The 57,671-nt window shown below is 45.2% G+C and carries 53 protein-coding genes (1 of these 53 running past the window's edge); 4 read left to right on the forward strand and 49 right to left on the reverse strand.

What is annotated here, in order from left to right; all coding sequences use genetic code 11:
- Positions 1–98: 98 nt before the first annotated feature.
- The 35 genes from D0466_RS14135 to D0466_RS14305 all read right to left on the reverse strand — a co-directional run bounded on the left by D0466_RS14135 (position 99) and on the right by D0466_RS14305 (position 32,129).
- Positions 99–611 (reverse strand): NuoB/complex I 20 kDa subunit family protein, encoded by a 513-nt coding sequence (locus tag D0466_RS14135; RefSeq protein ID WP_117323213.1) that lies wholly within the window; start codon positions 609–611, stop codon positions 99–101.
- The gene (locus D0466_RS14140; protein ID WP_117323214.1) at positions 602–976 is read right to left on the reverse strand and encodes an NADH-quinone oxidoreductase subunit A; all 375 of its coding nucleotides are present in this window, start codon (positions 974–976) and stop codon (positions 602–604) included. The genes D0466_RS14135 and D0466_RS14140 overlap by 10 nt, the downstream gene beginning before the upstream one ends.
- A gap of 285 nt (positions 977–1,261) precedes the next feature.
- Positions 1,262–1,666, reverse strand: a complete 405-nt coding sequence (locus D0466_RS14145) for a F0F1 ATP synthase subunit epsilon (protein WP_117323215.1) — start codon at positions 1,664–1,666, stop codon at positions 1,262–1,264.
- A 25-nt stretch (positions 1,667–1,691) separates the two neighbouring features.
- Positions 1,692–3,089 (reverse strand): F0F1 ATP synthase subunit beta, encoded by a 1,398-nt coding sequence (gene atpD, locus D0466_RS14150; RefSeq protein WP_117323216.1) that lies wholly within the window; start codon positions 3,087–3,089, stop codon positions 1,692–1,694.
- A gap of 94 nt (positions 3,090–3,183) precedes the next feature.
- Complete coding sequence (locus D0466_RS14155; RefSeq protein WP_117323217.1) at positions 3,184–4,041, reverse strand: F0F1 ATP synthase subunit gamma; 858 nt, start codon at positions 4,039–4,041, stop codon at positions 3,184–3,186.
- 35 nt (positions 4,042–4,076) lie between these two features.
- A complete protein-coding gene (gene atpA / locus D0466_RS14160; protein ID WP_117323218.1) occupies positions 4,077–5,585 on the reverse strand; it encodes a F0F1 ATP synthase subunit alpha in 1,509 nt (502 codons plus the stop codon).
- 25 nt (positions 5,586–5,610) lie between these two features.
- Positions 5,611–6,147, reverse strand: a complete 537-nt coding sequence (locus D0466_RS14165; RefSeq protein ID WP_117323219.1) for a F0F1 ATP synthase subunit delta — start codon at positions 6,145–6,147, stop codon at positions 5,611–5,613.
- On the reverse strand, positions 6,144–6,674 hold the full coding sequence (gene atpF / locus D0466_RS14170) for a F0F1 ATP synthase subunit B (protein WP_117323220.1): 531 nt from the start codon (positions 6,672–6,674) through the stop codon (positions 6,144–6,146). Before atpF ends, D0466_RS14165 begins: the two co-directional genes overlap by 4 nt.
- Positions 6,675–6,851: 177 nt before the next feature.
- Entirely contained in the window at positions 6,852–7,076 is a 225-nt protein-coding gene (gene atpE, locus D0466_RS14175; RefSeq protein ID WP_117323221.1) for a F0F1 ATP synthase subunit C, read from the reverse strand.
- A gap of 69 nt (positions 7,077–7,145) precedes the next feature.
- Positions 7,146–7,880: a F0F1 ATP synthase subunit A gene (gene atpB, locus D0466_RS14180; RefSeq protein WP_117323222.1), complete on the reverse strand. Its 735-nt coding sequence runs from the start codon at positions 7,878–7,880 to the stop codon at positions 7,146–7,148.
- Between the two features lie 7 nt (positions 7,881–7,887).
- Positions 7,888–8,271: an ATP synthase subunit I gene (locus D0466_RS14185; protein ID WP_117323223.1), complete on the reverse strand. Its 384-nt coding sequence runs from the start codon at positions 8,269–8,271 to the stop codon at positions 7,888–7,890.
- 8 nt (positions 8,272–8,279) lie between these two features.
- Positions 8,280–8,501, reverse strand: a complete 222-nt coding sequence (locus D0466_RS14190) for an AtpZ/AtpI family protein (RefSeq protein WP_117323224.1) — start codon at positions 8,499–8,501, stop codon at positions 8,280–8,282.
- A gap of 246 nt (positions 8,502–8,747) precedes the next feature.
- Complete coding sequence (locus tag D0466_RS14195; RefSeq protein ID WP_325048728.1) at positions 8,748–10,967, reverse strand: S8 family serine peptidase; 2,220 nt, start codon at positions 10,965–10,967, stop codon at positions 8,748–8,750.
- A gap of 442 nt (positions 10,968–11,409) precedes the next feature.
- Entirely contained in the window at positions 11,410–12,039 is a 630-nt protein-coding gene (upp, locus tag D0466_RS14200; RefSeq protein WP_117323225.1) for a uracil phosphoribosyltransferase, read from the reverse strand.
- Between the two features lie 184 nt (positions 12,040–12,223).
- Positions 12,224–13,465 carry a serine hydroxymethyltransferase gene (glyA, locus tag D0466_RS14205; protein WP_117323226.1) on the reverse strand — a complete coding sequence of 414 codons (1,242 nt, stop codon included), beginning with the start codon at positions 13,463–13,465 and terminating at the stop codon, positions 12,224–12,226.
- A 265-nt stretch (positions 13,466–13,730) separates the two neighbouring features.
- On the reverse strand, positions 13,731–14,324 hold the full coding sequence (locus D0466_RS14210) for a TIGR01440 family protein (RefSeq protein WP_117323227.1): 594 nt from the start codon (positions 14,322–14,324) through the stop codon (positions 13,731–13,733).
- Positions 14,325–14,349: 25 nt separating this feature from the next.
- The gene (gene rpiB, locus D0466_RS14215; protein ID WP_117323228.1) at positions 14,350–14,796 is read right to left on the reverse strand and encodes a ribose 5-phosphate isomerase B; all 447 of its coding nucleotides are present in this window, start codon (positions 14,794–14,796) and stop codon (positions 14,350–14,352) included.
- A 395-nt stretch (positions 14,797–15,191) separates the two neighbouring features.
- Positions 15,192–16,481 (reverse strand): methyl-accepting chemotaxis protein, encoded by a 1,290-nt coding sequence (locus tag D0466_RS14220; RefSeq protein WP_117323229.1) that lies wholly within the window; start codon positions 16,479–16,481, stop codon positions 15,192–15,194.
- Between the two features lie 25 nt (positions 16,482–16,506).
- Positions 16,507–16,953, reverse strand: a complete 447-nt coding sequence (locus tag D0466_RS14225) for a low molecular weight protein arginine phosphatase (RefSeq protein ID WP_117323413.1) — start codon at positions 16,951–16,953, stop codon at positions 16,507–16,509.
- 198 nt (positions 16,954–17,151) lie between these two features.
- Positions 17,152–17,667 (reverse strand): manganese efflux pump MntP, encoded by a 516-nt coding sequence (locus D0466_RS14230; protein WP_233522658.1) that lies wholly within the window; start codon positions 17,665–17,667, stop codon positions 17,152–17,154.
- 468 nt (positions 17,668–18,135) lie between these two features.
- Positions 18,136–19,182 carry an L-threonylcarbamoyladenylate synthase gene (locus D0466_RS14235; RefSeq protein ID WP_117323230.1) on the reverse strand — a complete coding sequence of 349 codons (1,047 nt, stop codon included), beginning with the start codon at positions 19,180–19,182 and terminating at the stop codon, positions 18,136–18,138.
- Between the two features lie 265 nt (positions 19,183–19,447).
- Positions 19,448–19,891 carry a GNAT family N-acetyltransferase gene (locus D0466_RS14240; RefSeq protein WP_117323231.1) on the reverse strand — a complete coding sequence of 148 codons (444 nt, stop codon included), beginning with the start codon at positions 19,889–19,891 and terminating at the stop codon, positions 19,448–19,450.
- 160 nt (positions 19,892–20,051) lie between these two features.
- The gene (spoIIR, locus tag D0466_RS14245) at positions 20,052–20,882 is read right to left on the reverse strand and encodes a stage II sporulation protein R (RefSeq protein ID WP_117323232.1); all 831 of its coding nucleotides are present in this window, start codon (positions 20,880–20,882) and stop codon (positions 20,052–20,054) included.
- Between the two features lie 130 nt (positions 20,883–21,012).
- Positions 21,013–21,876: a peptide chain release factor N(5)-glutamine methyltransferase gene (prmC, locus tag D0466_RS14250; RefSeq protein WP_117323233.1), complete on the reverse strand. Its 864-nt coding sequence runs from the start codon at positions 21,874–21,876 to the stop codon at positions 21,013–21,015.
- Positions 21,869–22,939: a peptide chain release factor 1 gene (gene prfA, locus D0466_RS14255; RefSeq protein WP_117323234.1), complete on the reverse strand. Its 1,071-nt coding sequence runs from the start codon at positions 22,937–22,939 to the stop codon at positions 21,869–21,871. The genes prmC and prfA overlap by 8 nt, the downstream gene beginning before the upstream one ends.
- Before the next feature lie 140 nt (positions 22,940–23,079).
- Positions 23,080–23,214, reverse strand: a complete 135-nt coding sequence (locus tag D0466_RS23340; RefSeq protein ID WP_267897392.1) for a hypothetical protein — start codon at positions 23,212–23,214, stop codon at positions 23,080–23,082.
- A gap of 10 nt (positions 23,215–23,224) precedes the next feature.
- Entirely contained in the window at positions 23,225–23,536 is a 312-nt protein-coding gene (locus D0466_RS14260) for a hypothetical protein (RefSeq protein WP_117323235.1), read from the reverse strand.
- A gap of 322 nt (positions 23,537–23,858) precedes the next feature.
- Positions 23,859–24,479, reverse strand: a complete 621-nt coding sequence (locus D0466_RS14265) for a thymidine kinase (protein WP_117323236.1) — start codon at positions 24,477–24,479, stop codon at positions 23,859–23,861.
- Between the two features lie 278 nt (positions 24,480–24,757).
- Entirely contained in the window at positions 24,758–24,958 is a 201-nt protein-coding gene (gene rpmE / locus D0466_RS14270; RefSeq protein ID WP_117323237.1) for a 50S ribosomal protein L31, read from the reverse strand.
- A gap of 158 nt (positions 24,959–25,116) precedes the next feature.
- Positions 25,117–26,397 carry a transcription termination factor Rho gene (gene rho / locus D0466_RS14275; protein ID WP_117323238.1) on the reverse strand — a complete coding sequence of 427 codons (1,281 nt, stop codon included), beginning with the start codon at positions 26,395–26,397 and terminating at the stop codon, positions 25,117–25,119.
- Positions 26,398–27,041: 644 nt separating this feature from the next.
- Positions 27,042–28,004 (reverse strand): class II fructose-bisphosphatase, encoded by a 963-nt coding sequence (glpX, locus tag D0466_RS14280; protein ID WP_117323239.1) that lies wholly within the window; start codon positions 28,002–28,004, stop codon positions 27,042–27,044.
- 115 nt (positions 28,005–28,119) lie between these two features.
- Positions 28,120–29,403 carry a UDP-N-acetylglucosamine 1-carboxyvinyltransferase gene (locus D0466_RS14285; RefSeq protein ID WP_117323240.1) on the reverse strand — a complete coding sequence of 428 codons (1,284 nt, stop codon included), beginning with the start codon at positions 29,401–29,403 and terminating at the stop codon, positions 28,120–28,122.
- Between the two features lie 218 nt (positions 29,404–29,621).
- Positions 29,622–30,269, reverse strand: coding sequence for a fructose-6-phosphate aldolase (gene fsa, locus D0466_RS14290; protein ID WP_117323241.1), 648 nt, complete (start codon positions 30,267–30,269; stop codon positions 29,622–29,624).
- Positions 30,270–30,423: 154 nt separating this feature from the next.
- On the reverse strand, positions 30,424–31,281 hold the full coding sequence (locus tag D0466_RS14295; RefSeq protein ID WP_117323242.1) for a class II fructose-bisphosphate aldolase: 858 nt from the start codon (positions 31,279–31,281) through the stop codon (positions 30,424–30,426).
- A 476-nt stretch (positions 31,282–31,757) separates the two neighbouring features.
- A complete protein-coding gene (locus D0466_RS14305) occupies positions 31,758–32,129 on the reverse strand; it encodes a response regulator (protein WP_117323244.1) in 372 nt (123 codons plus the stop codon).
- A 277-nt stretch (positions 32,130–32,406) separates the two neighbouring features.
- On the opposite strand from D0466_RS14305, the gene D0466_RS14315 reads away from it, so the two are divergent.
- Positions 32,407–32,946, forward strand: coding sequence for a DUF2529 domain-containing protein (locus tag D0466_RS14315; protein ID WP_117323246.1), 540 nt, complete (start codon positions 32,407–32,409; stop codon positions 32,944–32,946).
- A gap of 197 nt (positions 32,947–33,143) precedes the next feature.
- Here D0466_RS14315 and D0466_RS14320 read toward each other — a convergent pair whose 3' ends face one another.
- The 9 genes from D0466_RS14320 to D0466_RS14365 form a co-directional block, all read right to left on the reverse strand.
- Complete coding sequence (locus tag D0466_RS14320) at positions 33,144–34,751, reverse strand: CTP synthase (protein WP_117323247.1); 1,608 nt, start codon at positions 34,749–34,751, stop codon at positions 33,144–33,146.
- A 287-nt stretch (positions 34,752–35,038) separates the two neighbouring features.
- On the reverse strand, positions 35,039–35,620 hold the full coding sequence (gene rpoE / locus D0466_RS14325; RefSeq protein ID WP_117323248.1) for a DNA-directed RNA polymerase subunit delta: 582 nt from the start codon (positions 35,618–35,620) through the stop codon (positions 35,039–35,041).
- A gap of 727 nt (positions 35,621–36,347) precedes the next feature.
- Complete coding sequence (gene icmF / locus D0466_RS14335) at positions 36,348–39,614, reverse strand: fused isobutyryl-CoA mutase/GTPase IcmF (RefSeq protein ID WP_117323250.1); 3,267 nt, start codon at positions 39,612–39,614, stop codon at positions 36,348–36,350.
- Between the two features lie 15 nt (positions 39,615–39,629).
- Positions 39,630–40,280, reverse strand: a complete 651-nt coding sequence (locus tag D0466_RS14340) for a TetR/AcrR family transcriptional regulator (RefSeq protein WP_117323251.1) — start codon at positions 40,278–40,280, stop codon at positions 39,630–39,632.
- A 203-nt stretch (positions 40,281–40,483) separates the two neighbouring features.
- Entirely contained in the window at positions 40,484–41,626 is a 1,143-nt protein-coding gene (locus tag D0466_RS14345) for an acyl-CoA dehydrogenase (protein WP_117323252.1), read from the reverse strand.
- Positions 41,627–41,861: 235 nt separating this feature from the next.
- Positions 41,862–42,998: an acyl-CoA dehydrogenase gene (locus D0466_RS14350; protein ID WP_117323253.1), complete on the reverse strand. Its 1,137-nt coding sequence runs from the start codon at positions 42,996–42,998 to the stop codon at positions 41,862–41,864.
- Between the two features lie 33 nt (positions 42,999–43,031).
- Positions 43,032–43,883, reverse strand: a complete 852-nt coding sequence (locus D0466_RS14355) for a 3-hydroxybutyryl-CoA dehydrogenase (protein WP_117323254.1) — start codon at positions 43,881–43,883, stop codon at positions 43,032–43,034.
- A 39-nt stretch (positions 43,884–43,922) separates the two neighbouring features.
- A complete protein-coding gene (locus tag D0466_RS14360; RefSeq protein ID WP_117323255.1) occupies positions 43,923–45,110 on the reverse strand; it encodes an acetyl-CoA C-acetyltransferase in 1,188 nt (395 codons plus the stop codon).
- Positions 45,111–45,558: 448 nt separating this feature from the next.
- Positions 45,559–47,670: a heterodisulfide reductase-related iron-sulfur binding cluster gene (locus D0466_RS14365; protein ID WP_117323256.1), complete on the reverse strand. Its 2,112-nt coding sequence runs from the start codon at positions 47,668–47,670 to the stop codon at positions 45,559–45,561.
- A 305-nt stretch (positions 47,671–47,975) separates the two neighbouring features.
- Here D0466_RS14365 and cls point away from each other — a divergent pair, with 305 nt between their 5' ends.
- Both cls and uvsE read left to right on the forward strand, forming a co-directional pair.
- The gene (gene cls, locus D0466_RS14370; RefSeq protein ID WP_407675639.1) at positions 47,976–49,178 is read left to right on the forward strand and encodes a cardiolipin synthase; all 1,203 of its coding nucleotides are present in this window, start codon (positions 47,976–47,978) and stop codon (positions 49,176–49,178) included.
- A gap of 30 nt (positions 49,179–49,208) precedes the next feature.
- Entirely contained in the window at positions 49,209–50,165 is a 957-nt protein-coding gene (uvsE, locus tag D0466_RS14375) for a UV DNA damage repair endonuclease UvsE (protein ID WP_117323258.1), read from the forward strand.
- Positions 50,166–50,283: 118 nt separating this feature from the next.
- Here uvsE and argS read toward each other — a convergent pair whose 3' ends face one another.
- From argS to speE, 4 genes are all read right to left on the reverse strand, one after another.
- Positions 50,284–51,954 carry an arginine--tRNA ligase gene (gene argS / locus D0466_RS14380; protein ID WP_117323259.1) on the reverse strand — a complete coding sequence of 557 codons (1,671 nt, stop codon included), beginning with the start codon at positions 51,952–51,954 and terminating at the stop codon, positions 50,284–50,286.
- A 4-nt stretch (positions 51,955–51,958) separates the two neighbouring features.
- On the reverse strand, positions 51,959–52,399 hold the full coding sequence (locus D0466_RS14385; RefSeq protein WP_117323260.1) for a DUF1934 domain-containing protein: 441 nt from the start codon (positions 52,397–52,399) through the stop codon (positions 51,959–51,961).
- A gap of 456 nt (positions 52,400–52,855) precedes the next feature.
- On the reverse strand, positions 52,856–53,734 hold the full coding sequence (gene speB, locus D0466_RS14390) for an agmatinase (protein WP_117323261.1): 879 nt from the start codon (positions 53,732–53,734) through the stop codon (positions 52,856–52,858).
- 161 nt (positions 53,735–53,895) lie between these two features.
- Positions 53,896–54,723, reverse strand: coding sequence for a spermidine synthase (speE, locus tag D0466_RS14395; RefSeq protein ID WP_117323262.1), 828 nt, complete (start codon positions 54,721–54,723; stop codon positions 53,896–53,898).
- Between the two features lie 274 nt (positions 54,724–54,997).
- On the opposite strand from speE, the gene D0466_RS14400 reads away from it, so the two are divergent.
- Positions 54,998–57,067, forward strand: a complete 2,070-nt coding sequence (locus D0466_RS14400; RefSeq protein WP_117323263.1) for a transglycosylase domain-containing protein — start codon at positions 54,998–55,000, stop codon at positions 57,065–57,067.
- Between the two features lie 186 nt (positions 57,068–57,253).
- On the opposite strand, the gene D0466_RS14405 is transcribed toward D0466_RS14400, so the two are convergent.
- A protein-coding gene (locus D0466_RS14405; RefSeq protein ID WP_117323264.1) for a YwhD family protein crosses the window boundary here: on the reverse strand, positions 57,254–57,671 show its 3' portion. Its footprint extends 104 nt past the window's final position; only the last 418 of its 522 coding nucleotides appear in the window; its start codon lies beyond the right edge, outside the window; it ends in the stop codon at positions 57,254–57,256.

Raw genomic sequence — 57,671 nt, forward strand, 5'->3', positions numbered from 1 at the left:
GCTTTGCTCCTTCGCCTGTTTCCTCGCCAGCGCGGCTGCTTTTGCTTTGGCGGCAGCTTCTGTTTTTAATTCTTCCAGGCTTTTTTCACCGTCCATGACTACATCACCTTCTTCCCGGTTTTTGCTTCATGGCGGATTTTCTCTCTCAATTTATTTATGCCGTAAATTAGGGCGGCCGGATTTGGCGGGCACCCAGGTATGTATACATCTACGGGAACAATTTGGTCCACGCCTTTCACCACCGAGTAAGATTTTACATACGGTCCGCCGGCAGTAGCACAGGACCCCATGGCAATCACCCACTTGGGTTCAGGCATTTGATCATACAATCGCCTTAAGATAGGTGCCATTTTTTTGGTGACAGTTCCTGAAACGATCATAACGTCAGACTGCCTTGGAGAAGTACGAAAAAATGAACCAAAACGATCTAAGTCATAATGTGAAGAACCGACTCCCATCATTTCAATTGCACAACAGGCCAGTCCAAATGTCATTGGCCACAAGGAGTTGCTCCGAGCCCACCCCTTTACCTGCTCGAGGGTTGATAAGAAAACACTCCGACGCAATTCTTCCATTTCTGATGGCGATACCCCTTCTAATGTTAAGTCCATTTTAACACCTTCTTCCTCCATGCGTAGACCAGTCCGATCAATAGCATGAATACAAATATCAGCATCTCGATCAACGCAAAAATCCCAAGCTTCTCATAGGCTACTGCCCATGGATACAAAAACACCGTTTCTACATCAAAGATGACAAACATAAGCCCGAAAATATAGTAGCGGACATTGAACTGGACCCTTGAATCATGGAAGGGTTCCATACCGCTCTCGTAAGTGGTATACTTCGCCTCTATCGGTTTGTACGGACGAAGCAGTTTGCCAATAAAAAGAGATATTATCGGCAAAAGTACACCTAAACAGAGAAACACAAATACTATCAGATAATTATTCTGATAAATATTCAAATCCTCCATGGGCAACCTCCCTGCCTGGTTTTTGACATCAAAATCTACGTTTGTTCTTTGCCGGCCCGCAATAGTTTTCTTGGAAAAAATAGGTTTGTAAACGTATACATTATAACATTCCGTGAGAATAAAAGGTAGAAATTCTTAGGAAGTTCAGCCTTTCTTAACATTAGATAATATGTAAATAATTTCATAATATTTCTCTTCCCGCTTAGAAGTTCCAAAATGGTTCCAAATTATCAAAACACAAAAACAGCAAAAAAGCACTATCCATAACATGGATAGTGCTCATTATTAGTATTTCTTTTCTGCTATTGCGATGCGGTTGACGGCTCGTTGTAAAGCCAGTTCGGCCCTTGTCGCATCAATATTGTCTTGTTTATCCTGCAACCGTTTTTCAGCACGGGCTTTGGCCGCCTGAGCACGCGCTAAGTCGATGCTTTCTGCCTGTTCAGCTGATTGGGCAAGAATAGTCACGACATCAGGGCGTACTTCAAGAAAGCCTCCGTTGACTGCGATATATTCGGTTTGTCCGCCATTTTTCAAACGGACGGCAGCAATCTCTAATGGAGCAACCAGCGGAATATGTCCGGGTAAAATACCAAGCTCCCCGCTTTTTGCTTTTGTGCTTACCATTTCGACTTCAGCATCATATACTGGGCCATCGGGAGTAACAATACTGACTTTAACGGTCTTCATTTAAATACCCTCCTTGGTCCCTTCCTTACGCCATTTGTTTTGCATTTTCAACGACTTCTTCAATTCTTCCTACAAGGCGGAATGCATCTTCAGGAAGATCATCATGCTTACCATCGAGAATTTCCTTGAAACCTTTGACAGTTTCCTTGACAGGCACGTAAGAACCTTTCTGACCTGTAAACTGTTCAGCTACGTGGAAGTTTTGTGATAAGAAGAATTGAATACGGCGTGCGCGTCCAACGACAAGCTTATCTTCATCACTAAGTTCATCCATACCAAGGATTGCGATGATATCTTGAAGTTCTTTGTAACGCTGCAAAGTCTGTTGAACTTGGCGGGCAACATTATAATGCTCTTCACCGACAATTTCAGGAGACAATGCACGTGATGTTGAAGCAAGCGGATCAACCGCCGGATAGATACCCATTTCAGAAAGCTTACGCTCAAGGTTTGTCGTTGCGTCCAAGTGAGCGAATGTCGTAGCAGGAGCCGGGTCAGTATAGTCATCGGCAGGAACATAAATCGCCTGGATAGAAGTTACGGAACCTACGTTAGTAGATGTAATACGCTCTTGTAGTTGTCCCATTTCTGTAGCAAGTGTCGGCTGGTAACCTACCGCTGAAGGCATACGGCCTAGAAGGGCAGAAACCTCGGAACCTGCTTGTGTGAAACGGAAGATGTTATCGATGAAGAACAACACGTCTTGTCCCTGCTCATCACGGAAATATTCTGCCATTGTCAAACCAGTCAAGGCCACACGCATACGTGCTCCAGGCGGCTCATTCATTTGCCCGAATACCATGGCAGTTTTCTTGATAACACCGGAATCAGTCATTTCATGATAAAGGTCATTTCCTTCACGAGTACGTTCCCCAACACCTGCGAATACGGAAATACCACCGTGTTCTTGAGCAATGTTGTTGATAAGCTCTTGAATTAGTACCGTTTTACCAACACCCGCACCACCGAATAGGCCGATTTTTCCACCTTTGATATATGGAGCAAGCAGGTCTACTACCTTGATGCCAGTTTCAAGAATTTCTACTTCTGTAGAAAGATTTTCAAAAGTTGGCGCCTGCCTGTGGATTGGATCACGTCGTACATCAGCGGCAAGAGCTTCATCAAGGTCAATATTTTCACCTAAAACGTTGAAAACACGGCCAAGAGTCGCATCCCCGACCGGTACTGAAATTGGTGCGCCTGTGTCAGACACTTCGGCACCGCGAGTCAATCCATCAGTGGAAGACATGGCAACCGTACGCACTGAATCATCGCCCAAGTGAAGGGCTACTTCAAGAGTTAAGCTGTCGCCAGACTCAGGAAAATCTATTCTTAACGCATTATGGATTCTTGGAAGTTGACCGCTTTCGAACTTGACGTCAACAACCGGACCCATAACTTGGATAATGCGTCCTTTATTCATCTTGTTCCCTCCTAACATTACTTGTAAAAAGGCCTATAAAAAGGCTGCGGGATGCCATTTCGTACAGGCTCCCCGACGGCCATAAATTATCGTTCTATTCCAGTGCAGCCGCACCGCCGACAATCTCTGTAATCTCCTGTGTAATAGCGGCCTGTCTGGCTCGGTTATATACAAGAGAAAGACTGTCAATCAGCTCAGCCGCATTATCTGTTGCATTTTTCATCGCAGTCATGCGGGCTGCATGTTCGCTTGCTTTTCCATCCAATAATGCCCCGTAAATCAGGCTTTCCGCATATTGAGGAAGAAGGACTTCCAAAATTTCCTCGGCTGACGGCTCAAATTCATAAGAAGTCAGCTTTCCGGAAGGCTGGATATCCGTTAGTGGAAGCAATTTCGTTTCTGTAACATCCTGCTGAATGGCACTGACATAGTGATTGTAATACATGTAAAGTTCATCATATGTTCCTTGTGAGAACAATCCGACTGCAGACTTTGCAAGATCACTGATGTCAGAGAATGAAGGCTGGTCAGACAGACCAACGATTTCAAGCGCAACATTCATGTTCCGGTTTACAAAGAAATCACGTCCTACTCTTCCGATGGCGATGATTGCGTACTCATCCTGTGATTTATGTCGACTGTTTATTGTTTGCAATGTGTGACGAAGGACGCTGCTGTTATAAGCCCCAGCCAAGCCACGATCCGAAGTGATTACCAGGTAGCCTGTCTTCTTTACAGGACGGGATACCAGCATCGGATGTGAAGAGTTCTTACTCCCCGAAGCGATACTGGCGACAACTTCCTGGATTTTCTCCATGTACGGGACAAATGCTTTTGCATTCCCTTCAGCACGGCTCCATTTGGATGCGGAGACCATCTGCATCGCTTTTGTAATCTGGCTCGTTTTTTTCGTCGAAGTTATACGGCTTTTTATATCACGTAATGATGCCATTCATTCTCACCACCCTTTTACAAATTTTAGACCGATTATTCAGAGATAACGAATGACTTTTTAAATTCGTTAATCGCAGCAACAATTTCATCTTCTTTAGGCAGATCGCCAGTTGTACGGATGTGGTCCAAAACTTGCTGGTGGTTACGATCTAACCAGCTAAGGAATTCGTCTTCGAAACGCCCGATATCCCCAACAGGAATACTATCTAAATGTCCGCGTGTCAACGCGAAAAGAATCATAACCTGCTTTTCGACTTTAATCGGCTTGTTCAAGTCCTGCTTCAGTACTTCAACTGTACGCGCACCACGGGCAAGCTTCGCTTGGGTAGACTTATCAAGATCGGAACCAAACTGAGCGAAAGCTTCCAATTCACGGAATGAAGCAAGGTCGAGACGCAAAGTACCTGCAACCTTTTTCATCGCCTTGATTTGTGCGGAACCACCTACACGTGAAACAGAGAGACCAGCGTTGATCGCAGGGCGGACCCCTGAGAAGAACAAGTCAGACTGCAAGAATATTTGCCCATCTGTGATGGAAATAACGTTTGTTGGAATATAAGCGGAAATATCGCCAGCTTGAGTTTCAACGAACGGCAGTGCTGTTATGGAACCTGCACCGTGAGTGTCATTAAGCTTGGCTGCACGCTCTAATAAACGTGAGTGCAAGTAGAATACATCACCTGGGAATGCTTCACGGCCTGGTGGACGGCGAAGCAATAGGGAAAGTTCACGGTATGCGGATGCTTGTTTAGACAAATCATCATAAACAACCAGAACGTGCTTGCCATTGAACATGAATTCTTCACCCATAGTAACACCAGCATAAGGAGCTAGATATAGAAGAGGTGCCGGCTGTGAAGCAGAAGCCGTTACAACGATTGTGTAATCAAGCGCACCATGCTTACGTAGGGTTTCTACAGTTCCGCGAACCGTAGATTCTTTTTGGCCGATCGCAACATAAATACAGATCATGTTTTGGTCTGCCTGGTTAAGGATTGTATCGATTGCCACCGATGTTTTACCAGTTTGGCGGTCACCGATAATTAATTCACGCTGGCCGCGGCCAATTGGAACTAAGGCATCGATCGCCTTAATACCTGTTTGCAATGGCTCATGAACAGATTTACGGTCCATAACGCCAGTTGCAGGGCTTTCGATAGGACGGGTTTTTGTAGTATTGATCGGACCAAGTCCGTCAACAGGCTGTCCAAGCGGGTTTACTACACGTCCGATTAATTCTTCGCCTACTGGAACCTCCATGATGCGTCCTGTACGGCGAACCTCGCTGCCTTCACGGATGTCTGAATAAGGCCCAAGAATGACAATACCAACATTGTTCTCTTCAAGGTTTTGCGCCATCCCCATGACACCATTAGAGAATTCGACGAGCTCTCCAGCCATGACATTATCTAAACCATGAACGCGTGCGATCCCGTCCCCGACTACGATTACGGTACCCACATCGCTTACTTGAATTTCCGACTGATAATTTTCAATCTGTTTTTTAATCAGTGCACTGATTTCTTCAGCTTTGATGCTCATGAATTTCACCCCTGTCTAAAGAATGTTAACCTAACAGTTCCTTTTCAAGGCGCTCAAGCTTGCCGCTTACGCTCCCGTCATAGATACGGTTGCCGATGCGAAGCTTAATTCCGCCCAGGATACTGCGGTCTACTATATTTTCAATTCTTAATGTTTTCTTGCCTATTTTAGCTGCAAATGCTGATGAAACGGATTCACGCTCTGTGTCAGTCAGCGGACGCACGGAATACACCAGCGCTTCGGCTACTGACCTTTCATCATTTGCAAGTTCAATGAAATCAACAGCCATCTGGGAAATCACATCTGAGCGTTGACGGTCAACCATCAGCAGCAATGTGTTTTTCACCTGCGTTGAAAGACCTTCAAAAGCTTCTTCGACGAACTTCTTCTTGGATGCCGGAGTAACTTTAGGATGCTGAAGGAATGCCAGGAGCTGCTTATTATTCATAAACACTTCCCGAACCGTGCGAAGTTCTTCTTCGAACGATTCCAAGAGATTTTGCTCTTTGGCAATTTCGAAAAGAGCTACGGCATAACGCTTTGCCACAGAAATATCGCTCATCGCTCTTCTCCTGCCTCTTGAAGATACTCATTGATCAGTTTTTCCTGATCTGCCTCGGAAAGTTCTTTCTCGATTACCTTCGATGCAATCAATACAGAAAGGGATGACACTTGATCGCGAAGAGCCGCGACAGCTTTTTCCTTCTCCTGGACGATCTCACGCTTTGCTGACTCTTTCAACCGCTCAGCCTCAGCACGTGCAGCCGAAATGATATCTTCACGCTGAGCTTCACCCTGCTTCTTCGCATTTTCAATCAGTTGCCCTGCTTCGGTACGTGACGTTTTCAGTAGTTCCCGTTGTTCCTCCAAAAGCTTGCCGGCCTCTGCACGGCTTGCTTCTGCGGCACTGATTTCATTTGCGATTAACTGCTCACGCTCTTTCATGATGCCCATTAACGGACCCCATGCAAATTTCTTAACCAAAGCTAACAAAATAATGAACATGACGAGCTGGAAAATGATATCCCCACCATTAAAGTGAAGACCGCCTTCAGCAGCTGCCCCTAATACATATCCGCTTGTTAACACGCTAGGGTTCACTCCCTTCAAAGTTTGACTATATAAGCCTGTAATTTTCAAATTGGCAAATTTGAAAAGGGATTTCTATTGTTTAAAATGCATATAATATACTGATTGTGGACATAAAGGAATGGCGAAGGTCCTCATCGAAGCAACTTCGCCATTACCTGCGTATGTCTCTTATCCTTATCGGCCTAAAACGATAAATCCGATAACTACCCCAATGATTGGAAGGGCCTCAACTAACGCAACCCCGATGAACATTGTTGTTTGAAGTCTGCCTGCAGCTTCTGGCTGGCGAGCCATCCCTTCGATTGTACGCCCAACAATAAGACCGTTACCGATACCTGCACCAAGTGCACCCAAACCAACTGCGATCGCTGCCGCTAGAAGACCAATAGAACCTGTCATGATTAATTTTCCTCCTTGAGAAAGATGATTTTTTTATAATTCCTGTTCAATAATGAACAAATTTTATAATTAATGGTCTTGGCTCACTTTATGTGATATAAAAACCATTGTTAACATTGTGAAAATGAAAGCTTGGATTGTTCCTACAAAGACACTGAAGCCTTGCCATGCAAGCATTGGCACAATTGCCCCGAGCGTGCCCGCTATCCCGCTGCCAAAACCATTGGCATAGCCGCTGGTGGCAAGTCCCGCTAGCAAACCTAATAGAATCTCACCTGCATAAATGTTACCGTAAAGCCGCAGGCCCAATGTAAGGGTGTTTGCAAACTCTTCGACAATCTTTAAGGGGAACATGAAACCCATCGGTTCAAAATACCCTTTGGCATAACCCTTTGCACCCTTCATTTTGACACCATAATAGTGCGTCAGCCCCATTACCATAACGGCGAGGGTCATTGTGATAACCGGATCGGCAGTTGGCGATTTCCACCAAAGGTCGTGACCTACGATTATTGAGAAAGGCAAACCGAGCATATTTGAAACAAAGATATACATGATCAGAGTCATTCCTAATATAAGGAACCGCCCTCCTGTGTTCCAGTCCATCGTGCTGTTGATGATCCCTTTCACAAAATCCATGACCCATTCCGTGAAGTTCTGGATCCCAGTCGGTTTCAACTCCAGCCGGCGTGTGGACACCACAGCGAGTATGAAGACTATCAGACTTGCAATTGTGATCATCATGATATTTGCCAGATTGAAGTACAATCCCATAAATTCCACAATAGGAGCCCCATGATTCATCAGTTATTCACCTCTCTTTTTTCTCTCGACGTAAATTTTGGATAAAAAAATCTATTATAATGACCACATATGCCGTCATTAATCCAATAACCATACTTACGACATGAAAGTGTTCCGGATACCTGAGCGCAACTACGGCAGCCAGTGCCCCAATTGCGATCCTGGTTAACGTGCCAAGCGATTTCGCTTTCTCGTTAGCAGCTACCGCTTCGGAAAACTTCCGGTTTTTCCGGACCAATGACCAGAGATTGAACAGGCTGAAGCCTGTGCCGAGTATCAGGCCCATGAAAATGGTGTAATACGGAGTAAATCCGGCTCCTAATACATAGAGGACCAAGAGGAACATTATGTATGTCCGTTGCCTCTTAAACATAGATTGTAATTCTGGCATTATAGATTTTATTCTCCTGAAAAATATCGTCGGACTGTACGCAGCATCGCAAAGATGCCTGCAGCAAGTCCTAAAAGAAGACCAACCACCAAAAACAGCGGAGCAGCGCCCAGCTTTCCGTCAAGCCATCTTCCAACAAAGATGCCGAATAATATGGATCCGGCCAATTGTGATAGAACGGCAGACATTAAAGCCATCGCTTTAAAGGGGTAGCGATTGTGTTGACGCATAGTGTGCATCCTCGCGGTTGATTAGTAGACGGATATAATATTTCCATTGTGCAAAAGTGGGAAAATAAATTGCACAGAATCTTTTGTAAACCCTCTCATTTATACCCTTAGTTAGCATACAATAGGCTACTATTAATGTCAACGAAACGCTTAGTGAAAATTGTCACAGGTTTGAAATGTTAACTAAATGTTCACATTTAGTTCGTTAAATAATGATTGACACGGGAAATGTCACAAAGTTTAAAATTATTCAATTTGAATCATTGCATCAATCCTGTCTTCTTTTCCGGACTTTTTGGCAAAAACAATCGCTTTATATATTCCTTTAGGCGGGAGTTTTTCTCTGGGAATATCTTTTTTCACCATTCCTCCCGGGTTATTCCTTCCCCAGTCCATGAAGCCGGCAAATTGCAGGTTGTCTTCATTATATAAAGCGATGCCGAATTCCTCAGCGCCCCGCGGCAAATACATCTCATACCTGTAAGTGCCTTCTTTATCTCCCTCTCCGAAGTCGAACCCCATGACCCTTGGGTAATTCGGTTCTTCTTTTACATATAAAAACGGCAGGCTAATCCTGTTCGTGCCTTCGAGCAAGGTTAGGTATCCGTCATAAATCCCTTTTTCCATTTCATTCGGACTCACCTGCAGGCCGATGGTAATTTGTTTTTGTTCCCCTGGTTTTACTGTAAACGAGGAAGGGAATTTCCAGGTAATCCCTTGCTCCCTTTTAGGAAAGGTAAACGAATAATGCTTTATGGTTTTACCCTCGTTTCCGACCGTGACCTTTTCGAGATGCTCATCAATACCTTCCTTGTTTTCATACATACCGAAAGATAAGGATCCAGGAACCAGTATAGTATCTGCTTTCACTGCCTTATCGATTTGCAGCCTCCCCGCTCCCTGCTCATATGTCCGATACGGCTGCCTGTTTTCATTTACCAGTGGTTTCGATGTGGACATCAAGGCCGATTTGACCTGCCCAGGAGACCAGTCCGGATGCGCCTGCAAAATAAGTGCGCTTGCCCCTGCTACATGCGGGGCGGCCATGCTTGTCCCCTGTAAAGCAAGATATCCGGAAGGAATTGTGCTTTTAATAGCCACTCCCGGTGCGAGGATATCCGGTTTTATTCCCCATGTCACGGTTACAGGCCCTCTTGAACTGAAATCCGCCAGTTTGTCTTCTTCCTTCTTATATAGAAAACGGACATCTCCATTTCCCCCAATAAGGAGTGTTTGTTTTAATCGTTCTCCTGCCGCTTTATCAATGGAAGCCGCAGGAATATTCCTCTGTTCTTCCAGGGAACCAATGAATCCCCCTTTTGTGTTGTTATAGATAATGACACCTTTTGCTCCCGCCTTCTCTGCATTTCTCACCTTTTCATCAAAGGTCAGTTTGCCGCGTTTTAGCAGCACGATTTTACCCTTGGCATGATGTAACTCTTTTCTGTATCCCACCCCCCCATACATAAGTAGTCCTGAGAATGATAAATTCCACTCCTCTACGCCCTGCAGCGGCATCAGCCTGATCTCCTTTCGTCGGGCCCCCAGCCCTGCCACTAAATAAGGAACGCGAAGCGGCGGTGTTGATGCACCTACGGATATGGCTTTTTCCGCTGTTCCCGGGGAACCGACCGTCCACACATCCGGTCCGGAGTTGCCATTTGAAGTAACGGCAACGATGCCCTGGTCCACGGCTTTATTCAACGCCTGGGAGATAGGCAGATCAGGACCGTTGACATTGTTACCTAAAGAAAGATTCAGGACATCGACCTTGTCTTCAATCGCGGCTTCTATGGCGGCCAAAACCTGCTCTGTGTTGCCGACACCGCCAGGTCCGAGAGCCCGGTAAGCATAAATCTCAGCTTCAGGTGCAACCCCTTTCATTTTCCCATTTGCTGCAATGATTCCTGCCACATGAGTTCCATGTACAGTAGCTAAACCAGCGCTTCCTTTTGTTTCCATTGGGTCACGGTCTCCATCGACAAAATCCCGGCCAAAACGATAAGTTCTTCTTAAATCAGGATGATTATAATCGATACCTGTATCAATGACACCTACCTTAATTCCTTTTCCGGTTATCCGCTGGTTTTTTTCGTCAAACAAGTTGCGGATTTTGTCAGCACCGATAAACGGGATGCTTCCTTCCATTTCTGCCTGATAATAAGATACCTGTGATACATTGCTGATCAACCGTTCTTTTTTCAATTCCTCCATTTCCTTGACTTTGCCCGCAACTGAAAATCCGGATAATGCATGCTGATACACACAGCGCACTTTTAAAGACGGGTATTTTTCTAAGAGCTTTCGGATGGATGATGTATCAGCCTGCTCCTTTAACGTGACGATCGCTGTCGCTGTTTCAGCAGGAGAGATTTGCGGCAGCGGGGGGATTCGGATCGCGGATCGCGGAAACGTTTCTGGAATGACTAATAATAAAGATAATAGCAATACAACTTTTTTCATCATCTAAAAGCCCCCTCTTTTTCCATAGGTTTTCACTGCATCCTTAAGCTATTCGCGAATGGACAAGGAAGTTTGTAACTATTTGAGTCGGACTAAAGAAGCAAGCTTGATAAATTGCATGGTTTATTTTTAGCTCATTTAAGCTCCGGCTGCATAGGCTCAGAGAAAGCTCGCTTTGGCTGGGGCTATATAGTCAGAGCAACCTTTCAGCTTTGCTGAAAGGCATGTGAAACATGGGTTTAACATGAATGGGCCAAAAATATATGGAAGACAGCTTTACACGGAAAAATTAAACTTATTTAGCCCTTCCTTTTATTAAGATTCCTTTTCTTTCATTCCATCGGCAGCTCGACATTTCTTGCATAAAAAAAACCGCCCAATAAGGACGGAGTTCACGTACGAATATTTTGACCTGCAAGAATAGCCTGCCGTTTTCCCGTTTTGATTATTTTGTGCCAAACAAACGGTCGCCGGCATCGCCAAGGCCAGGGACGATATAACCATGGTCATTCAGCTTTTCATCAAGTGCCGCAATATAGATATCTACGTCCGGATGAGCCGCCTGCAGGGCATCCACGCCTTCCGGGGCTGCAATCAGGCACATGAATTTAATATTCACTGCACCGCGCTTTTTTATGGATTGGATCGCTTCAATGGCGGAACCACCTGTTGCCAGCATGGGATCGACTACGATGAATTCTCTCTCCTCCACATCACTTGGAAGCTTTGCGTAATATTCAACCGGCTTTAACGTTTGCGGATCGCGGTAAAGCCCGATATGGCCCACTTTGGCAGCAGGTATCAACTTCAGGATGCCATCGACCATCCCAATTCCTGCGCGCAAGATCGGCACGACTCCAAGCTTCTTGCCGGAGAGCATTTTTACTGTCGCTTTTTGCACAGGTGTTTCGATTTCCACTTCCTCAAGCGGCAGATCCCTTGTTATTTCAAAGGCCATTAAAGTGGCAACTTCGTCCACAAGCTCCCGGAATTCTTTCGTTCCTGTGTTTATATCTCGTATGTAAGCTAATTTGTGTTGAATTAATGGGTGATCAAAAACATATACCTTTGCCATTCGAAGGATCTCTCCTTTTTCATATTATGACTCTTTTTGCGCAATCATTTTTATCTCGTGCGTCGGTCACTTCTACCCATTTTACAGAAAAAGTTTTCATACTTCAACAAAGAGAGGCAAAATGCGGGACAACCAAAAAATGAGAGACGGAAAAACCGTCCCCCGTGAGGAGGACGGCTCAGATTTAGTACGTTGGATACAATTCATATTTACCTGAAAGAGCCGTGACACGCTGTTTTGCTTCTTCCAGTTTTGCTTCATCTTCATGATTTTTTAAAACCAGGCCGATAATGGATGCAATCTCATCCATATCTGAAGGCCCAAAGCCCCGTGATGTGACGGCTGCAGTGCCGATACGGATGCCGCTTGTTACAAACGGGCTTTCCGGATCGAAAGGAATCGTATTTTTATTAACGGTGATCCCGATATCATCCAATGCTTTTTCAGCAATCTTTCCAGTGAGGTTGATAGAACGTAGATCCAGTAACAACAAGTGGTTATCCGTACCGCCGGAAACAAGGTCCAGTCCTTCCTTCTTTAATGCTGCAGCCAGCCGCTGGGCATTGTCGATGATCTGCTGTGAATACTTTGTAAAATCATCCTGAAGCGCTTCGCCGAATGCGACAGCTTTGGCTGCGATGACATGCATGAGCGGCCCGCCCTGGATGCCAGGGAAGATCGATTTATCAATTTTCTTTGCAAATTCTTCTTTACAAAGAATCATGCCGCCGCGCGGCCCGCGAAGTGTTTTATGTGTGGTTGTCGTAACGAAATCGGCATACGGTACCGGGCTTGGATGAAGTCCTGCCGCAACGAGCCCTGCGATGTGGGCCATATCCACCATTAAGTAAGCTCCCACCTCGTCGGCGATTTCCCTGAAGCGTTTAAAATCGATGACGCGCGGATACGCGCTTGCACCGGCCACAATCAATTTCGGCTTATGCTGACGGGCTTTTTCCAGTACATCGTCATAGTTGATTAATTGATTTTCCTCATCAACGCCATATTCGACGAAGTTATATTGAACGCCGCTGAAGTTAACCGGGCTGCCGTGGGTTAAATGGCCGCCATGCGAAAGATTCATCCCAAGAACCGTATCACCCGGCTCAAGAATTGTAAAATAAACCGCCATATTGGCCTGCGCACCTGAATGAGGCTGAACATTGGCATGTTCCGCACCGAAAATCTGCTTTGCCCGGTCCCTTGCCAAATCTTCTACTACGTCAACATACTCACATCCGCCATAGTACCGCTTGCCGGGATATCCTTCCGCATACTTGTTCGTCAATACAGATCCTTGTGCCTCCATGACGGCTTCACTCACAAAGTTTTCAGAAGCAATCAGCTCAATCTTGCTTCGTTGACGGCCCAATTCTTTCTGAATGGCCTTAAATACTTGTTCATCCTGTTTCGCTAATCGGTTCATGGAAATCCTCCTCCGGGTTATCGTTCAATTGCAGACTATATGTAAAAACCTCTTCATATAGAAAAATAACGGCCAAGCATTTTCCGAAAATTCCTTTTTTATTTTAACACGTTAGATTTGACAGCGGTAGTAGGTTCTTGCACTTTTTCGAACATTAAAGAAAAAAGCTATACAATTGTTCGGTTATCGAATGAATTCTTGATTGATCATTCTGTTTTCACCTACCCTTAGCCCTAAAACAAAAACCCTCTAATAAAGAGGGCCATTATGAACAGCTTTCATTTTCCGTCCGTTTCACATATACAGCCCTTTCGCCGCCAATCAACTTTGGACGCGTCTTTGCCATTGTCACATGGGCATGTCCTACCTCTTTGATGCTACCCCTTACAGGGACAGCCACATGCTTCAGATGCATCCCTATAAAGGTATCGCCTATGTCAATCCCTGCATCGGCTTTGATATGTTCGACTACTACAGCCTCTTTGAGATGGTTATATGCAAAAGCCGCCATTGCTCCGCCTGCTGTGCGGACGGGAACAACCGAAACTTCCTCATACCCGCGGTTTTCAGCCACATGGCGGGGCAGTACAAGCGCCCTGTTTACATGCTCACAGCACTGAAAAGCGATCTCCACACCTGTCTCTTTTTGAAAAGCATCGAATTCCCCGAATATCATTTCGGCTATTTCAATGGTGCCATCCGTACCAATGCGTTTTCCCGCCACTTCACTCGTACTGCAGCCAACCACAAGCAACTTCCTGGCATCCAAACGGGCTTCGTTCTGTAAATCTTGCAAAACGGTATGGAGCTCACTTTTCCATTGTGCCAGTTTATTCGGTAGCGTTGTTTTGCTCTCCATAGTAAAAACTCCGCCCTTTCGTCAATTACCGGTTTTTCTCTTCATAGTCGGATATTTTGCCGATTCGGTTCGCATGCCGGCCAGCCTCGAATTCAGAAGTCAGCCAGGCCTTCGCAATTTCCCTGGCCAGGCCAGGTCCTATGACGCGTTCACCCATAGCCAATATATTGCTGTCATTATGCTGTCTCGTCACTTTAGCACTAAATACATCATGGACAAGTGCACAGCGAATCCCTTTAACCTTATTGGCTGCAATGGACATCCCGATTCCCGTCCCGCAAACCAGGATTCCTCTGTCAAATTCACCGTTCGCCACTTTTTCGGCTACAGGCAGTGCATAATCCGGATAATCCACCGAAGTGTCACACTCGCAGCCAAAGTCTTCAAATTCAATCCCAAGTTCATTCATCAGGCTTTTGATTTCTTCGCGGATATTAATGCCGCCGTGATCGGATGCAATGGCTACTTTCATATCTACTATACTCTCCTCTTTGTTGGCAGATAAAAGGATTTAACTTTCTAATCTGCATGAATCAGAACACAGACTGATGCGCCTTGCCCCTATTTCTTCTATGTGACCCCGCATCTCAAAAAGCTGACGCTTTGTTTCGTGCGAAGTAATGCTGCCGAAGCCTTCCTCGTCCTGCGGGCCTGACTGCGCCTTTGTTTTCACCTTTACAAAGGCTCGCCAATCGACGACTTTTCTAGCCTGTCTCTTTGTGTTTTTCTTTTATTGTGTCACAAAAAGGATAAAAGATAAAGAATCTGACATTGTTTAAGTCTTGTTTTGCAATCGTTTGTTAATGCCCTAAAAAGTGATCCAATAAAAAAAGCTTCAGGAAAAAACCCTGAAACCTTGACCTGCTTTTACAATTGGAAACGAGTGATGGTTTGCCTTAATTGTTCCGCCTGGGCTTTTAATTGCTCTGCAAGTTTTTCCACATTTTCGATGCTCATCGTTTGGTCCTGTGTAGATGCCGTAACCTCTTCTGCCCCCGCCGAGGTTTGCTCCGCAATGGCGGCGACTTCCTGGGATTGGCGGGAAGTTTCCTGGATACTGTCCATTTGCCTGTCGACCAAACCGGTTATATCCTCTACAGCAGCTGCGACTTTATGGACGGTTCGGGTCATTTCCTCTATTGTCTGGTTTGTTTCGGTTCCTTTTTGGGCTTCTTTATTTGCGGTAGTCACCTGTTCGCTGATTTGCTTGACCACCCCCTGGACATCAGACTGGATATTCTGGATCAGCGAAGAAATGCCCTGAACCGCCTTTGCACTTTCATCCGCAAGGAGCCGGACTTCCTCTGCAACCACGGCAAACCCTCTGCCATGCTCTCCTGCACGGGCGGCTTCAATCGAAGCATTGAGCGCAAGCAGGTTTGTCTGGGCTGCAATATCACCCACCAGTTGAATGATTTGTTCCACTTTTTCCGCATTTTCCTCCAGCCGTCTCACAGCCTTGAGCGAATCCTGGTTTTCCTGCGCAAGCTGCTGGATGCCATCCACTAATGAATTGATTACTTCCTTGCTCTTTTGCAGTTCCGCGACCATATCATGGGAAATATCCGAGGAGGCATTCGCTTTATTCTGGACTTCCTTTGCGATCAGGATTACATCCTCCACCGATTCAGCGGTATTCTGGATCGAAACTGCGGAGTTATCAGCACCTAGCGATATTTCTTGCACTGTTCCCGCAATGCTTGCTGCTTGCTGTGCCGCCTCACGCGAAGCCCCCGAGATGGAGATCACTTTTTCGTTGGTCTCACGGAAATTCTCTTCATTGCTTTGTACCATTTCCCTTAAGTTAAAGAGCATATGATTAAAGGCTACTCCAAGTGAACGGATTTCATCATCCGATTTTGTCACTTCGGCGTCCATTCCAATGTCTCCGAGGGCGGCCTTCAAGGCAACTGACTCCAGCTTCTGTAACGGTTTTATGATAAAACCTGCCGCAAAGAACGTGAGAATGGCGGACCAGATAATCCCGAGCAACAGGGTGACACTCGTAAATATAAATTCATTCACCCCTTTAAAAAACATGGGATACACGACATAGATACAAAAAAAGCTTGTCGAATATGTGATGAGTGCCAGTACAGTGATAAAAACGATCAGTTTTTTCCTCAAACCGAACTTATACCTCTTTTTTTCAGCCATTCCGATTCCCCCTAAAAACCGTCCCTTACGATGTGATCTTTTTGACCAGCCGCTCTATTAAATCAGAAATCTCTCGAAAGGTTTGATCATATATTTTCTCAGACCCTCCAAACGGGTCTGAAATATCCCTATCAGTTATATCGGCAGAAATAAATTCTTTTAAGGTAAAAGTTTTTTCAATCGCAGTTGGATAGGAAGCCATTATCATCGATTTATGGCCTTCCGTCATGGTCAGGATATGGGTAGCCCATTCCACCTCGCGATCCGTGAGAGGTGTCGATGCATGGACATGAGGGATAGAATTCTTTTCCAGTATACTCCTGGCATGCAAAGAAGCGTTTTGCCCAGCGGCTGCATAAATTCCTGCAGATTTGACCTCGATGCCCGGAATGTTCTTGCTCTTCAAAATTGCCTCTGCCATTGGGCTTCTGCACGTATTTCCTGTACAAACAAATAAAACCCGAATCATAATGCACGCCTCCTTTATTAACATTATAATCCAAATTCTTCTTTTTCAGTAGCCCACTGAATTGATTCCCGTATAACATTCCGCAATTACAATAGGTACACAACCGCAGAAATGACGTTTTTTGTTCACCTGAAAAATTATGAATATTTTTTAACAAATAAAAAAACCCCAATATCGGGGCTTTCCGTCCTTTACCGAATATTAAAAAAGGAGTTTCAAACCAAAGGCAAAAAGGATGCTTCCACCTAACACCTCACTGTAAACACCGAGAACCCCCTGAACCTTTCGGCCGATCAAAAGCCCAAGCCAGGTTAATGCTGTCGCGGCCAAACCGAAGCATACAAGCGCCACTGCCGTTTTTGCCCCATATATCCCTAGGGTAAGGCCTACAGAAAAGCTGTCCAGGCTTACGCTTAACGCAAAGATAAACAGGCCCATGCCAACAGGTGCCAAAACCGCACCTTCCCCTCCCCTTATGCCCGATACAAACATTTGCAGCCCAAGAATTAAAAGCAAAACACCTCCGGCAAGTGCGGCAAATGTTCCAAACTGGACTGAGAGAAAGCGGCCGGCGATGATCCCAAGCAAGGGCATCCATATATGAAAAATGCCGACTGTCAATCCGATGATGAAGACTTGTTTAAGCCTAAGTTTAAACATTCCCATCCCCAAACCGACAGAGAAGGCATCCATTCCCAGCGCAAACGCCATTAGCATTAATGTTAGCAATTCCCCAGCCATCTTCTCAACCTCTCTTCCATTGGACCTGCTCAGTTCATGTTATGCATGTCCAATGGCAAATAGAAGCCAATAAAGTATCTTGGTGTAAGGAAACCTTAAAAAGGTGAAGAGAAACCTATAATGGAATTTCGTCATTGCATAACCTGGCCTCTCATGCCGCTTAACCGTGGATCTGGTTAGTAAAATTGGGAGTTTATTGATATAACAATTAATTTGGTTGATATTACTTGGAATTTGTTGATATAAATTTGCCTTTGTCGATATTTCCCGGGAATTTGTTGATAACAATCTGTGTTTGTTGATATTTCCCGGGAAGTGGTTGATATAACTTTAAATTTGTTAATTTAGATCGAAATTTGTTGATCTGCACTTCAACACTGCGAAGCTATCCTCCCTTAACACGAAAAAGAAGGCGAAACATTCCGCCTTCTGTGTGAAATCCGTTTATCCCTGCTTGATCACCTGGTGCCCGGCTGCTTTTAGCAGTCTGTTCATCACTGCTTCGCCAATCCCTGAAACTGGGAATACCTGTCCAAAAATGATATCAACCGGGAGCTCGTCGAACTTGCGCAGCGTATCATATAAACCGGAGGCGACTGAGTTCAAATCGCTTGTCTTGCCGGGAGCCAAAATATAATCAGCCCTGATTTCTGTTTCGTGTTCCTTTGCGGCAAACACCCCTACCTTTAGGCCCTCCGATTTTTTTTCATCGATCAAGCTTTGCAGGAAGGATAGGTTTCCATCCACCAAGATAAAGGGAGCTTTTGGGGCATAGTGCGTATATTTCATCCCGGGGGATTTCGGTGCGGCTGCCTTATCCTTCAAGGAAGCATCCATTATTACCTCCCCGGCCACCTTTTCAATCTCTTCTCTTGTTACACCGCCTGGCCTGAGGATGACCGGGATCTCTTCCGTGCAATCGAGCACCGTGGATTCGACTCCTACACCGGTTGCACCTGCATCGACGATCCCAGCGATTTTTCCTGTTAAATCATCCTGCACATGCCGGGCAGCAGTCGGGCTTGGCCTTCCTGAAGTGTTGGCACTTGGCGCCGCAATCGGCAGGCCGCTTTCCTTAATAAGCGCCAATGCAACCGGATGGTCCGGCATGCGCACAGCAACTGTGTCCAGTGCCGCTGTCACTAATTCTGATAACACGCCTTTTCTTTTATGAAAGATCAATGTTAATGGTCCTGGCCAAAACGCTGCCATTAATTCTTCTGCGACCTGCGGGATTTCTTCTGCCAATTCATCCAGCTGAGAGCGGGAAGCAATATGCACAATGAGCGGATTGTCGCCCGGGCGCCCCTTTGCTTGAAAAATTTTTTTCACAGCTTTATCGCTTTTTGCATTTGCTCCCAGCCCGTATACTGTTTCCGTCGGGAACGCCACCACTTCATTGTCTTGCAACAACTGTGCAGGCTGTATAATTTGTGGATAACTTTGAATGTCATCCACATGTTTATCCACTGACCACACTTTTGTTTCCACTTAAACACCTTCTATCCACATTCACGTTTCTTATTTTCCTGAAAACATATATTATCACAAAAGACCCTTAAATATCAGGATCTTTTTCAACAAAGATACGTTGAAAGTATAAAAGAAGCCGGAAAAGAAAACAAGTTTTATCCACAAATTGTGGATAAAACCGTCTATATCGTGGATAACTTTGTGGATATGTTTATTATTTTGATTCTATTGAATTGAGATATACCCATTTACTGCTGGTCTACATTGAAATAATTTGCCTTTTTTATATGGGGCGGAACATAAACAGGCAGCCCTCAATACCGGCTAACTGTTTCCCATGGGGAGAAGCATAGAATGCAGCCGGGAGTTCTTCTGCTTCTACTTGCTTAAAGCCAAGAGCTTCAAAGAGAGGCAGCGAGCTCGGTTTATTTGTCGCTAAATAAACGCTATGGAGTTCATTTTTTTTCGCAACCAGCAAAATTTGCTGAAGCAGGGCCGGTATCCGTTCATGCGGAAAAGCCGGGCTGAAAACGAGCGACCTGAGCAACCCTATATTTTTCATTGGCTCTAGTCCCACAGCGGCCACCATTTTCCCTTCCCCATCCCGGGCCAGTAAATAATATTCGAACCTGCTCCTTATTCCATCGCTGCTTACATTCGCTCCCGCCAAAAACTGTTCAAGATCACGGACATCCTTTTCTTCCGCTTGTTGAAAGCTCGCTTCCATATCCTATCAATCCCCTCAATATATTTTTCTTCTACTAACTCTAGTAATAGTTATATGAAAGAGGGGATGAACTAGAACTTGATTTCTATTTTTGTGTATAAACTGTGGATAAAATAACAAAAGCCATCACATGCATTGTGACAGCTTCATTCACAGCGATTTAAAAGAGATCGGCAACCAATTCCTTAAAGAATGATTTTACTACTGCCGGCGATTCATCCTGGCTGACATACATTTGTCCGGGCGTTTCTACACTTTTTGCCTGTTCCGGCTCGGAGATGTTACCGACTGGTTCGTCTTGTTCATCTTGGACTGGCTTGTCCGCTGTTTCATTTTCTTTAATAAGTTCAGCCTTTGCTTCGCTTTGCCGTTCCCGAGAGATTTCATTTGCCTCTTCCTCCTGAAAGTTATCCTTTACATCGTTTGGCTGTTCTTGATGGATTTTATTTTCTTCTTCCTCCTGATATGGGCTCTTTGTCACCGCGGTTCCGTTAGAAAAATCGAGAAAGCATAACGGAGGGAACAGGACACACCACCAATTTGCTCCTTCCCCTTCACCAAGCGTGATTACAATCGCCTCGTATTCACCCGCTGGATAAAGATACTGGCCGTATAACTTTGTCGGAAATTTTGCTTTGCTGAAGCTCACTTTCACCGTCTGGTTCACACCTTGTTTTTCAACGATTCGTTCTGCCGTTTCCTGAATATCAGGAAGATGTGACTGAATTACTTTTCTGGCTTCTTCCAATGACGTTAAATCTTCCACCCAGCCTGTGATGTTCTGATTGACTTCATTCCTGATCAGCCGTTTCACATCCTGGTCCTCTTTTTTATCGCTATTCGCCAGGATTCGAAGGCGGATGGCTTCTTTAGGAATGATTACCGTTTCATCCGTCTTTGCGGCACTTTCCACCTTGGGCATATATATGCTTAAAATCGTACCGATTGTTAAGATTAATAGATAAACCATGGATAAATACTTTTTATTCATGAGAACTCTCCTCCCCTTCACAACAATAGTCTCGACAGATTGTTTGTATCCTAAACTATTAAATTTTAATTTTCTGGAAGGAGTGGAGAAAATAAAAAAGGACCTGGCCCCAATAGGCCAGATCCTCAAGTCATGGCAATTCCGCAAAGATCATGCGGTCTTTTCCGTTGATATCAAATTCAATTGAAACATGTCCCTGCGGAAAAGTTTCCTGAAGCATACTTGATACAGTTTTCCCCTGGCCGGCTCCTACTTCAAACCCGATCAAACCAGGCTGCTTGATGACCTGAGGGAGCTCTTCCATGAAGCGGCGGTAAAAATCAAGGCCGTCGCTGCCGGCAAATAACGCCCTGTGCGGTTCATGCCCTGTTACCACCACAGACATTGTTTCCATATCTGAAACAGGGATATATGGAGGATTGGATAAAATGATATCAAACTGCCTGCCATTGGCAATAAATGACTGAAGCAGGTCCGCCTGCATGAAATGAACATCAGCCCCAAGCGCCTTTGCATTTATCCGCGCAACTTCCAGGGAAGCTTCGGCAATATCCGTGGCTGTCACTGACAAATCAGGTCTTTCAAGCTTCATCGTAATCGCGATTGCTCCGCTGCCCGTTCCAATATCGGCCAGCTCCAAATTGCCGCCAGGCAGTTTGTTTATCTTGTTCAGAGTATGGTATAGTAACTCTTCCGTTTCCGGCCGGGGGATCAGAACTTCCCGATTGACGGAAAAGATACGCCCGTAAAACTCTTCCGACCCGATGATATGCTGTACAGGAACACCTGAAACATGCTGCCCGACCTGTGCAACAAATAGTTCGGACACACTTTCCGGCAAAGTCATCTGCATGTTGGCAAATAGCTTCGATCTGTCCATGCCCAAAAGATGCCTTAACAAAATCTCCCCTGCATTCTCATCCCTGCCGCTAGCTGTTAAAAAAGAAGAAGCCCACTTCAGGGCTTCGTATATTTTTGTAAATGGTTTATTCATCCGCATTTTGAAGCCTGGAGGATTGATCCTCTAAAATCAGGGCATCAATGACTTCATCCAGCTTTCCTTCAATGATTTGGTCCAGCTTTTGGATCGTGAGGCCTATTCGGTGGTCCGTTACACGGTTTTGCGGGAAATTATACGTACGGATCCGCTCGGAGCGGTCACCAGTCCCGACAGCCAGCTTCCTGTTCTGGTCATATTCTGCCTGTGCTTCCTGCTGGAATTTATCATAAACCCGGGCACGCAAGATCTTCATTGCTTTTTCTTTATTCTTAATCTGGGATTTCTCATCCTGCATGGACACAACCGTCCCCGTCGGAATATGCGTAAGGCGAACAGCTGACATCGTTGTGTTTACGCTTTGTCCGCCCGGTCCGCTGGAAGCAAACGTATCCACGCGGATATCTTTCTCATGGATTTGCACTTCCACTTCCTCTGCCTCTGGGAGTACAGCTACTGTGGCAGTTGAAGTATGGATCCGGCCGCCGGATTCTGTTTCCGGCACCCGCTGAACGCGATGAGCGCCATTTTCATACTTCAATCTGGAATAAGCCCCGTTCCCGTTGATCATGAAGATAATTTCTTTAAAGCCGCCCAGGCCGGTAGGATTCGAGTCCATAACATCAATTTTCCACCCTTGGGTTTCAGCATATCGCGAATACATACGGTAAAGGCTTCCCGCGAAAAGGGCTGCCTCGTCACCGCCTGCTGCCCCGCGGATTTCCATGATGACGTTCTTATCATCATTAGGGTCTTTTGGAATGAGGAGGATCTTCAGCCTTTCCTCAAGCGAACCCATTCGTTCCTCGAGCTCGTTCAATTCTTCCTTCACCATCTCGCGCATTTCCGCATCCAGCTTTTCCTCAAGCATTGCTTTTGCATCCTGGAATTGTCCGCGCACTTCCTTATATTCCTTGTAAGTTTGTACAGTCTCCTGGATATCCGATTGTTCCTTGGAATATTCCCTTAACTTCTTGGAATCATTAATGATCTCCGGGTCACTTAGCAATTCATTTAATTTTTCATATCTATCTTCAACAGCCTGCAGTCTATCGAGCACGTTATTCACCTCGTAAATTCATTACGCAAAATAAGCTGCCATTACATATAGGCGGGCTTCTTTTCCACTTTAGTAAAAAAACTATCCATAACATTCTAATTATAGTATAGGTGAATAATTAACGTCAAAGACATTCAGTCTCAATCTTTCCCATTCTCCATATTAACTCGGATATTATACCTCGGCAGGCCGTTCGTGAGCATTTGTTCGATCCGTTCCTTTTCTTTTTCCCTTTGTTCCTCCGAATGGATTTTTCCGTTTTCCTTGATGTTCACGCTTAGGCTATCACCCTTTGAGCCACACGGCACCCGCTTCATATTCTGTATTCTCATTAACGATGTTTCTCGCTTTTTCCACTTCTGAGCCGGTAGTGGGCGTAACATTGGAAATGCTTCCGGGAGTGTTAATCAGCTGGTCGGACGGTTGTTCAACGGCATCACCATGATCATTTGTGGTGTCCCCCGGCTTATTTATATTCAGAGTCGTTCCATCCTTTGTTTCCGCGCCATATTGTGCTTCCTTATCCTCGTCCGTGTTATTGCAGCCTGAAATAGAAGTTAAAATAACCGCACTAAAAATCAGCATTGTTATTTTCATATAAATGGCACCTCATGAATATAGCTTTCCCTATTCAAGAAGATTTTTCCCAAAACATTATCCATACATGTAATGCTCGCAGCCGCCAAGTATTACTTGCTGATTTAAAAAAATGCCCAAAGACATAGTCTTCGAGCGGCATGAGGGATATAAGCTGAGTTTACTAAAGTTACATCTACCCGCTTGCCCATTTATGGAGCCTCGGTTTGAAATGCCTTCACCTATGCTGAAAGCTTGTTCCATCTTCATTAGCCCGTAGAAAAGCTGGTTTTGTCTTCAGCCTATGCTGTTTATATGAGATAAGGTTACGATGCAATATCTTTTATAGTTGGGATAATTTTAACGCTTTTTCCTTTATGGCCTCATTTTTGCCGGGAACCTCGTGATGATGCCTGCAGCGGGGCTCATAAGACTCGGATGCTCCTACCATAATGACCGGGTCATCATAGGATGCTGGAGCACCATTGATTAACCGCTGCGTACGGCTTGCCGGCGATCCGCAAACAGCACAGACTGCCTGCAGTTTTGTAACCGATTCAGCCAGTGACATCAGGAAAGGAACCGGGCCAAACGGGACGCCGCGGAAGTCCTGGTCAAGGCCGGCAAGGATGACGCGATAACCGCTGTCCGCAAGATGCTGGGCCACTTCAATGATTTCCTCATCAAAAAATTGCACTTCGTCGATGGCAATGATATCTAATTTCTCGTCAAGGTTCTTGAATATGTCGGTAGAATGCGAAACAGGTTTCGCTATTACCGACGTACCATTATGTGATACAACAGCTTCTTCCGCATAGCGATTATCTAAAACAGGCTTAAAAACAGCGATCTGCTGCTTAGCAAATTGAGCTCGGTTCACCCTTTTAATCAATTCTTCGGATTTGCCGGAAAACATGCTTCCGCAAATCAGCTCAATCCAGCCTGATTGTTTCATTTCATACATTGAAACAGTCTCTCCCTTCCACGTCGTTCCCTCATCACACAAAGGGCAAATATATAATAAAGATCCATCATCAACCATTCCCCGATAGATACCCTTACACTTCCCCAACAACAGATAAAAATCCAGCCCGGAAACCAGGTACACAAACAGATCCCACTATGTAAAAACAGGCAAGCAAACATGCTTGCCTGTTTTTAAAGGGACTCACACAATTGGCATAAATGCCGCATTGAATGAAGAAAAATAAAACTTCCATCCATGGATGGAAGTTTTTCAAATTACTTAATGCCGTATTTTTTGTTGAAACGGTCAACACGTCCGCCAGCTTCAGCGAATTTTTGACGTCCAGTATAGAATGGGTGGCATTCAGAGCAAGTCTCAACACGCACTTCATTTTTTACGGAACCAGTTTCAAAAGTGTTACCACAAGAACATGTAACAGTTATTTTTTTGTAGTTTGGATGAATTCCAGCTTTCATTCTTTTCAGCTCCTTTTGCCCTGAATCATTCGAAACAGAGTTTATATACTTCAACGTGAGTTTATTCCCTCACATATATTGTAAAAACACATTGGTTTAATTATAGCAACAAATTGTCTTTTTTGCAACTGCTTGTTTCGCAAAATGAAAAGATAAAGCTACGAGCGTTTTGCCGCTGGTGCACCTTTTTTCATTTCTTCTTCCAGCTTGCTGAAAAACTCCTCATTCCCCTTCGTTTGCTTTAAGCGGCGCAGGAATTTCTCGGCAAAATCGGGTGTGTCCGACATTGTTTTCCTGATGGCCCACAGCTTATCCAGATGTTCTTTCGGAATAAGCAGCTCTTCTTTACGTGTGCCGGAACGCCTTATGTCGATGGCAGGGAAAATCCGTCTTTCCGCAAGTGCACGGTCAAGATGAAGCTCCATGTTCCCCGTTCCTTTGAATTCCTCATAAATGACATCGTCCATACGGGAACCAGTGTCAACAAGCGCGGTAGCCAAAATCGTCAGGCTTCCGCCTTCTTCAATATTCCTCGCTGCACCAAAGAACCGTTTTGGCCGGTGGAAGGCAGCAGGGTCAATCCCCCCGGAAAGCGTTCTGCCGCTCGGCGGGATGACAAGATTATAAGCACGCGCAAGACGTGTGATGCTGTCCATCAGGATGATGACATCCCGCTTATGCTCAACCAGGCGCATCGCCCTTTCCAAAACCAGCTCTGCAACTTTAATATGATTTTCCGGCACTTCATCAAATGTTGAACTAACGACATCGCCAGCAACTGAACGTTCAATATCGGTTACTTCCTCCGGGCGTTCATCGATTAACAGCACGATAAGCTCTGATTCCGGATGGTTGGTTGTGATGGCGTTGGCAATTTCTTTTATAAGCATCGTTTTCCCCGCTTTCGGAGGGGCCACGATCAAACCGCGCTGCCCAAAACCAACAGGGGCCAACACATCCATGATCCGGGTTGAAATGTTTTTTGGAACGGTCTCAAGTTTAATCTGCCTATCTGGATATAACGGGGTCAAACCTGGAAAGTGAACCCGTTCTTTTGCGGATTCCGGGTTATCCCCATTGACAGCCTCAACATGAAGCAGCCCGTAATATCGTTCATTTTCTTTAGGAGGCCTTACCTTGCCAGATACCTTATCTCCGTTCCTCAGGTCAAACCGGCGGATTTGGGACGCAGATATATAAATGTCCTCAGAGCTCGGTGAATAATTAATCGGGCGCAGGAACCCAAAGCCCTCGGACGGAATGATTTCAAGTACGCCTTCCATAAATAGCAATCCGTCCTGCTCTGCCTGTGCTTTCAATATGGCAAAAATAAGTTCTTTTTTGCTGAGTTTGCTGTAGTAGGATACTTTATATTCACGTGCGTGCTCATACAGTTCCTTAAGCTTCATGTTTTCTAAATTGGAAATAGTTAAATTCATTATGACACCACACTTTAGTAATTTAAACGTTTTCACCCATACTGAACAAAAGAAATAAGATATGGACGTGAGAAGAACAAACGAATCCATATAGCCGGGATTGCCTATTCTTTTTTTAGAAAGGATGATACATTTTTAGGGTAAAGAAGAAATTAGAAGGCTGTAAAGTTTTGGAGTAGTAAAGCAGATTTTCTTTTAACTTTTTAAAACAAGCTTAATTTTACTGGTTTTGCCGTAAATATTCAACTGAAATTTATTTTTTATCGGGAAACCCGGCGGTTCGGCAGCTTAAAAGAATAGAATCAGAAGGCGGAATCAAGCGAAAAATGCTTTAAATTCGTGATTCATGTGTGGATTTAGGAGAAAAATTCATTAATTGCGTGATGCATCTCCGTTTTAAGTGAAAAATGCTTTAATTTTGCGATTCATCCGATTTAAGCGGAAAATTCTTAAAGTGCGTGATTCATCTTCGGATTAAGGGAAAATGCTTTAATTTTGCGATTCATCTCCGGATTTAACGGAAAATGCATTTATTGCGCGATTCAATTCAGTGCCAAGCCTTGCCTAATGCACGCTGAATTACGTACAGTGAAAGCGAGCGACTGGTCGCCCGCTTTAATTTAACATATTTTAAGTAGCCGGCTCTATTTGATTACGAGGTTCGGCTTCTTCTTTAAGCTGTGGCGTCCGTCAACAAACCGGACGGTTCCTGATTTTGCACGCATGACAAGTGAGTGGGTTAAGCCGTAATTCCCCTTGAACTGCACGCCTTTCATCAATTCCCCGTCGGTGACGCCGGTCGCGGCGAAAATGGCATCGTCTCCACGGACAAGGTCTTCCATTCGAAGGATGCTGTGCACATTGATGCCCATGTTTTTACAACGCTCGGCTTCTTGATCATTTTGCGGCAGCAGTTTCCCTTGAAGTTCACCGCCCAGGCATTTTAACGCCACAGCGGCAATAACTCCTTCTGGCGCTCCCCCTGACCCAAACAAAATATCTACGCCAGTCTGGTCAAAGGCTGTGTTGATTGCTCCCGCGACATCTCCGTCGTTGATTAATTTGATACGTGCTCCTGCTTCACGAAGTTCGTGTATGATCTTCGAATGGCGGTCGCGGTTCAAAACGGTCGCGACGACATCCTGGATATCTTTGTTCTTAGCCTTCGCGACTGCTTTCAGGTTGTCCAAAACAGAAGCATTTATATCGATTTGCCCAACAGCCTCAGGACCAACCGCAATCTTATCCATGTACATATCCGGTGCATGCAGGAGGTTGCCGTTATCAGCAATCGCAAGAACCGCTAAAGCGTTCCAGCCTCCCGAAGCAACGATGTTTGTACCTTCCAAAGGGTCGACCGCAACATCTACACGGGGACCATAACCCGTACCCAGCTTTTCCCCTATGTATAGCATGGGAGCTTCGTCCATCTCGCCTTCCCCGATGACGACAGTCCCTTTCATCGGAACTGTATCGAACACATCCCTCATAGCAGAAGTAGCCGCATCGTCTGCTTCATCTTTCTTGCCTCTCCCCATCCAGCGCGCTGAAGCCAAAGCAGCAGCTTCCGTCACACGCACAAGCTCCATAGATAAGCTTCTCTCCATTATTGGTTCCTCCTCAGTGCTACTTAACAATGATTATACTATAAATTGATTATACTATAAATAGTATAACACAATGTCACCATTGATGTAACACATTTCAACATTGAGGATATGATCAATTTTTTAACTGTTCCACTTCTTCTTCAGACAGCTTTTCCCTCCAGATGGTTGCACCAAGGCCAGATAGCTTTTCGACCAAATCACTGTAACCCCTGTCGATATGATCGACCCCGGTAACTTCAGTTATGCCCTCCGCCATTAGTCCAGCAATGACAAGCGCTGCTCCTGCACGAAGGTCGCTGGCCTTTACTTTGGCACCTTGCAGCTGGATCGGGCCGTTGACGATCGCTGATCTGCCCTCCACCTTGATTTCCGCATTCATTCGGCGAAGCTCGTCAATATGCTTAAACCGGGCACCATAAATGGTATCTGTAACAACGCTTGTACCTTCCGCCCTTGTCAATAGGGAGGTGAATGGCTGTTGAAGGTCGGTAGGAAAGCCAGGATATACAAGCGTCTTGATATCTACGGCTTTAAAAACTGCACCAGGCGATACGAATATCTGATCGTCCCCGGCCTCGATGTTGATGCCCATTTCGCGGAGCTTTGCAGTAAGCGATTCGAGATGCTGGGGAATGACATTATCGATTAAAACTCCTTGTCCGACAGCCGCCGCCAGAATCATGAAGGTTCCCGCTTCGATTCTGTCAGGGATGATGGTATGCCTGCATCCGCTTAATTGTTCCACTCCATCAATCCGGATGATGTCCGTGCCGGCCCCTTTAATTTTCGCGCCCATATTCGTCAACAAGGTAGCGACATCGATTATCTCCGGTTCTTTTGCCGCGTTTTCAATAATGGTCCTGCCTTTTGCCAACACAGCAGCGAGCATGATGTTGATCGTTGCGCCTACGCTGACTACATCCAGGTAAATCCGGGCACCCCTAAGCTCGTCAGCCCGCAAATAAATAGCACCCTGTTCATTGGTCACTTGGGCGCCCAATGCTTCAAACCCTTTGATATGCTGATCGATGGGACGCGGCCCTAAATGGCAGCCCCCGGGCAGGCCAATCACGGCTTTTTTGAATTTCCCTAACATTGCACCCATTAAATAATAGGAGGCGCGAAGCTTCTTTACGCGTCCGTTTGGCAGTGGCATTGAAATCATCTTGCCGGGATCTACGGTCATTTCTCCATCCTCTAAACATACCGTTCCACCGATTTCTTCAAGGAGGCCTTTTAAAATTTCCACATCCGATATATTGGGCAGACCCTCTATTGTAACAGGGGAATCTGCGAGAATTGTTGCAGGTATGAGGGCAACCGCGCTATTTTTAGCACCGCTTACCCGGATGCTGCCTTTTAACGGGTAGCCGCCCGCAATTTTAAGTTTGTCCATAATAAACTCCCTTCCGCTCTAAGAAGTCAAGAAAGATTTCCTCCGACATGTTGAGGCATAATTTCCCAGTACAAATGAACATATTCCGACATTCTTTTCTTTTTATATTTATTAGTTTACACAAAAATTGAAAAGTCATGTAAAATTTTGAAAAAAATTGTAGCCGGCCGTTTCACCATTTTGCAGTAAACATTCGAGAAGAAGGGAGTGACGATAGTCTATTCTGAACGGGAATTCCAGTCCGCAATGAAAGCATCGATTCCTTTGTCAGTCAGCGGGTGCCTGAACAGCTGTAATAGCACCTTATAAGGAATCGTGGCGATATGTGCACCCGTTAACGCAGCTTCCTGAACATGCAGCGGGTGCCGGATGGACGCCGCGATGATTTCGGACTGGATATCATGGATGGCAAATATATCGGCGATATCCGAAATCAGATGCATCCCGTTAAAGCCGATATCATCAAGACGGCCAAGAAATGGCGATACATAAGTCGCTCCGGCCCTGGCTGCAAGAAGCGCCTGGTTGGCACTGAATATCAAGGTTACATTCGTTTTGATTCCTTCCTTTGTCAGGGCAGAAACAGCTTTAAGACCGTCAGGCGTCATAGGCACCTTGATGGTGATATTCGGCGCAATCGCGGCAAGTTCTTTTGCTTCCGCCATCATCCCTTCAAAATCAAGGGCAATTACCTCGGCACTCACAGATTCCTTTACCAGGCTTGTAATCTCGCGTAGACGGTCATGGAAAGAAACATTCTTCTCCTTTGCCACAAGTGATGGGTTCGTAGTCACCCCGGCTAAAACCCCAAGTGCGTGGGCTTCTCGTATTTCCTCAATATTAGCGGTATCAATAAAAAATTTCATAAGAAAGACCTCCAACCATTTTTCATCTATATAAGCATACTTTTAGCAATTATGTAAATAGTGAATTTTCAGTTATTTTTTCCTTAAAATAAAGGCCTGCCCCCAAAAAACTTTTGGAGAACCAGACCTTCCAATGAACTAAGTATAAGATATATTAAGCTTTTCCGTTTGAACCGAACTCGCGGATTTTGCCAACAACCGTTTCCTTGATGGCATCACGACCGGGGCCGATATATTTACGAGGATCGTATACTTCGCTGTCGTTATTTAAAACCTCGCGAACAGCCTTTGTAAACGCAATTTGATTTTCAGTATTTACATTGATTTTGGAAGTCCCCAAAGAAACCGCGCGTTGGATGTCCTTTGTCGGAATGCCTGTTCCGCCGTGCAGAACCAATGGAACCCTTGTTAGATCGCGCACTTCTTCCATTTCTTTGAAGCCAAGGTTTGGCTCGCCTTTATAAGGGCCATGAACAGAACCTAATGCAGGTGCAAAGCAGTCAACGCCAGTGCGCCTTACCAGTTCTTCACACTCTTTCGGGTCAGCGTAAATAACGCCATCAGCCACTACATCGTCTTCCTGTCCGCCTACAGTCCCTAATTCGGCTTCTACAGAAACACCTTTTGAATGGGCATATTCGACAACCTTTGAAGTGGTCTCGATATTTTCTTCTAACGGGTGGTGTGAAGCATCGATCATGACGGAAGTAAAGCCGGCATCAATCGCTTCCTTACACTTATCATAACTTGAACCATGGTCCAGGTGAATGGCCACCGGTACAGTAATCTTCATATCTTCGATTAATCCTTGAACCATCATCACAGTCGTTTTAAATCCGCCCATGTGACGTGCTGCACCCTCTGATACACCAAGGATTACAGGAGATTTTTCCTGCTCTGCAGCAGCTAAAATCGCTTGTGTCCATTCAAGGTTATTGATATTGAACTGGCCTACAGCATATTTGCCTTCAAGGGCTTTATTAAGCATGTCTGTCATTGATACTAAAGGCATTTTGTTTCCTCCTTCTAGCAATGTTATCCTGCTCACGCAGATTCTCTCTAGAATATTCCCTTAAATATGTAGTTCCTATACCGGGAATACCAAAATCACTCTTAGCATATCAGTCTACGGATAAAACGGCAACCAATTCACCATTTTGAAGAATATTCAAAATAATGGATACGCTTTCTCCGGAAATCAGCAGTTTTCTTGTAATGTTTCTCAAAATTTTCATAACTGCCAAAGCCATATAATTCTGCGTCCAATTTCTGTTTTTCTTTAAAATCCGAATGTTCCCGCTTAATTTCACTCGTTCAAGTCACCCTATATTTCGCTTAATTCTGGTTTTTGGTTTGTTCCCCTGGCCCGTTAACAATTCCATATGTATAACAAAAAAACACGGCTGCATCCCGGGAAAATTAAATCCCGGATACATCCGCAGGGCCACATCAAAGGCGTGCGTGCTCATTCACTTCTTTATACAGTCCTTAAGACTTCTGCATTGGGATATAATCTTTGACTGCTTTTCGAATATCATCAATATCAAAAGGCTTCGCAAAATGAGTGATGGCGCCTAAGTCCTTCGCTTTTTGGATAATATCCAGTTCTCCGTAGGCAGTCATGATGATTACCCGGATATCCGGATCGATTTGTTTCATGCGTTTAAGGATTTCTATGCCATCCATTCCCGGAATTTTCATATCCAATAGGACTAAATCGGGAGAATGCTTATTTACAACATCGAGCGCCTGTATGCCGTTTGCCGCTTGGAATGTATTATAGCCTTCCTTTGTAAGGACCTCATTGAGCAAAATCCGGATCCCAAATTGATCGTCTACAATTAAGATGTTTGCTGCCATTCTCTCACCTCTTTCTTATGTATGGCCATAGCTTGGCCCTTTACCACGTTATCGACGTTATGCACCCCTGCAAGATCCGTGTTTTTTCGCTGTATTACCCATATAAATGTTTATTTCTTTATTCGCTAAAAACCTTTCGGAATCCTTCTTCTTTCCTATAACCTTTAAAAAAATATACTTCTTGTTTTGATACATGCCCGATACAAACAAGGTTGTTCGCTTTGATGAAAGCATTGTTTTATAATGGAGGCAATGAAAATCGAAGGAGTAAATGATCATGCTTAAAATGTTTTCTACCCAGATTAGCGGGTTATTTAAAAAAATCATGGAAGGAGAAGAATTTGCCTTTGAAGACTGTGCCCGATTGCTCGCGCAAGCCTCGATTGGGGATGGCACGATTTACATCCACGGTTTAGGCGAAATGCAGGGAATCCTCGCTGAAGCCCTGTACGGCGCAGAAATTTTTCCAAACGCAATGCCCCTTTATGATGAAAACCGTACTCAAGTTTCGCTCTCGATTGCAGACCGGGTATTGCTATTCTCCCGCCATTCTAATGACGAGGAAGCATTGAAGCTTGCCGCAGATCTTCGCAGGGACGGCATCCCCTTTACCGCTGTTTCCACCCTGGTACCGTCAGCCGGACATTCCCTGGATCAACTGGCTGATGTCCATATCGACCTTCGTCTACAAAAAGGATTGCTCCCAGACGACAATGGGAACCGCGTCGGGTATCCGACACTCATGGCTGCCTTATTTGCTTATTATGGCATAAAATTTACACTGGAAGAAATCCTGACAGAGTACGAAGAGGAATAACATCACTACATCATTGTGCACTGTCCGTACAATAAAGACCGGCCGCCCCACGGCTGCTTGGTTTCAACAAAATGATAGGATTTTTTATTGAATCTGGTTGTATATCAACACATTCTGACTTTTATCAAAAATTACATTTAACGTAAAAAAACGCTTGGATGCGAGAATCCAAGCGTTTTTTATTAGTCTTACCTTTTTTACAGCTGTTCCCTACGCTTCAAAGAAGCTTCAACAAAATCGCGGAACAACGGCTGTGGACGTGTCGGCCTTGAAATAAATTCAGGGTGGAATTGAGATGCAACGAACCAAGGATGGTCTTTGAGTTCAATGATTTCCACAAGCCGGCCGTCCGGGCTTGTTCCTGAGAAGACAAACCCTTCCGCTTCCATCGCCTGGCGGTAATGGTTGTTGAACTCAAAACGGTGGCGATGGCGTTCGTAGACTACGCTGTCCTTATAGGCAGCATGTGCTTTCGAACCTTCCGTAAGCTTACATGGATATAGGCCGAGGCGCAGCGTTCCGCCGAGGTCTTCTACGTCCTTTTGTTCCGGCAGCAAATCGATGATTGGATACGGCGTATCCAGATTGATTTCAGATGAGTGAGCTCCTTCCAGTCCTAAAACATGGCGGGCATACTCGATGGAAGCAAGCTGCATGCCTAAGCAAATGCCAAGGAACGGAATTTTATTGATGCGCGCATATTCGATGGCAGAGATCTTGCCTTCGATTCCGCGGTCGCCGAAACCACCTGGAACAAGGATGCCATCCGCATCGCTAAGCAGATCCTCCACATTTTCACGTGTCACATGCTCTGCATTGATCCATTTTATATTAATATCCGCATCGAATGTGTATCCCGCATGCTTTAATGCTTCGACTACTGAAATATAAGCATCCTGCAGCTCGACATATTTACCAACTAAAGCAATGGTCGTGGACTTTGAGAGATTTGTAACCTTGTGGATCAGTTCCTTCCACTCTTCCATGTTGGCCTCCGCGCAATCAAGCTTCAGGTGATCGCAAACGATTTGGTCCATTTTTTGATCCTGCAATGCTAAAGGAATGGTATATAGCGTATCGGCATCCTGACACTCAATGACCGCTTTTGCATCAATGTCGCAGAATAGGGCGATTTTATCCTTCATATCACGGGACATTGGCATTTCTGTACGGACGACGATGATATTTGGCTGAATTCCAAGACTGCGCAACTCTTTTACGCTGTGCTGAGTCGGCTTTGTTTTCATTTCTCCGGCAGCTTTAATATATGGAACAAGCGTACAATGAATATACATTACATTGTCGCGCCCAATATCACTCTTAATTTGGCGGATCGCTTCCAAAAACGGCAATGACTCGATATCGCCCACTGTTCCGCCAATTTCCGTAATGACGACGTCCGCGTTGGTTTCATGTCCTGCACGGAAAACCCGTTCTTTAATTTCATTTGTTATATGGGGGATGACTTGCACCGTACCGCCTAAGTAATCGCCGCGACGCTCTTTTCTTAATACGGTGGAATAAATCTTTCCTGTAGTGACATTGCTGTGTTTTCCAAGGTTAATATCAATGAAACGCTCATAGTGGCCCAGATCCAGGTCTGTTTCCGCGCCATCATCCGTTACAAAAACTTCACCGTGCTGATACGGGCTCATTGTTCCCGGGTCAACGTTAATGTATGGATCGAATTTTTGAATCGTGACATTCAAGCCCCGGTTTTTTAAAAGCCTTCCAAGCGACGCTGCCGTGATCCCTTTACCCAATGAAGAAACCACTCCGCCTGTTACGAAAATATATTTTGTCAACGTTTTTTCCCCCTTATAAATCGAAAAGTTTCAACTCTTTTATTTACTCATGTAGTTTTTCCCTTTAACGTGAAAACATTACTAATAGCTTTTCCGCCATAAAAAACAGCACATGATGTTTTAACTATGCCCTTCAAAATGATCCTTTTCTTACAGCATATCTCCTAAAAAAACAAAAACGCCCCTTACAAACGTAAGGGAGCGTTATTTTACTAACCGTCCTATTTAAAGGAGCCCAAAAATGATATTACAAAACTCGATATAAAAAGTCAAGCGTCTACAAAAACCTAGCGTTTTTCATCTTCGATTTCTTCCTCGTCTTCCAGCTCATCATCCTCGTCAAGTTCCTCATCATCACTTTCCTCATCGATAAGGTCTTCATCCAGATCATCATCTTCGAAATCATCATCATCCGCATCGACATCTAGCAGGTCATCATCGTCGTCTGCTACCTCGATCAGGTCTGCATCTTCATCTTCGTCATCAAGTTCATCCAGGTCTTCATCTTCGAAATCCAGATCTTCGTCTTCAAAATCTTCGAAGTCATCCTCCACGACTTTCTTCGCTTTTTTCTTCTTCGGTTTGGCAGAGTGGACAACCTCTTCTTCAATTTGGTCGACAGGGTACCAGGTTTTTAGTCCCCAGCGGTTTTCCCCCAATGATGTAAAACGGCCATCGACATTTAAGTCGGTATAAAACTGGGCCATCCTTGTCGTTACTTCCTCGTCTGAAAGATTCTGTAATTGTTTGATTTCTTTCATCAATTCTTTAAAAGAAACTGGCTGCTTTTTCTCTGCGAGCAAATCAAAAGCAACTTCCAAAAGTGACATTTCCAATATTTGCTCTTTTGAGTATTGTTTTAGACTCAACGCCTGCACTTCCCTTCTCTATTCCAAACACCTGAACATGCGGTGTTTCACACATTAGAAATCTAATTAAGTATCTTCTTTTTATCCGTGCACAAATCCTGCTTGAGGCATACTATTCATTATAAACAATAAAAATAGGTTTATGCCAGCTAAATCCCTGCGTTTCAGAGCTTTTTCAAGAGGCCTGCCCAGGGTTTCCCTTCCCCTTTCCCCTGCCTTTCTTCCATGTGCGGTAAGAGAGCACAAAAAAGAATATTGATAGCAGCAAAAAAGGGATTGCCCCTAATCCATTTTCATATAATACAAAGAAAAGAAAAAGAGCAGCGAAGCAAACCGTGCCGCTTACAAGTCGTTTGCCCTTCATATTCCCTCTCCAGACGGGCCCGGATGGTATCCCTTTTTGTTGGCGGATAAGATAGTGTAATACATTCTTATCTGCATAAATCAGAACACAGACCGTCCTCACGTCTTCGTCTGTGTGACCCACATTTCATGGGCCTAACTGCGCCTTTGTCTTCGCCTTTAGGAAAGGCTGGCCAATCGGCAAGTTTTCTAAGTTGAAATACCATTGTAGCCTTTTTTTTTAATATTTATAAGGCAAAAATACCATTTTTCATAAGAAAATGCTATTTTTACAGAAAAAGAAGGTACTGTACCTGGATTGTCAATCGGTTCAGTACCTAATATGGCGATTTAAGCTGTCACTCTTGCCTGTTTATTCCCGGATTTACATATTCCTTCTGTATTGTCCGCCCACTTCATAGAGGGCCCGGGTTATTTGCCCGAGGCTTGCTGCCTTAACGCATTCCATTAACTCGGCAAAGATGTTCTCACCGCTTACGGCCGCTTTCTTGAGCTTATCTATTGCCTTTTGGCATTCCGCTTCATTCCTCGTTTGGAATTCGCGGAGATTTTGGATTTGGCCTTCCTTTTCTTCCTTTGTCGCACGTGCAATTTCCATGCTGTCCAATGCTTCGTCGGAAGGAGGGTTCGGGTTCAGATAGGTATTGACTCCAATGATCGGAAGCTCCCCTGTATGCTTCTTCATTTCATAGTACATCGATTCATCCTGGATCTTTCCACGCTGGTACTGGGTTTCCATAGCGCCTAAAACGCCGCCGCGGTCATTGATGCGGTCAAACTCCTCAAGCACCGCTTCTTCCACTAAATCGGTCAGCTCTTCAATGATAAAAGCACCTTGAAGCGGGTTTTCATTTTTGGATAACCCGTGTTCCTTCGTAATGATCATTTGTATCGCCATTGCCCTTCGCACTGAATCTATGGTCGGCGTCGTGATTGCTTCGTCATAAGCATTCGTATGAAGCGAATTGCAGTTATCCTGAAGCGCCATGAGCGCCTGAAGTGTCGTACGGATATCGTTAAAGTCAATTTCCTGGGCATGCAGGGACCGCCCTGATGTCTGAATATGGTACTTGAGTTTCTGGCTCCGTTCATTGGCTCCATATTTGTCTCGCATGACCGTTGCCCAGATTCTCCTGGCGACCCGCCCGATTACCGTATATTCAGGATCAAGCCCATTAGAGAAAAAGAATGAAAGATTCGGTGCAAAATCATCAATATCCATGCCGCGGCTTAAATAGTATTCGATATAGGTAAAGCCGTTCGCAAGAGTGAATGCCAGCTGTGAAATCGGGTTTGCCCCCGCTTCGGCAATATGGTATCCGGAAATCGAAACAGAATAATAGTTTCTCACTTTATGGCGGATGAAATATTCCTGTATGTCCCCCATCATGCGGAGGGCGAATTCAGTTGAGAAAATACATGTATTCTGGCCTTGGTCTTCTTTTAGAATATCTGCCTGGACAGTCCCGCGAACGGTTTGCAATGTATACGCACGCACTTCTGCAAATTCTTGCGGAGTCAGTGCCCTGCCTAGTTCGCCTTCCTTTTTTTGCACCTGCTGGTCAATGGCTGTATTCATATACATCGCCAGAATGATCGGTGCCGGTCCATTTATTGTCATCGAGACAGAAGTGGAAGGAAGGCAAAGGTCAAATCCGGCATAAAGCTTTTTCATATCTTCCAATGTGCATATGCTGACCCCGCTTTCGCCGACCTTCCCGTAAATATCAGGACGGTAATCAGGATCTTCCCCATATAATGTCACGGAATCGAATGCAGTACTTAGGCGTTTTGCTTCGTCATCCTTGGAAAGATAATGGAAGCGCCGGTTTGTCCTGACTGGGGAGCCTTCTCCGGCAAATTGTCGTTTCGGATCCTCGCCTTCACGTTTGAACGGGAAAACCCCAGCGGTATACGGAAAGTAGCCTGGTGCATTTTCCCTGTATACCCACTTTAAAATCTCACCGTAATCGGTGAATTTGGGCAGGGAAACTTTTGGGATCATCAATCCTGACAGGCTCTTCGTCTTCAGTACGGTAATGATTTCTTTATCGCGGATTTTTGTGGTGAATTTGTCTCCCGCATACTTCTCCCTCAGCTCTGCCCAGCCCTCCAGGATCTTTTTTGATTCTGCAGACAGCTTGGAAGCAGTTTCATCATGTAAGGCCTGAAGCGAGTTGATAATTTCTTCGTTTGCCTCTTTTTCCTGAACAGCCTGGATTGCACCCTCGAGCTGGAAAAGCTTCCTGGCGATACGGGCTTGCTCTTCCGCTTTATTATGGTAATTGCGTACGGTATCTGTTATTTCCCGCAAATAATAGCGGCGGTCATTGGGGATGATGATATTTTGTTTTTGGACGTCGGCTTCCTTTGTGAATGTTGTAGCCCAATCCGTGCCGGTTTTGTCATTTAGCTTCTCAATTAAAGCGGCAAATAATGCATTGGTTCCAGGATCATTGAATTGGGACGCGATTGTGCCATACACAGGCATCTCTTCAGCTTCTTTATCAAACAGCAAATGGCTCCTTTGGTATTGTTTTTGAACCTGCCGTTTTGCATCCTCCGAGCCTTTTCGTTCAAATTTGTTGATGACGATCAAGTCTGCGTAGTCGATCATATCGATTTTTTCCAGCTGGGAAGGGGCGCCGAATTCACTCGTCATCACATACATGGATACGTCACAAATATCGGTGATCCCGGCATCGCCCTGCCCGATTCCGCTCGTTTCGACCACTATTAAATCAAACCCGGCCGCTTTTGCCACCGAAATGGCATCCTGGATGGCTAAAGACAGCTCACTCTTGGAACGTCGGGTGGCCAGGCTTCTCATATAGACCCGTTCAGAAAATATTGCGTTCATGCGGATTCGGTCACCCAATAATGCCCCACCCGTTTTTTGCTTTGTCGGGTCAACGGAGAGGACCGCTATTTTCTTGTCAGGAATCTCATTGATAAAGCGCCGTATTAATTCATCGGTTAATGAACTTTTTCCTGCGCCGCCTGTACCTGTGATCCCGATGACTGGCACCTTTTTCTCAGATGTTTTAATCTGCTCCATGAGGCTTTCAGCTGCAGCGGCTGCCTCTTCAGCCGCATCCTGCCGGTTTTCCGCCAGTGTAATAAATTGCGCCACCGCCACCGTTTCACCTGCAAGCAGATCATCAAAACGATCCTGCACAGATGCCTTAACTGTTGAAAAATCACATTCCTCAAGCATTAGGTTGATCATTCCTTGAAGGCCGTTCACCCTACCATCTTCCGGCGAAAAAATGCGAGAAATGCCATATTCGTGGAGTTCCTTTATTTCACGGGGGATTATGACCCCTCCGCCCCCGCCATAAATGCGGATATGGGCTGCGCCTTTTTCCTGAAGCAAATCAAACATATATTTGAAATATTCCACATGGCCGCCTTGGTAGGAAGACACCGCAATCCCCTGGACATCCTCCTGGATGGCAGCGTTTACAACCTCCTGGACGGAACGGTTATGGCCGAGATGAATGACCTCGGCCCCGCTTGATTGCAATATGCGGCGCATAATATTGATCGATGCATCATGGCCGTCGAACAAGCTGGAAGCAGTGACAAATCGGATATGATTTTTAGGTTTGTATACATCTGTATGGTTCACCCTGTGCTCCTCCTTTTATGGTAATGATGTTGCATTCAGGTTTCCCTTGCCGTAAAGGCTGCCCAACAGCAAATCCGATTGCAGCTCTATATATTCTTCAAGCGTGTAGATTTTTCTAAGCGCCCAGCGGCGGAAGCCCCACATCTGCCCCTGGACGAAAATGTTATGCGCGAGAAGGCGAATGTGTTTCTCGGAAATGTTAAGTTTCCCGTTTTCCACGCAACGTGTGATGACCAATTCAAACATGTGGACCATTTCCATTTCCTTTTTCAATACGTATGGAAGGGCATCTTTTGTCAGCGACTTCACTTCCTGATACATGACCAGCACTTCATCCTGCATATCGTCCATGACCTGGAAAAAATAAGCGATGGTAGTTTTCAAGGCTTCCGGTGTGCCGCTATTCTGTTCGAGATCGTTTTGCAGCCTGTCTTTTACCTCATCATAGATAAAATCACAGACCAAATATAAAACATCTTCTTTCGTGCGGATATATTCATAAAGCGTTCCGATACTGAAGCCGGCAGCCTTGGCGATTTCCCTCGTCGTGGTCCGGTGGAATCCCTTTTCCTTGAATAAATTCACGGCCCCTTTGATCATCTGGTTGCGCCGCATGCTGACGAGCTTCTCATCCTTTACCGAAGCGTGGACTTCTCTTTTTTTCATACGTCACCACCTTACCTGCTCCACGGTGTATTTATTGAGGAAGTAATAACTGGAAGAATTATCTTAGAAGACCATCAGGCTGTGCTTTAGGCAGAGAGCAGCTTGAATCGTTATAAAGCAGAAGGAAAGTTTCTGCTGCATTCTGTGTCTGTATCCGCCGGTTAGAGGCTTTTATAAAAGCCAACCAACCGGCGGGTTTCTTATTAGTCTTTAGTGATCATCCTTGAGATTACCAATTTCTGAATCTCTTGTGTTCCTTCGTAGATCTGTGTGATTTTAGCATCCCGCATAAAGCGTTCAACAGGGTAATCCTTTGTATAACCGTAGCCTCCGAATACCTGGACCGCCTCTGTCGTCACCTTCATTGCCGTATCGCCCGCGAACAGTTTGGACATCGCCGATTCCTTACCATAAGGAAGGCCCTCTGATTCACGCCATGCCGCCTGGTAAGTGAGCAATCGTGCCGCTTCGATGCTTGTTGCCATATCCGCAAGCTTAAAGCCAATTCCCTGCTGTGCTGCAATCGGTTTTCCGAATTGTACGCGTTCCTTTGCATACCCTACTGCTGCATCCAGTGCCCCCTGGGCAATCCCGACAGCCTGTGCGGCAATCCCGTTCCTGCCGCCGTCCAGTGTCATCATCGCAATTTTGAAGCCTTCCCCTTCTTTTCCAAGCAAGTTTTCCTTGGGAACCTTGCAATCTTCGAAAATGATTTCTGTTGTCGGTGATGAACGGATGCCGAGTTTCTTTTCTTTCTTGCCGACACTAAAGCCAGGGAAGTCTTTTTCCACGATAAACGCGCTTGTGCCTTTTTGTTTTGATTCCGGATCTGTTAATGCAAAAACAACATACGTATCGGCAATGCCGCCGTTTGTAATGAAGATTTTTGACCCATTCAGGATATAATGGTCGCCTCCGAGCTTGGCGGTGGTTCTCATTCCGCCCGCATCCGATCCTGAGCCCGGTTCGGTCAGGCCATATGCCCCGATTGTTTCTCCCTTAGCCATCGGAGTCAGGTATTTCTGCTTTTGTTCTTCAGAACCAAACTTGTAAATTGGCCAACCGGCAAGGGACGTATGGGCGGATAATGTTACCGCCGTAGAGGCGCACACCCTTGACAGCTCTTCAATGGCGATGCAATAAGCTAAATAGTCACTGCCAATGCCCCCGTATTGTTCCGGCCAAGGAATGCCGGTAAGGCCAAGCTCGGCCATTTTGTCAAAAATTTCACGGTCGAACCGCTCTTCTTCATCCCTTTCTGCGGCTGTGGGAGCCACTTCATTGTTTGCGAAATCGCGTACCATCTTTCTTATCATTTCGTGTTCTTCTGTCAGTGTAAATTGCATGGTCCAGTTCTCCTGTCTTTGGTAAAATATATCAGTTCATATAGGGAGTGGTGATGATTTGAAGTAAAACTATGATTCATTTGGAAATGTTGCCGATTTCATTTAAAAAAATTATTTTTAAGCAAAAGCATGCTATTTCATGACAACTATTTTTTTAAGCGAAAATCACAGGAATTAAGCGGAAAATTTATTGTATGAGCGAAAAACGATAAGGTTAAAGCGAAAGCCAGTACTCCTACTTATAAAGATGCTTACTGATGACGATCCGTTGGATTTCGCTTGTTCCTTCGTAAATTTCGGTGACCTTCGCATCCCGGAAATACCGCTCGACTGGATATTCCTTTGTATAGCCATAGCCGCCGAATACCTGGATTGCCTCTGTGGATACATGCACTGCAGTCTTCGATGCCATTAGCTTTGCCATGGAAGCTTCTTTCCCGCATGGCAGACCGCGGGACCTTAAATCCGCAGCTTGGTATACCAGGAGCTTCGACGCTTCAATATCTGTTGCCATCTCAGCAAGCTTGAACCCGATACCCTGCTGGGCTGCGATTGGTTTGCCAAACTGTACTCTTTCTTTTGCATAGCGGACAGCGTGCCCGTACGCGCCTTCCGCAATTCCAAGTGCCTGTGCAGCAATGCCGATTCGTCCGGCATCCAGATTTGCCATAGCAATTTTAAAGCCTTCCCCCTCTTTTCCAAGCAGGTTTTCAGCAGGCACCATCATATTATCGAAAGTAAGCTGCACGGTTCTTGACCCGTGAAGGCCCATTTTGTGTTCGTCTTTGCCAATGATTAACCCCGGTGTGTCCTTTTCTACGATAAAAGCCGTAATGCCTTTGCTTCCTGCTTCAGGGCTGGTCAAAGCAAAAACGATATAAACATCTGCTTCCCCCCCATTTGTGATAAATACCTTGGAACCATTGATTTTATAAAAATCTCCTTCGCGGACTGCCCGCGATTTCAGGCTTGCCGCATCAGATCCTGAACTCGGTTCTGTCAGGCAAAAAGCCCCAAGATATTCACCGGATGCCAATTTCGTGACATACTTTTGTTTTTGTTCTTCCGTTCCAAAGTAAAGAATCGGACTGGTTCCTACGGAGGTGTGAACGGAAAGGATCACTCCCAACGTCGGGCTTACCCTTGAAATCTCATTAATGGCAATCACATAAGAGATAAAATCCATTTCCGACCCGCCATATTGTGCAGGAACCGGAATTCCCATCACGCCAAGTTCGCCCATTTTTTTCAGCAAGGGGTGTGGGAATATCCCTTCTTCCATTTTTTCAACAAATGGAGCGATTTCATTATCCGCAAAGCTTCGAACCATCTTCCGCATCATTTCTTGCTCTTTCGTAAATGTCAGTTTCATAGTCAGCCTCCTGGGTGTGCAGGTTTACGATGGCTAGTTATAAACATAGAAGCCGCGGCCGGATTTTTTGCCGAGCCAGCCTGCTTTAACATATTTCCTAAGCAGCGGACACGGCCGGTATTTATCATCCCCAAAACCTTCGTGCAGCGTTTCCATGATATACAGGCATGTATCGAGCCCGATGAAATCGGCAAGCGTCAAGGGTCCCATAGGATGGTTCATTCCGAGTTTCATGACCTCGTCGATCGCCTCTTTGGAAGCCACGCCTTCGTACAGCGTATAAATGGCTTCATTGATCATTGGCATCAGAATCCGGTTCGAAACGAAGCCCGGAAAGTCATTCACTTCGACCGGCACTTTGTTCAGCGTCTTGGACATATCTTCAATGGCTTCATAAACTTCATCAGCAGTGGCTAGCCCGCGGATGATTTCAACGAGCCTCATGACCGGGACAGGATTCATGAAGTGCATGCCGATCACTTGTTCAGGCCGCTTCGTGGCTGCCGCAATTTCAGTGATCGGCAGCGACGATGTATTGGAAGCCAAAATGGCATGGGCCGGTGCAATTTCATCCAATTCGCTGAACAGCTTTGTCTTGATGTCCATATTTTCCACGGCTGCTTCGATAACAAGATCAATGCCTGAAGCATTGTTTAAATCAATGGAAGGCGTCAGTCTGGAAAGGGCCGCTGCTTTATCCTGTGCTGTGATTTTCCCTTTCTCAACCTGGCGGGCAAGGTTTTTTTCAATGGTGCCGAGCCCCCTGTCAACGAACTCTTGCTTTAAATCATGCAAAATAACATCGTAGCCGCTTACCGCACAAACCTGGGCAATGCCGGAACCCATTTGCCCGGCGCCGATGACCATCACTTTATTTATATTCATCAAAGCTCCCCCATCTGTTAAAGACATGCTATCTATTAATCAATCTTTTGGCACTTCTATTAAAATGGCATCCCCCTGGCCGCCGCCCGAACAAATCGCGGCCACACCGAGACCACCGCCGCGCCGTTTCAATTCATGCATGAGCGTGATGACGATCCTCGCACCGCTTGCGCCAATCGGGTGGCCCAGCGCTACCGCACCGCCGTTTACATTCACTTTTTCAGGGTCAACGCCCGCCAGCTTCCCGCTTGCAAGGGCAACGGCTGCAAATGCTTCGTTGATTTCAAACAAATCGATCTCCGCCAATGATTTTCCTGTTTTCTTCAGCAGTTCATTGATGACAAGTCCCGGTGTCTTTGGAAAGTCCTTTGCTTCCACGGCAATTTCAGCATGGCCGATGATATAAGCAAATGGCGTTTTTCCCTCTTTCTCAGCCCGCTCCTCGCTCATGAGCACAAGGGCACCCGCACCGTCATTTACACCTGGAGCATTTCCCGCTGTAATCGTCCCTTCATTGTTGAATGCCGGACCTAATTTCGCGAGCTTTTCCATGGATGTATCTTTTCTAGGCCCTTCGTCATGTTCCACTGTTACCGGATCGCCTTTTCTCACAGGAATCTGTACCGGAACGATTTCCTCGGCCAGCACACCGCCATCAATCGCCGTTATTGCACGTTTATGGCTTCTATATGCCCAGTTATCCTGGTCTTCCCGGGATAGCTCCAATTCCGCAGCTGTACTGTTTCCATATGTGCCCATATGCACACCTGTAAAACTGCAGCTTAGCCCATCATGGATCATCGAATCCTTCATTGCCGCATCGCCCATGCGAAGACCCCATCTGGCTTTTGGGACAAAATAAGGGGCATTGCTCATCGATTCCATGCCGCCAGCCACAATCACTTCTTCATCTCCCAACCGGATGAGCTGATCCGCAAGCGTTACGCTCCGGAGTCCTGAGGCACACACTTTATTGATGGTTTCCGTTTTCACTTGCCACGGAATTCCAGCATGCCTTGCCGCCTGGCGGGAAGGGATCTGTCCCTGGCCAGCCTGCAGAACATTCCCCATGATGATTTCATCGACCTGGCTGCCATCGATCCCTGCCCGCTCGAGCGCTTCTTTTATCGCGATTCCTCCCAGTTGGGATGCGGTCAGGCTGCTAAGCCCTCCTCCAAACTTGCCAAAAGGTGTCCTCACTCCACTGACTATCACTGTTTTAGCCATTTTGCTCCTCCTTTAAATAACACTATTTTTATAGAAATGTTTCTACGGGAACCTGGTTGACTGAACGCTCGCTCAAAATAATGGCAAAAAAATAATTTCGAATATAAAATGTAAGCGCTTTACTTAATATTATACAAAAATTCATAAAAGTTTAAATAGTTTACTTGATAAGTATGTGAATTTTTTTTATAAAGAAATGGCCTGCTTCGTCAAATAATTATTTATTTTGGAAGCAGGCTTTATAAAAATAATGCATCAGTTAAGATAATTGATTTAACTCGATTTAAAACGCAAAAAATTATTTTAGGCTCATTCCTGTGAAACCCTGGTTTCACATGCCTTTCAGAAATGCCGAAAGGTTGCTCAAACCATGAAGGCCGAGAGAGGCGAGCTTTCTCCTCGGACTCCACAGGTGGGGCTTAAATGAGCCACTACCACTATATTTTTATTATGATGCAATGGTTTGCTGTTCGCCAAGGATGGATTTTTCCAGTAACTCCGCGACATCATAGGTTTTCACGTCATCTTCTACTTCTTTAGCTTTTGTTCCATCAGTTATCATCGTTAAGCAATAAGGGCAGCCTGAGCTGATTACAGATGGATTTACTGCCAATGCCTGTTCTGTACGGGAGACATTGATGCGATGTCCGGTTTCTTCTTCCATCCACATCAGCCCTCCACCGGCACCACAGCACATTCCGGTTTCCCGATTTCGCTCCATTTCAACAAGCTTCACGCCTGGAATAGCTTTCAGGATATCCCTCGGGGCATCATACACTTCATTGTAGCGTCCCAGGTAACATGAATCATGGAACGTGATTGTTTCATTCACAGGATGCTTTGGTACAAGCTTCCCTTCTTTAACCAGCTTGGCAAGCAGCTCGGTATGGTGATAGACTTCTGCCTGCAGCCCGAAATCAGGATATTCATTCTTAAAAATATTGTAGGCGTGAGGATCGATCGTGACGATCTTCTTCACTTCGTTTTTCTCAAATTCGTCAATATTGCTTGCTGCAAGCTCCTGGAAGATAAACTCATTGCCCAAACGGCGCGGAGTATCCCCGGAGTTCTTTTCTTTATTACCTAAAATCGCGAATTTCACGCCTGCCTCGTTCATCATTTTGGCGAAAGCAAGAGCGATCTTTTGGCTGCGATTATCATACGAGCCCATTGAACCTACCCAGAATAAATATTCAAATTCTTCTCCGGCCTTTTTGGCTTCCTTGACTGTCGGAACGTGAACATCATCACGGATTTCTCTCCAATTTTCTCTTTCCTTTCGGTTTAAGCCCCATGGGTTGCCCTGGCGTTCGATGTTTTGCATCGCGCGCTGTGCATCCGGGTTCATTTTTCCTTCAGTCAATACAAGGTAACGGCGCATATCGATGATTTTATCAACATGCTCATTCATTACCGGACACTGGTCTTCACAGTTCCGGCAAGTGGTACATGCCCAAAGCTCTTCTTCAGTGATTACTTCTCCGATTAATGCTTTGTTGTACTCGACAGCCGCTGCAGATTCCTTCGCGCCTTGTCCGGCACTGGCAAGTGCAATCTGGTTCCCTTGCGTATTGCTAAATACGAAAGTTGGTACCCAAGGCTGTTTTGCTGTAATGGCAGCACCCTTGTTTGTCAGATGGTCACGCATCTTGAGGATGATATCCATCGGGGAAAGCATTTTCCCTGTCCCTGTGGCCGGACACATATTCGTACAGCGTCCGCATTCCACACAGGCATATAAATCGATCAATTGATATTGGTTAAAATCTTCAATTTTTCCTGCTCCGAACGATTCCTGGGATTCGTCTTCAAAGTTGACTGGCTTCAGTTTCCCTGGATTATCCAGTCTGCTGAAGTAGGTATTCGCCGGCCCGGCAATCAAGTGCGCATGCTTGGATTGCGGGATATAAACAAGGAATGTCAATAGGAATAGGGTGTGAATCCACCATGCAATGTAGAATACTACCGTTGCGGCTGTCGCACCCATCCAGCCCAATAATGCGGCAATACCTGATGCAACCGGCTCGGTCCATGTCCCTTCATGGCCGTGCCAGATCATGCCCATGCCGTTTCCTAAAAGTACCGAAAGCATTAAGCCGCCAATCAAGAGCAGTACAATACCGGATTTAAATCCGCGCTTTAAACGGACAAGCTTTTCAATATAGCGGCGGTAGAAAGCCCACACGACTGCGACAAGAATGACAAGCGTGACGATTTCCTGGAAAAACGTGAATGCCGGATATAAAGGGCCGAGCGGTAAATGTGCACCCGGTTTGATTCCCTTGATGATAAAATCAATCGCTCCAAATTGTACAAGGATAAAACCATAGAAGAACATGACGTGAATAGCCCCGCTCTTCTTATCCTTTAGCAGCTTTTTCTGGCCGAATACGTTGACCCATACTTTTTCGAGCCGTTCTTTCACACGGTTGTCGAACTCTACTTTCTTCCCCAGCTTGATGTACGCCATCCTTGTCCTGATTAAATAGACAAACAAACTGAGAGCGTAAGCGGTTACAAGCAAAAATGCAATTAAATTAACCCATAGCAATCCATTCATATATGTGCGCCCCTTTCTGTTATGCTGATTTTGAAATGTCTATTTCTTTTAAAGCATTAAAATTAGAAACAGTTACATTTTTCTGAATTCTATTACTTTTATTATATAATGAATGAGCATTCAGTCAACTTTTTTCTTCACAGATTTTTCTTTTTTTCTCTCCCCTGGCTTTTATTACTAATATAGTAAAGGCTTTGCTGGTTTTATGTAAAAATTACCAATATTTCATTACAGCACAAGCTGGAGTATCGGACGGAGTTTTAAGCCAAAATAAACGAACAAACAATGCTGAGGAGAGGATGGACTTGATAATCCCAGTAACGGTTGGAATCATCATTCTATGTTTCCTCGCCTGGTTGCCGATCGATTTTTATTTAGGCCGAAAAAGCCATATCAATCATGTGGTCGACAAATATTTCCCCAAACGCAGCAGTGATATCCAAATTTATACAAACGGGCGGGCGCTTTTCCAGGACTTTTTCAAAGAAATTAAGGATGCAAAAGCCCATGTACATATCTTGTTTTATATTGTTTCTAACGATAGGTTCAGTGAGGAGTTTCTCCAATTATTAAAAACAAAAGCGCAATCAGGTGTGGAGGTCCGCTTGATGGTCGACCGGATTGGGAGCCATCGTCTCAGCAGGAAAACGATCAATGACCTTAAAACCCATGGAATCCGGTTCATTTTTACCCATATGCCGAAATGGCCCTACCTATTCTACTCCCTTCAGGAACGGAATCACCGGAAGATCTCAATTATCGACGGCAAAATTGGATACTTGGGAGGATATAATATTGGCAAAGAATATATCGATCAACACCCTAAGCTGACTCCTTGGCGGGATTATCATATGAAGATCACAGGGGAAGGAGTAAGGGACCTGCAATATGTGTTTCTGGATGACTGGTTCCATACTTCCGGGAAAGACGATCGCAGGAATGAAAAATATTTTCCTTCTCTTCCGAAAGGGGAATGTGTCCATCAATTCGTCCCGACGGAGGGTGTCTTTCTACAAAAAACATTTTCCGAGCTCATAACCGCTGCAAAATCACGAATCATCATAGGGACACCGTACTTTGTTCCAAGCCAACAACTTTTTACCGACTTGAGGGCCGCTCTGTCAAAGGGCATTGATATTACAATCATTGTCCCAAAACATCCTGATCATCCTTTGGTCCAGGAAGCGTCCTATCGGTACTTTCGCGTTCTCATAAAGGATGGAGCAAGGGTATTGCAGTTCAAAAAAGGCTTCTATCATTCTAAAATCGTTCTGATCGATGATAAAATCTGTGATATCGGGACAGCAAATTTTGACAGGCGGTCATTATTTTTGAACCATGAAATGAATTGTTTGATTTTTAACCGTGCTTGCATTGAAAATATAAAGAAAGAATTGAGATATGATATGCAACATTCCACCCCGTTAACGCTTGAAATGCTGTCTATATCTAACCCGCTCCGTAAAATCAAGGAGTCGATTGCCTCCACGATTTCGCCTTTTTTATAGAGATCGGTGTGCTTGCGAAAGGAGAAACGAATGAGAATACGAATGGGCTATGTGTCTACCGCCACTTCCCTTTGGGAGGCGACCCCTTCAAGGACGTTAACGTTTAAAAGGTATTGCGCCCTGAAGAAAGAAGAACGGATGGAAAAACTATTGGATGTAACCCGGCAAAATATCTCCAATACTCAAAGGATCCTCTATTTCAATGCCGCCCACCAAATCGACGTATACCGTCTTTCCAGCTCGATCGTACCGCTGGCGACACATCCTGAGGCAGGCTGGGATTTCGTCTCTCCATTTGCCCGGGAGTGGCGGGAACTTGGGGAATGGATTCGCCGATTTAACATGAGAGTAAGCTTTCATCCCAATCAATTTACCTTGTTTACAAGCCCGGATTCCCAGATAACTTCAAATGCTGTAAGGGATATGGAATATCATTACAGAATGTTTGAGGCGATGGGCGTGCATGAAAATTCATACATGAACATCCATGTAGGCGGGGCATATGGAGACAAGCCTGCTGCGACAGCAAGGTTCCATGAAAACATCCTGCAGCTCCCCGTGCATATAAAAGCTAAAATGACGCTGGAAAATGACGACAAAACATATACTACTGACGAAACACTCGGTGTCTGCCTGCGGCATAACATCCCTTTAGCATTCGATTATCATCACCATATGGCCAATCCGGGCATAAAGCCAATCGAAGAGCTGCTGCCGCTCGTATTTGGAACGTGGGATCATACCGGCATCCCTCCAAAAATCCATATTTCTTCGCCAAAATCCGAAAAGGAGTTCCGCCCTCACTCCGATTTCGTGGATCTGGACTTTCTCATGCCGCTCATTAGGCTGTTAAAGAAGCTGGGTCGCGATGTGGATTTCATGGTGGAAGCAAAAATGAAGGATAGGGCAATGCTGAAACTGATTGAAGATATAGCAAAAATCCGGGGGATTAAACGTGTAAGCGGAGGTGCAGTGGATATAAAATGAATATTTTGTTACTTGGAGATTCGCTTAAATATAGTTGTTTTCGCTCAATTACGGATCGGCGGCATCCATAATTTAGAAAAGGCTGTTTCCCTCTTATGGGAAACAGCCTTTTTATCTCTTACATCTTTTCCGGAGCTGATACACCGATCAATGCAAGTGAATTTTTCAGCGTAATTTGCACTGTTTTAACTAATGCAAGACGGGCCCGGCTTCTTTCCAGGTTATCTGCATCAAGAACTTTCTCAGCATTATAGAAGCTATGGAAAACGGACGCCAATTCGAAAATAAAATTCGTCATCCGGTGCGGCATGCGCTTATCTGCAGCTTCGGCAATAGCCTGCGGGAATTCGCCAAGCTTCTTCAAAAGCTCGATTTCCTTCTCGGAAGAAACGTGTGAGAAGTCTCGGACTCCTTCATAGCTGATGTTTTGTTCCGCACCCTGGCGCAGGATGCTTGAGATCCGTGCATGGGCGTATTGGGCATAGTAAACCGGGTTATCATTCGACTGTGATACTGCCAAATCCAGGTCAAAGTCCATATGCGTGTCCGCACTTCTCATTGCAAAGAAGTAGCGTGTTGCATCAAGCCCTACCTCTTCAATTAAATCCCTCATTGTTACTGCTTTACCAGTACGCTTGCTCATCTTCATCTTTTCACCGTTTTTGTACAGGTGCACGAGCTGGATAATTTCCACCTCCAGCTGTTCGCGGTCATACCCCAGCGCTTCGATTGCAGCCTTCATTCGCGGAATATAGCCGTGGTGGTCCGCGCCCCAAATGTTGATCAACTTTTCAAAACCACGCCCAAGCTTATCCCGGTGATACGCTATATCAGGTGTTAAATACGTATACGAACCATCCTGTTTAATGAGTACTCGATCCTTATCGTCCCCAAGCTCAGTGGAACGGAACCATGTAGCGCCATCCTCTTCATAGATATGGCCGCGTTCTTTTAAAACGGAGAGGGCTTCGTCAATCTTTCCGTTTTTGTAAAGAGATGTTTCCGAATACCACACATCGAAGCCGACGCGGAAGTTTTCAAGGTCCTGTTTTAATTTTTCCATTTCATATTTCAAGCCGTACTCACGGAAAAACTCAAACCGTTCCTTCTCATCTACATTTACATACTTATCGCCATATTCTTCAGCCAGCTTTTTGCCAATACCGATAATATCTGCTCCATGATAGCCGTCCGCAGGCATTTCCTTCTCGATGCCAAGTGCCTGGAAGTAACGGGCTTCTACTGATAAAGCCAGGTTATTTATTTGGTTTCCGGCATCATTGATATAATATTCACGTGAAACATCATAACCAGCTTTGCTAAGCACATTGCAAAGCGAATCCCCTACAGCCGCACCACGGGCATGTCCAAGATGCAGGTCCCCTGTCGGATTGGCGGATACGAACTCGACCTGGATTTTTTCGTTGTTTCCAAAGTCACTTTCGCCGTATCGGTCGCCTGCTTCCAAAATGGCTGGAATCAAATCAGCCAAATAATTATTATTCATATAAAAATTAATGAATCCGGGTCCGGCGATTTCAATTTTTTCAATGGAAGCTCCTGCGCGGTCAAAATTCTCAATGATGCCTTCTGCAATCATGCGCGGCGCTTTCTTTGCAACTCTTGCAAGCTGCATGGCCATATTCGTTGAGTAGTCCCCGTGGGCCTTTTCTTTCGGCAATTCCAAAATGACATCCGGAATCTGGCCTTCGGTTGCCAGACCGGCCTTGATGACGGCCGCTCTGATTTCCTGTTTTAATTTTTCCTGAACCTGTTTCACTACGTTCATCGTTTTACGCTTCCTCCTTATAGGCTATTGCCATCTCGTATTGGCCAAGCAAGTCTCCCTGCATGAAAAGCTCATATCGAAAAACAAACATTCCTTCATGTTTTTCCTCTGCCCAAACATGGTGGACGGATTCTGTTTTTGTCTGCATGGGCATGGAACCGTATCTGCTTTCATAATGCCCGTTCATCGTTTCACCAGGGTTGAATACCTGGCGCATTTTTACCGCACCTCCGCGCATGATCAGCGCTTCCGGTTCCTTATATTTTACAGTAGTCTGAGTTTTCCCGTTTTCGTCTTCTTCGGTGTACTGCAGATAAAGAGCGTTTCCTTTAGTAAATTTCATACCAAAAGTGGTGAATTCATATGTTTCCGTTTCAGCACCGTTCCTGATGGTCGTGCGGAGCTTTACTTTCACCTTTTGTTTCTCGGTTTCCTGCTGAGACAAATGCTACACTTCCTTATATTCGTCCTATAACTTTATAAGTATAAATATTCTTATCTAAAGTTTCAACTTCTCATACAGGCGGCGGGGTTTTTTAGTTATATATGATCCAAACTGAACCAGCCTGAGGCGGTATGTCAATGATTTAGAGTGGATATCAATAAATTTGAGGCGATATCAATCATTCAGATTATATTTCAATCATTTTGAAGTGGATTCGGCAATTCCGGTCATATATCGATAAATTGGAAGTGGATCAACAATTAGGAGACAAATTCATGGTATCTATCATACATTCAGAGATATCAAAAACACCAGTACCGCTGCACCGCATTAACGCGATGGCGGTAAGTCCCCAATTCACCAAATTGCAATCAGTATCAAATTGTGATCCAATCCCCGGCAATCAAAAAAGAGACTGCTCCAAGCCTGGCCTGGGAACAATCTCTATATACTCGCTCAGCGCTTTTGCACCCAGCCTAAAATCATCTCGCGAATTAATTTGCTCGCCGTATTGGCGGTTTGTTCCGATACATCATAAATCGGCGCTACTTCTACCAAGTCACAGCCTACTACTTTTATATCGGATTTTGCAATTTGATGGATCGATGCAAGCAACTCCCTGGAAGTGATTCCACCGGCATCCACTGTCCCGGTTCCGGGCGCATGTGCCGGATCTAGTACATCAATATCGATCGTTACATAAACCGGACGGCCTGCAAGCTTCGGCAGAATTTGCTTAAGCGGTTCTAAGACCTCAAATTTAGAAATATGCATCCCGTTTTCTTTGGCCCATTGGAACTCTTCCTTCATGCCGGAACGGATCCCGAATGAATATACATTTTTAGGTCCGATATGCTCGGCGATTTTCCGGATCGGCGTGGAATGGGAAAGCGGTTCGCCTTCATAGTTCTCACGGAGGTCGGTGTGGGCATCCATATGTATGATGGCAAGATCCGGATACTTTTTATATACTGCCTTCATCACCGGCCAGGAAACCAGATGCTCCCCGCCCATGCCAAGCGGAAACTTCCCGGCATCCAGGACGCCGTCTATGAATTCTTCAATAATATTAAGGCTTCGCTGGGGATTTCCAAATGGAAGCGGGATATCCCCGGCATCGAAATACTTTACCTCTTCCAGGTCACGGTCCAGATAAGGGCTGTATTCTTCAAGGCCGATAGACACCTCACGGATCCGGGTCGGGCCAAAACGGGAGCCCGGACGATAGCTTACTGTCCAATCCATCGGCATTCCATAAATGACTGCTTCCGCCTCTTCAAAATCAGGATGGCTCTTAATAAACACATTACCTGAATATGCTTCATCAAAACGCATAACATATTCTCCTTTTATTGGGAATCTATTGGGGGTCAGTCCCCCAGTGATTTAACGCATTAACGCAACAGGGGTCAATCCCCCAGTGGTTTAACGCGTTAATGTGACGGGGGACTGACCCCCGATGGTTTAACGCGTTACAGTGGCGGGGTTTTCCCCTTTTATTTAATTAGGTCCTGCACGAATTTAGGCAGTACGAAGGCTGCTTTGTGTAGTTCTTTTGTGTAGTATTTTGTTTCGATTTCATGGTAGCGCTCTTCGCTTACTTCGAGCGGGTCATGTTTTTTGGAGCCGATTGTGAATGTCCATAAGCCGCTTGGGTATGTTGGGATATTGGCTAAGTATAGTCTGGTAATCGGGAAGATTTCTTTTACGTCCCGCTGGACTTCTGTGATCAGGTCCGCTTTGAACCAGGGATTGTCGGTTTGTGCGACAAAGATGCCGTCTTCCTTCAATGCCTTGGAAATGCCGGCATAGAATCCTTTTGTAAAAAGATTGACAGCCGGGCCAACCGGTTCCGTTGAATCTACCATGATGACATCGTATTCATTCTCGCTTTTGGCAATATGCATGAATCCATCATCCACCCGCACATCAACACGCGGGTCTTCCAGTTTGCCTGCGATTTCGGGAAGGAATTTCTTTGAATACTCAATGACCTTTCCATCGATATCAACCAAAGTAGCCCTTTTGACACTAGGGTGCTTCAGCACTTCACGGATCACACCGCCGTCACCGCCCCCTACAACCAGCACGTTTTCCGGGTTGGGATGGGTGAATAATGGCACATGGGCAACCATTTCATGATAGACAAACTCATCCCGTTTGGATGTCATGACCATATCGTCAAGCAGCAGCATATTTCCCCATTCTTCCGTTTCGATCATATCCAGCTTTTGAAAATCAGTTTGTTCTGTATGTAAAGTACGGTTCACTTTCATAGTGATCCCGAAATTCTCTGTCTGCTTTTCCGTAAACCAAATTCCCATTCTATCGCTTCCTTTCTTCCTGGCATTTTCATCAGATTATCTAAGCCATTATTAACGTTCCCCAACAAACAAATTACAAACTTCTCCATACAGTAAAAAAAGCAGAGAACTCTTCTGCTGGATGATCCCCGATCGCATTTAACTAGAAAAAGTATAGTCGAACCAGATAAAAAAGCAAGAAATTTTTTTTGCTTTTTTACTGGGCAATGTTTAAAAGATTGGTTTTTTTTTCATACTGGATAATATTATCTTCCGGGGGAAAGAGGTGTGAACGGTGGAAGTAATTGCCGGCAAGCGGTTTACCAGAGCAACAAAATATATCCGGGCAGCTGTCATCATTACCAGTGTGGCTGCAATATTCATATCCTTATTGCTGGCCTCCCTTATTTTGTTTGCAAGGGCTTTAGGAGCCCCCCCATTAGCTGTCCCGCAATCCACCCTTTTTTACAGCGGGGATGGAGAGATCATCGGGGAAAGCGATAACGGCCAAAAAAGGTACTGGGTGGACTTAGAGGAGATTTCCCCGGCTTTAATTGATGCCACGATTGCAGTAGAGGACCGCGGCTTTTACAGGCACCATGGTTTTGACATAAAACGGATAGCCGGTGCAATTCTCGCCGATATAAAGGCAATGGCCAAGGTGCAGGGGGCCAGCACCATCACCCAGCAGTATGCAAGGAATCTTTATCTCGGGCACGATAAAACATGGAACCGGAAAATGAATGAAGCCTTTTATACCATCCGGCTTGAAACCAATTATTCAAAGAATGAGATTCTTGAAGGTTATTTAAATACGATTTATTACGGGCATGGTGCTTACGGAATACAGGCGGCCAGCCAATATTACTACGGAAAAGACGCAAAGGATTTAACGCTCGCGGAAGCAAGCCTGATTGCGGGCATCCCAAAAGGGCCATCCAGCTATTCTCCTTTTTTAAATATGGAAAATGCGAAAAAGCGCCAAAAAGTTGTCTTGCAGGCAATGAAGGACGAGGGCAAGATCACGAACGAATTAGCCAAAAAGGAGATCAGCTTCCCATTAGTTTTTAAGCGCGGGCATAAAACGGTTGATAGGAAAGTTGCTCCATATTTTCAGGATGCCGTCATGCAGGCATTAAAATCACAGCTGGATATGGATGACCGCACGATTGAGCTTGGCGGCCTCAAAGTATATACCACCCTGGATAAGAGGACACAGGAAGTGGCCGAAAGCACGTTCAACAATGTTATTGAAGAAACATCGGATATACAGGCGGCGCTTGTTTCCATGAGCCCTAAAACCGGCGAGGTAAAAGCCATGGTCGGCGGAAGGGATTATGCAAAAACGCCTTATAACCGTGCCATACAGGCCATAAGGCAGCCCGGTTCGACCATGAAACCGCTGCTCTACTACGCCGCTCTTGAAAAAGGATTCACCCCCGCTACTACGTTAAGAAGCGAATTGATGACGTTCCAATACGATGATGGGAAATCTTCCTATACGCCGCATAATTTTAATCATCAGTACGCAGATTCAGAGATTACGATGGCACAGGCGCTTGCTCTATCCGATAATGTTTTTGCTGTCAAAACCCATATGTTCCTAGGTGAAAGAGCCTTGATGGATACAGCCCGCCGCTTCGGCATAACTACAAAAATGTCCCAGGTCCCTTCCCTTGCCCTTGGGACATCAGGTGTCCGTGTAATCGAAATGGTAAATGCATATAATCTGTTCGCAAATGGCGGGAGAGAGGTAAAACCCGTTCTCATAAAAAAAATCGAAAACCATAAAGGCGAAGTGATTTTTGAGCATCGAACAGAAAGGCAGCAAATTCTCAACCCTGACCGGGCCTTTGTCATGACACAAATGTTGACCGGCATCTTTGACCCGAAGCTTAACGGGTATACAAAAGTGACTGGAAGCTCGATCATCCCTCAGTTAACGAGGAAATATGCCGGAAAGTCCGGGACCACAGAAACCGACAGTTGGATGATCGGATACACTCCTGAGCTGGTAACCGGTGTTTGGGCCGGGTATGATAACGCTAAAAAAATTACGGTGCCCGCTGAAAAAACGTATGCGAAAAACATCTGGGCACAATTTATGGAAGAAAGCCTGGAAAATAAACCGGTAAAAAAATTTAAGCAAACCGATAATGTGGTGGGCGTGTATATCAATCCGGCCAACGGAAAGCTGGCCACTGAGAATTGTCCGGTAAAGAGGATGACCTATTTTGTGAAGGGGACGGAACCTACAGAGGTCTGCACCGAGCATTTATCAGAAGGAAAGACGCATCACAGCAAAGAAAAGAACCAGGAAAAGGAAACCTGGTATAAACGGCTGTTTAACTTTTGGGGGGATTGAGCCCATGGCCATTGGAAACGAAAAGCCTCGAGAATTACACATTCTCGAGGCTTTTCATGTCCTGGTTTTACAGCATGACTCGCTGTAAATAGTTTACTTATTTTATAAAAAATACACAAGACATAACTTTAAAAATTTTGACACTTTTAAAAAGTCTGTACTATTTAGCGATGCAGGGGATTCCGTTCAAGCGCCGGAATCCACTGCCAATCCTTTTTTCAATTCATCAGAGGAATTGTTCCACATATCTGCATTATGGCTCTTCAAAAAATCTGCCAGTATTGCCTTCGATTTATCATCCATATCACCGACGATAATATGGCGTTTCAGTGATTTATCCATCCGGTTTACATGCTCTGGCAATGATTTATATCCCCTTCTGATTGAACGGTCGACCGTCATCTCACATGCGGTTACGCCTGCATAAAGCGGCCCCTTCTCCGTTGTCTCGATCGTCACCCATACCAGCCAATACGGCTTGCCGTTCGGAACTTCTTCTTTCGTTTTCAGGAATTTGATTCCCTTCTCGACCGCACTCCGGGCATGCATGGCGCCGACATCCACGGCCGCCTCCCCTGCTTCCACATCAATGATGACCGGGGAG

It is taken from the genome of Peribacillus glennii, assembly GCF_003429105.1.
GTDB classification, from domain to species: Bacteria; Bacillota; Bacilli; order Bacillales; family DSM-1321; genus Peribacillus; species Peribacillus glennii.

Excerpts from the sequence above, each read along its gene's own strand:
- D0466_RS14165 (WP_117323219.1), bottom strand. The coding sequence starts at position 6,147 with ATGAGCGATATTTCTGTGGCAAAGCGTTATGCCGTAGCTCTTTTCGAA.
- D0466_RS14350 (WP_117323253.1), bottom strand. The coding sequence starts at position 42,998 with ATGAAACTGACATTTACGAAAGAGCAAGAAATGATGCGGAAGATGGTT.
- atpA (WP_117323218.1), bottom strand. The coding sequence starts at position 5,585 with ATGAGCATCAAAGCTGAAGAAATCAGTGCACTGATTAAAAAACAGATT.
- fsa (WP_117323241.1), bottom strand. The coding sequence starts at position 30,269 with ATGAAATTTTTTATTGATACCGCTAATATTGAGGAAATACGAGAAGCC.
- prmC (WP_117323233.1), bottom strand. The coding sequence starts at position 21,876 with ATGAATAAACCATTTACAAAAATATACGAAGCCCTGAAGTGGGCTTCT.
- D0466_RS14210 (WP_117323227.1), bottom strand. The coding sequence starts at position 14,324 with ATGGAGAGCAAAACAACGCTACCGAATAAACTGGCACAATGGAAAAGT.
- D0466_RS14240 (WP_117323231.1), bottom strand. The coding sequence starts at position 19,891 with ATGGAAGCGAGCTTTCAACAAGCGGAAGAAAAGGATGTCCGTGATCTT.
- D0466_RS14355 (WP_117323254.1), bottom strand. The coding sequence starts at position 43,883 with ATGAATATAAATAAAGTGATGGTCATCGGCGCCGGGCAAATGGGTTCC.
- atpE (WP_117323221.1), bottom strand. The coding sequence starts at position 7,076 with ATGACAGGTTCTATTGGTCTTCTAGCGGCAGCGATCGCAGTTGGTTTG.
- D0466_RS14295 (WP_117323242.1), bottom strand. The coding sequence starts at position 31,281 with ATGCCTTTAGTATCAATGACAGACATGCTTAATAAAGCCCTTGAAGGC.
- rho (WP_117323238.1), bottom strand. The coding sequence starts at position 26,397 with ATGAATTTAACTATTTCCAATTTAGAAAACATGAAGCTTAAGGAACTG.
- D0466_RS14145 (WP_117323215.1), bottom strand. The coding sequence starts at position 1,666 with ATGAAGACCGTTAAAGTCAGTATTGTTACTCCCGATGGCCCAGTATAT.
- speE (WP_117323262.1), bottom strand. The coding sequence starts at position 54,723 with ATGGGAATTTGGTTTACGGAAAAGCAGACAGAGAATTTCGGGATCACT.
- rpiB (WP_117323228.1), bottom strand. The coding sequence starts at position 14,796 with ATGAAAGTAGCCATTGCATCCGATCACGGCGGCATTAATATCCGCGAA.
- glpX (WP_117323239.1), bottom strand. The coding sequence starts at position 28,004 with ATGGAGAGAAGCTTATCTATGGAGCTTGTGCGTGTGACGGAAGCTGCT.
- D0466_RS14140 (WP_117323214.1), bottom strand. The coding sequence starts at position 976 with ATGGAGGATTTGAATATTTATCAGAATAATTATCTGATAGTATTTGTG.
- D0466_RS14285 (WP_117323240.1), bottom strand. The coding sequence starts at position 29,403 with ATGGACAAACTTAAAATTGCGGGCGGCTACCCGTTAAAAGGCAGCATC.
- atpD (WP_117323216.1), bottom strand. The coding sequence starts at position 3,089 with ATGAATAAAGGACGCATTATCCAAGTTATGGGTCCGGTTGTTGACGTC.
- D0466_RS14190 (WP_117323224.1), bottom strand. The coding sequence starts at position 8,501 with ATGCGTCAACACAATCGCTACCCCTTTAAAGCGATGGCTTTAATGTCT.
- D0466_RS14365 (WP_117323256.1), bottom strand. The coding sequence starts at position 47,670 with ATGAATGGATTGCTATGGGTTAATTTAATTGCATTTTTGCTTGTAACC.
- uvsE (WP_117323258.1), top strand. The coding sequence starts at position 49,209 with ATGAGAATACGAATGGGCTATGTGTCTACCGCCACTTCCCTTTGGGAG.
- D0466_RS14220 (WP_117323229.1), bottom strand. The coding sequence starts at position 16,481 with ATGGCTGAAAAAAAGAGGTATAAGTTCGGTTTGAGGAAAAAACTGATC.
- D0466_RS14230 (WP_233522658.1), bottom strand. The coding sequence starts at position 17,667 with ATGCTAATGGCGTTTGCGCTGGGAATGGATGCCTTCTCTGTCGGTTTG.
- D0466_RS14155 (WP_117323217.1), bottom strand. The coding sequence starts at position 4,041 with ATGGCATCATTACGTGATATAAAAAGCCGTATAACTTCGACGAAAAAA.
- D0466_RS14315 (WP_117323246.1), top strand. The coding sequence starts at position 32,407 with ATGCTTAAAATGTTTTCTACCCAGATTAGCGGGTTATTTAAAAAAATC.
- D0466_RS14340 (WP_117323251.1), bottom strand. The coding sequence starts at position 40,280 with ATGAAAAAAAGAGAAGTCCACGCTTCGGTAAAGGATGAGAAGCTCGTC.
- D0466_RS14265 (WP_117323236.1), bottom strand. The coding sequence starts at position 24,479 with ATGTATGAAATGAAACAATCAGGCTGGATTGAGCTGATTTGCGGAAGC.
- rpmE (WP_117323237.1), bottom strand. The coding sequence starts at position 24,958 with ATGAAAGCTGGAATTCATCCAAACTACAAAAAAATAACTGTTACATGT.
- D0466_RS14260 (WP_117323235.1), bottom strand. The coding sequence starts at position 23,536 with ATGAAAATAACAATGCTGATTTTTAGTGCGGTTATTTTAACTTCTATT.
- atpB (WP_117323222.1), bottom strand. The coding sequence starts at position 7,880 with ATGAATCATGGGGCTCCTATTGTGGAATTTATGGGATTGTACTTCAAT.
- spoIIR (WP_117323232.1), bottom strand. The coding sequence starts at position 20,882 with ATGAATAAAAAGTATTTATCCATGGTTTATCTATTAATCTTAACAATC.
- D0466_RS14345 (WP_117323252.1), bottom strand. The coding sequence starts at position 41,626 with ATGCAATTTACACTGACAGAAGAACACGAAATGATAAGAAAGATGGTA.
- upp (WP_117323225.1), bottom strand. The coding sequence starts at position 12,039 with ATGGCAAAGGTATATGTTTTTGATCACCCATTAATTCAACACAAATTA.
- D0466_RS14305 (WP_117323244.1), bottom strand. The coding sequence starts at position 32,129 with ATGGCAGCAAACATCTTAATTGTAGACGATCAATTTGGGATCCGGATT.
- speB (WP_117323261.1), bottom strand. The coding sequence starts at position 53,734 with ATGCGTTTTGATGAAGCATATTCAGGTAATGTGTTTATTAAGAGCCAT.
- D0466_RS14135 (WP_117323213.1), bottom strand. The coding sequence starts at position 611 with ATGGACTTAACATTAGAAGGGGTATCGCCATCAGAAATGGAAGAATTG.
- glyA (WP_117323226.1), bottom strand. The coding sequence starts at position 13,465 with ATGAACCGATTAGCGAAACAGGATGAACAAGTATTTAAGGCCATTCAG.
- argS (WP_117323259.1), bottom strand. The coding sequence starts at position 51,954 with ATGAACGTAGTGAAACAGGTTCAGGAAAAATTAAAACAGGAAATCAGA.
- D0466_RS14185 (WP_117323223.1), bottom strand. The coding sequence starts at position 8,271 with ATGCCAGAATTACAATCTATGTTTAAGAGGCAACGGACATACATAATG.
- D0466_RS14195 (WP_325048728.1), bottom strand. The coding sequence starts at position 10,967 with ATGATGAAAAAAGTTGTATTGCTATTATCTTTATTATTAGTCATTCCA.
- D0466_RS14360 (WP_117323255.1), bottom strand. The coding sequence starts at position 45,110 with ATGGCTAAAACAGTGATAGTCAGTGGAGTGAGGACACCTTTTGGCAAG.